Origin of the sequence: Pseudomonas cichorii (assembly GCF_015471405.1) — a bacterium.
GTDB lineage: Bacteria > Pseudomonadota > Gammaproteobacteria > Pseudomonadales > Pseudomonadaceae > Aquipseudomonas > Aquipseudomonas serbiensis.
Window position 1 is genome coordinate 112,604 of record NZ_BLVZ01000016.1, and the last position, 43,024, is coordinate 155,627.

The 43,024-nt window shown below is 56.4% G+C and carries 37 protein-coding genes, 2 tRNA genes, 1 rRNA gene and 1 pseudogene (1 of these 41 only partly in view); 29 read left to right on the plus strand and 12 right to left on the minus strand.

Annotation, left to right across the window (positions count from 1 at the left end; genetic code table 11):
* The 8 genes from ispE to JL015_RS23015 all read left to right on the plus strand — a co-directional run.
* Positions 1-286, plus strand: the 3' portion of a protein-coding gene (ispE, locus tag JL015_RS22980) for a 4-(cytidine 5'-diphospho)-2-C-methyl-D-erythritol kinase (RefSeq protein WP_201006499.1). It extends 563 nt beyond the left edge of the window; only the last 286 of its 849 coding nucleotides appear in the window; its start codon lies beyond the left edge, outside the window; it ends in the stop codon at positions 284-286.
* 40 nt (positions 287-326) lie between these two features.
* Positions 327-401, plus strand: a tRNA-Gln gene (locus JL015_RS22985).
* Positions 402-447: 46 nt separating this feature from the next.
* A complete protein-coding gene (locus tag JL015_RS22990) occupies positions 448-1,389 on the plus strand; it encodes a ribose-phosphate pyrophosphokinase (protein ID WP_025258597.1) in 942 nt (313 codons plus the stop codon).
* Between the two features lie 136 nt (positions 1,390-1,525).
* Positions 1,526-2,119, plus strand: coding sequence for a 50S ribosomal protein L25/general stress protein Ctc (locus JL015_RS22995; protein WP_201006498.1), 594 nt, complete (start codon positions 1,526-1,528; stop codon positions 2,117-2,119).
* Between the two features lie 165 nt (positions 2,120-2,284).
* On the plus strand, positions 2,285-2,869 hold the full coding sequence (gene pth, locus JL015_RS23000) for an aminoacyl-tRNA hydrolase (protein ID WP_201020060.1): 585 nt from the start codon (positions 2,285-2,287) through the stop codon (positions 2,867-2,869).
* Between the two features lie 21 nt (positions 2,870-2,890).
* Positions 2,891-3,991: a redox-regulated ATPase YchF gene (ychF, locus tag JL015_RS23005; RefSeq protein WP_201020061.1), complete on the plus strand. Its 1,101-nt coding sequence runs from the start codon at positions 2,891-2,893 to the stop codon at positions 3,989-3,991.
* A gap of 225 nt (positions 3,992-4,216) precedes the next feature.
* Entirely contained in the window at positions 4,217-6,316 is a 2,100-nt protein-coding gene (locus tag JL015_RS23010) for a RecQ family ATP-dependent DNA helicase (protein ID WP_201020062.1), read from the plus strand.
* On the plus strand, positions 6,316-7,587 hold the full coding sequence (locus JL015_RS23015; protein WP_236250262.1) for a DNA-processing protein DprA: 1,272 nt from the start codon (positions 6,316-6,318) through the stop codon (positions 7,585-7,587). Before JL015_RS23010 ends, JL015_RS23015 begins: the two co-directional genes overlap by 1 nt.
* On the opposite strand, the gene JL015_RS23020 is transcribed toward JL015_RS23015, so the two are convergent.
* Positions 7,560-8,750, minus strand: a complete 1,191-nt coding sequence (locus JL015_RS23020) for a TDT family transporter (protein WP_236250263.1) — start codon at positions 8,748-8,750, stop codon at positions 7,560-7,562. The two genes, JL015_RS23015 and JL015_RS23020, sit on opposite strands and share 28 nt — an antisense overlap.
* Before the next feature lie 103 nt (positions 8,751-8,853).
* Here JL015_RS23020 and JL015_RS23025 point away from each other — a divergent pair, with 103 nt between their 5' ends.
* The 6 genes from JL015_RS23025 to JL015_RS23050 all read left to right on the plus strand — a co-directional run bounded on the left by JL015_RS23025 (position 8,854) and on the right by JL015_RS23050 (position 15,360).
* Positions 8,854-9,765: a LysR family transcriptional regulator gene (locus JL015_RS23025; RefSeq protein WP_201020064.1), complete on the plus strand. Its 912-nt coding sequence runs from the start codon at positions 8,854-8,856 to the stop codon at positions 9,763-9,765.
* On the plus strand, positions 9,766-10,077 hold the full coding sequence (locus tag JL015_RS23030) for a DUF7693 family protein (protein ID WP_201020065.1): 312 nt from the start codon (positions 9,766-9,768) through the stop codon (positions 10,075-10,077).
* 99 nt (positions 10,078-10,176) lie between these two features.
* A complete protein-coding gene (rfbB, locus tag JL015_RS23035) occupies positions 10,177-11,253 on the plus strand; it encodes a dTDP-glucose 4,6-dehydratase (RefSeq protein WP_201020066.1) in 1,077 nt (358 codons plus the stop codon).
* Entirely contained in the window at positions 11,250-12,155 is a 906-nt protein-coding gene (gene rfbD / locus JL015_RS23040; protein WP_201020067.1) for a dTDP-4-dehydrorhamnose reductase, read from the plus strand. The genes rfbB and rfbD overlap by 4 nt, the downstream gene beginning before the upstream one ends.
* Positions 12,152-13,042 carry a glucose-1-phosphate thymidylyltransferase RfbA gene (gene rfbA / locus JL015_RS23045; protein ID WP_201020068.1) on the plus strand — a complete coding sequence of 297 codons (891 nt, stop codon included), beginning with the start codon at positions 12,152-12,154 and terminating at the stop codon, positions 13,040-13,042. Before rfbD ends, rfbA begins: the two co-directional genes overlap by 4 nt.
* Positions 13,043-13,368: 326 nt before the next feature.
* Positions 13,369-15,360 (plus strand): putative bifunctional diguanylate cyclase/phosphodiesterase, encoded by a 1,992-nt coding sequence (locus JL015_RS23050; RefSeq protein ID WP_201020069.1) that lies wholly within the window; start codon positions 13,369-13,371, stop codon positions 15,358-15,360.
* 109 nt (positions 15,361-15,469) lie between these two features.
* On the opposite strand, the gene JL015_RS23055 is transcribed toward JL015_RS23050, so the two are convergent.
* Positions 15,470-17,527: a methyl-accepting chemotaxis protein gene (locus JL015_RS23055; RefSeq protein WP_201020070.1), complete on the minus strand. Its 2,058-nt coding sequence runs from the start codon at positions 17,525-17,527 to the stop codon at positions 15,470-15,472.
* A 611-nt stretch (positions 17,528-18,138) separates the two neighbouring features.
* On the opposite strand from JL015_RS23055, the gene JL015_RS23060 reads away from it, so the two are divergent.
* The 8 genes from JL015_RS23060 to pcsA all read left to right on the plus strand — a co-directional run bounded on the left by JL015_RS23060 (position 18,139) and on the right by pcsA (position 26,693).
* Positions 18,139-18,215, plus strand: a tRNA-Met gene (locus JL015_RS23060).
* Positions 18,216-18,910: 695 nt separating this feature from the next.
* Positions 18,911-19,240, plus strand: coding sequence for a hypothetical protein (locus JL015_RS23065; protein ID WP_201020071.1), 330 nt, complete (start codon positions 18,911-18,913; stop codon positions 19,238-19,240).
* The gene (locus JL015_RS23070) at positions 19,237-19,581 is read left to right on the plus strand and encodes a hypothetical protein (protein WP_201020072.1); all 345 of its coding nucleotides are present in this window, start codon (positions 19,237-19,239) and stop codon (positions 19,579-19,581) included. Before JL015_RS23065 ends, JL015_RS23070 begins: the two co-directional genes overlap by 4 nt.
* Entirely contained in the window at positions 19,578-19,799 is a 222-nt protein-coding gene (locus JL015_RS23075; RefSeq protein WP_201020095.1) for a hypothetical protein, read from the plus strand. Before JL015_RS23070 ends, JL015_RS23075 begins: the two co-directional genes overlap by 4 nt.
* Positions 19,796-20,506 (plus strand): hypothetical protein, encoded by a 711-nt coding sequence (locus JL015_RS23080; RefSeq protein ID WP_201020073.1) that lies wholly within the window; start codon positions 19,796-19,798, stop codon positions 20,504-20,506. Before JL015_RS23075 ends, JL015_RS23080 begins: the two co-directional genes overlap by 4 nt.
* 735 nt (positions 20,507-21,241) lie before the next feature.
* Entirely contained in the window at positions 21,242-23,629 is a 2,388-nt protein-coding gene (locus JL015_RS23085; RefSeq protein WP_201020074.1) for a TonB-dependent siderophore receptor, read from the plus strand.
* A 188-nt stretch (positions 23,630-23,817) separates the two neighbouring features.
* Entirely contained in the window at positions 23,818-25,833 is a 2,016-nt protein-coding gene (locus JL015_RS23090; protein ID WP_201020075.1) for an alkaline phosphatase family protein, read from the plus strand.
* A 140-nt stretch (positions 25,834-25,973) separates the two neighbouring features.
* The gene (gene pcsA / locus JL015_RS23095; protein WP_201020076.1) at positions 25,974-26,693 is read left to right on the plus strand and encodes a phosphatidylcholine synthase; all 720 of its coding nucleotides are present in this window, start codon (positions 25,974-25,976) and stop codon (positions 26,691-26,693) included.
* 53 nt (positions 26,694-26,746) lie between these two features.
* On the opposite strand, the gene JL015_RS23100 is transcribed toward pcsA, so the two are convergent.
* From JL015_RS23100 to JL015_RS23115, 4 genes are all read right to left on the minus strand, one after another.
* Entirely contained in the window at positions 26,747-27,955 is a 1,209-nt protein-coding gene (locus JL015_RS23100; protein WP_201006474.1) for a sugar transporter, read from the minus strand.
* Between the two features lie 253 nt (positions 27,956-28,208).
* Positions 28,209-28,598 carry a DoxX-like family protein gene (locus JL015_RS23105; protein WP_201020077.1) on the minus strand — a complete coding sequence of 130 codons (390 nt, stop codon included), beginning with the start codon at positions 28,596-28,598 and terminating at the stop codon, positions 28,209-28,211.
* Positions 28,591-29,034 (minus strand): thiol-disulfide oxidoreductase DCC family protein, encoded by a 444-nt coding sequence (locus JL015_RS23110; protein ID WP_201020078.1) that lies wholly within the window; start codon positions 29,032-29,034, stop codon positions 28,591-28,593. Before JL015_RS23110 ends, JL015_RS23105 begins: the two co-directional genes overlap by 8 nt.
* 122 nt (positions 29,035-29,156) lie before the next feature.
* The gene (locus tag JL015_RS23115; RefSeq protein ID WP_201006468.1) at positions 29,157-29,498 is read right to left on the minus strand and encodes a zinc ribbon domain-containing protein YjdM; all 342 of its coding nucleotides are present in this window, start codon (positions 29,496-29,498) and stop codon (positions 29,157-29,159) included.
* Between the two features lie 175 nt (positions 29,499-29,673).
* Between JL015_RS23115 and JL015_RS23120 the strand changes: the two genes are divergently transcribed.
* The 3 genes and pseudogenes from JL015_RS23120 to JL015_RS28190 all read left to right on the plus strand — a co-directional run bounded on the left by JL015_RS23120 (position 29,674) and on the right by JL015_RS28190 (position 32,116).
* Entirely contained in the window at positions 29,674-30,327 is a 654-nt protein-coding gene (locus JL015_RS23120; RefSeq protein ID WP_201020079.1) for an HD domain-containing protein, read from the plus strand.
* Between the two features lie 115 nt (positions 30,328-30,442).
* A pseudogene (locus JL015_RS28185) lies at positions 30,443-31,033 on the plus strand (MCP four helix bundle domain-containing protein); the annotation flags it as partial.
* A gap of 378 nt (positions 31,034-31,411) precedes the next feature.
* Positions 31,412-32,116, plus strand: coding sequence for a methyl-accepting chemotaxis protein (locus JL015_RS28190; protein ID WP_371856553.1), 705 nt, complete (start codon positions 31,412-31,414; stop codon positions 32,114-32,116).
* 54 nt (positions 32,117-32,170) lie between these two features.
* Here the strand turns inward: JL015_RS28190 and can are convergent, their stop codons facing one another.
* From can to JL015_RS23140, 3 genes are all read right to left on the minus strand, one after another.
* Positions 32,171-32,806: a carbonate dehydratase gene (gene can, locus JL015_RS23130; protein ID WP_201020081.1), complete on the minus strand. Its 636-nt coding sequence runs from the start codon at positions 32,804-32,806 to the stop codon at positions 32,171-32,173.
* 132 nt (positions 32,807-32,938) lie between these two features.
* A complete protein-coding gene (gene rimI / locus JL015_RS23135; RefSeq protein WP_025258550.1) occupies positions 32,939-33,391 on the minus strand; it encodes a ribosomal protein S18-alanine N-acetyltransferase in 453 nt (150 codons plus the stop codon).
* Complete coding sequence (locus JL015_RS23140) at positions 33,384-34,190, minus strand: energy transducer TonB (RefSeq protein WP_201020082.1); 807 nt, start codon at positions 34,188-34,190, stop codon at positions 33,384-33,386. The genes rimI and JL015_RS23140 overlap by 8 nt, the downstream gene beginning before the upstream one ends.
* A gap of 144 nt (positions 34,191-34,334) precedes the next feature.
* Here JL015_RS23140 and mksB point away from each other — a divergent pair, with 144 nt between their 5' ends.
* From mksB to mksF, 3 genes are read left to right on the plus strand one after another with little or no spacing between them, the layout of a single operon-like run.
* Entirely contained in the window at positions 34,335-35,615 is a 1,281-nt protein-coding gene (mksB, locus tag JL015_RS23145; protein WP_201006460.1) for an Mks condensin complex protein MksB, read from the plus strand.
* Positions 35,605-36,309 (plus strand): Mks condensin complex protein MksE, encoded by a 705-nt coding sequence (mksE, locus tag JL015_RS23150; RefSeq protein WP_201006459.1) that lies wholly within the window; start codon positions 35,605-35,607, stop codon positions 36,307-36,309. The genes mksB and mksE overlap by 11 nt, the downstream gene beginning before the upstream one ends.
* Complete coding sequence (gene mksF, locus JL015_RS23155; protein ID WP_201020083.1) at positions 36,306-39,128, plus strand: Mks condensin complex protein MksF; 2,823 nt, start codon at positions 36,306-36,308, stop codon at positions 39,126-39,128. Before mksE ends, mksF begins: the two co-directional genes overlap by 4 nt.
* 27 nt (positions 39,129-39,155) lie before the next feature.
* Here the strand turns inward: mksF and JL015_RS23160 are convergent, their stop codons facing one another.
* Both JL015_RS23160 and JL015_RS23165 read right to left on the minus strand, forming a co-directional pair.
* A complete protein-coding gene (locus tag JL015_RS23160) occupies positions 39,156-40,487 on the minus strand; it encodes a dicarboxylate/amino acid:cation symporter (protein ID WP_201006457.1) in 1,332 nt (443 codons plus the stop codon).
* A gap of 92 nt (positions 40,488-40,579) precedes the next feature.
* Positions 40,580-41,635, minus strand: coding sequence for a tartrate dehydrogenase (locus tag JL015_RS23165; RefSeq protein ID WP_201006456.1), 1,056 nt, complete (start codon positions 41,633-41,635; stop codon positions 40,580-40,582).
* A 134-nt stretch (positions 41,636-41,769) separates the two neighbouring features.
* Between JL015_RS23165 and JL015_RS23170 the strand changes: the two genes are divergently transcribed.
* Entirely contained in the window at positions 41,770-42,681 is a 912-nt protein-coding gene (locus JL015_RS23170) for a LysR family transcriptional regulator (RefSeq protein WP_201006455.1), read from the plus strand.
* A gap of 108 nt (positions 42,682-42,789) precedes the next feature.
* Here the strand turns inward: JL015_RS23170 and rrf are convergent.
* Positions 42,790-42,905 (minus strand): 5S ribosomal RNA (rrf, locus tag JL015_RS23175).
* Positions 42,906-43,024 lie beyond the last annotated feature (119 nt).

Below are 43,024 nucleotides of genomic sequence, written 5' to 3' on the forward strand. Positions count from 1 at the left end.
ACGTGACACGCCTCCCATTAAAGTGCGCCCCGTTCCCAAGGGAAACAGTCAAAACGACTGTAGAGCGGTTGTAGAGAAGCGTTATCCAGATGTACGTAACGCTTTGAATTTGCTAGGTAATTTTACCGAAGCAAAATTAACCGGAACTGGAAGTTGTGTGTTTGGGGCCTTCCCAAACAAAGCTGAAGCTGATAAAGTCTCGGCCCTTCTTACAGAGACCCTTACAGGGTTCGTAGCAAAAGGAAGCAACGTTTCGATGTTGCATCGCAAGCTACAAATTCTGTGAAAAAGGAATTGAGTGCCAGGCACTCAGATTGATTCAATACAGGGGCGTCGCCAAGCGGTAAGGCAGCAGGTTTTGATCCTGCCATGCGTTGGTTCGAATCCAGCCGCCCCTGCCATTTTCTATACTCATCCAGGTATACCCTCAGCCTCCAGGTACTGCGCGTGTCCAAGATGATGGTCTTTACGGGGAATGCTAACCCCGATCTGGCTCGGCGTGTAGTACGTCAGCTGCATATCCCATTGGGTGATGTCTCTGTCGGCAAATTCTCCGACGGCGAAATCAGCACTGAGATCAATGAAAACGTCCGCGGTAAAGACGTCTTCATTATTCAGCCGACTTGCGCTCCGACTAACGATAACCTGATGGAACTCGTCGTGATGGCTGATGCCTTCCGCCGTTCCTCAGCGTCCCGAATCACTGCTGTGATTCCTTACTTTGGTTATGCCCGCCAGGATCGCCGTCCGCGCTCCGCACGTGTTGCAATCAGCGCGAAAGTCGTTGCTGACATGCTGACCGTGGTGGGTATCGACCGTGTTCTCACGGTTGATCTTCATGCTGACCAAATACAAGGTTTCTTCGATATTCCGGTAGATAACATCTACGGCTCCCCTGTCCTGGTGGATGACATCGAAGATCAGCGCTTTGAAAACCTGATGATCGTTTCCCCGGATATCGGCGGTGTCGTGCGTGCACGTGCTGTTGCCAAATCCCTGGGCGTTGATCTCGGGATCATCGACAAACGCCGCGAGAAAGCCAATCACTCCGAAGTGATGCATATCATCGGTGATGTCGAAGGGCGTACCTGTATTCTGGTCGATGACATGGTCGATACCGCCGGTACTCTGTGCCACGCGGCCAAGGCCCTGAAAGAGCATGGCGCTGCCAAGGTCTTTGCCTACTGCACACACCCTGTGCTGTCGGGTCGGGCGATCGAAAACATTGAAAATTCCGTGCTGGACGAACTGGTGGTCAGTAACACCATCCCGTTGTCCGCTGCTGCACAAGCCTGTAGCCGTATCCGTCAACTGGATATCGCACCGGTAGTCGCTGAAGCGGTTCGCCGTATCAGCAACGAAGAATCGATCAGCGCGATGTTCCGCTAAGGGTTTTCCCTGGCATTCATCTCGTCGACGAAAAGCGCCCCGCCCTGACATTCGGTCAGGGCGGGGCTTTTTTGCCCATATCGCTTTGGCGCTGGTCGCAAACGCCAGGCGAGTGTGGTTATTTTGGAGAAACAAAATGAATGATTTCACTCTGAATGCTGAACTGCGTTCCGACCTGGGGAAAGGTGCGAGCCGCCGCCTGCGTCGTCTCGCAAGCCTGGTTCCAGCTGTTGTCTACGGTGCTGACAAAGCGCCTGAGTCCATCAGCATGCTGGCTAAAGAAGTTGCCAAACTGCTCGAAAACGAAGCTGCTTTCAGCCACGTTATCGAACTGAACGTTGGTGGCACCAAGCAGAACGTCGTTATCAAGGCTCTGCAACGTCACCCGGCCAAAGGCCACGTACTGCACGCTGACTTCGTTCGCGTTGTTGCCGGTCAGAAACTGACTGCAGTCGTTCCTGTTCACTTCATCAACGAAGAAGCACCGGTCAAGAAAGGCGGCGAAGTCTCGCACACTACTTCTGAAGTAGAAGTGTCCTGCCTGCCTAAAGACCTGCCTGAGTTCATCGAAGTTGACCTGGCCAAGGCCGTCATCGGTACCATCATCCACCTGTCCGACCTGACCGCGCCTAAAGGCGTTGAGTTCGTCGCACTGGCGCATGGTAACGACCTGGCTGTTGCCAACGTTCACGCTCCACGTGTAGCACCAGAAGAAGGCGCTGCCGAGTAATTCATTTACTTGGTAACGTCGGAGTTGCTCAGGAAACATCGCGAGCGATAGCAGGCAAAGCGGGCGAGATCGCGGAGTTTACATCATGGTAAATGAGCACTTTTCGTCCACAACTGCCGTTTTCGCAAGCGGTGTTATCCACAACTCCAAGGAAGAGCCCCTGTCGTGACCGCCATAAAACTGATCGTTGGCCTGGGAAACCCTGGCACAGAATACGAACAGACCCGGCATAACGCAGGGGCTCTTTTCGTTGAGCGTATTGCTGCGGCGCAACGAGTCAACCTCGTTCCCGAGCGCAAATTCTTTGGCCTGACCGGACGCTTCACGCATCAGGGTCAGGATGTTCGTCTGCTGATTCCTACCACCTACATGAACCGCAGCGGTCAGGCTGTAGCGGCACTCGCCAGCTTCTATCGCATTGCGGTCGACTCCATTCTGGTAGCGCATGACGAACTCGACCTGCCTCCCGGCGTTGCCAAACTGAAAGTTGGCGGCGGGCATGGCGGTCATAACGGCCTGCGCGACATCATCGCGCAGCTCGGTAACCAGAACACTTTCCATCGCTTGCGGCTTGGCATCGGCCACCCAGGCGATGCCAGCAAGGTATCCGGTTTCGTCCTGGGTCGAGCGCCACGCGCCGAACAGGAAAAACTGGATGCCAGTATCGACTTTGCCCTCGGCGTGCTGCCGGATATCTTCGCCGGTGAATGGAACCGGGCGATGAAAAACCTGCACAGCCAGAAGGCCTGACATCACTCGAGGGTAAACACCATGGGATTCAACTGCGGCATCGTCGGCCTGCCTAACGTCGGCAAGTCCACCCTGTTCAACGCCCTGACCAAATCCGGCATTGCGGCAGAGAACTTCCCCTTCTGCACGATCGAACCCAACACCGGTATCGTGCCGATGCCCGATCCACGTCTGGATGCCCTGGCCGCCATCGTGAAACCCGAGCGCGTCCTGCCGACCACCATGGAGTTCGTCGACATCGCCGGTCTGGTTGCCGGTGCCTCAAAAGGTGAAGGCCTGGGTAACAAGTTCCTGGCCAACATCCGTGAAACCGATGCCATCGCCCACGTGGTCCGCTGCTTTGAAGACGAGAACGTCATTCACGTTTCCAACAGCGTCGACCCCAAGCGCGATATCGAAATCATCGACCTCGAACTGATCTTTGCCGACCTCGACAGTTGCGAGAAACAACTGCAGAAAGTCACTCGCAACGCCAAGGGCGGTGACAAGGATGCAGTGGCCCAGAAAGCCGTGCTCGAAAAACTCATCGCCCACTTCACTGAAGGCAAGCCTGCACGCAGCCTGATGAAAAGCATGAGCGCTGACGAGAAGCTGGTAATCCGTGGCTTCCACCTGCTGACCAGCAAGCCTGTGATGTACATCGCCAACGTTGCCGAAGACGGTTTCGAGAACAACCCGTTCCTGGACGTCGTCCTGGCCATCGCTGAAGAAGAAGGCGCGATTGTCGTACCGGTCTGCAACAAGATCGAAGCTGAAATCGCCGAGCTTGAAGAAGGCGAAGAAAAAGACATGTTCCTCGAAGCCCTGGGCCTCGAAGAGCCTGGCCTGAACCGCGTGATTCGCGCCGGTTACGAACTTCTCAACCTGCAAACCTACTTTACCGCTGGCGTAAAAGAAGTCCGTGCCTGGACCGTCCGTGTAGGCGCCACCGCGCCACAAGGCGCTGCCGTGATCCACACCGACTTCGAAAAAGGCTTCATCCGCGCCGAAGTCATTGCCTACGAAGACTTCATCCAGTTCAAGGGCGAAGCCGGTGCCAAGGAAGCCGGCAAATGGCGCCTGGAAGGCAAGGAATACATCGTCAAAGATGGCGACGTGATGCACTTCCGCTTCAACGTCTGATGCCTGCCGTGGGTTGCCACGGATGCTGATGAACTCTCAAAGCCCCCGTAATCGCCATGCGATTCGGGGGTTTTGTGTTTCTTCAGGCCGCATAGTCATGCATATGGTGGACAGAGTCGATAGCACATGCACAGGAAACAAACTGTTCACTTTCGTAGGGATCAGGCTAGAGATTTATGCGAACATGCCACCGAACAGGAGCTGTAACGAGAAAGGATCTCAGCGATGACACACAACGAAGCGGAAAAACTCTTGCAAGCCGCATTACAAAACCCAGCGGCGCAATTTCGAGACGGGCAATGGGAAGCCATTGATGCATTGGTCAACCAGCGCAAGAAAATGCTGGTCGTGGAGCGTACCGGCTGGGGCAAGAGCTCCGTGTATTTCATCAGCACAAGGATTCTGCGAGATCGCGGACAGGGTCCGACAATCATCGTTTCCCCCTTGCTGGCATTGATGCGGAATCAGATCGAATCGGCTACTCGGCTGGGTATTCGTGCAGTCACGCTCAACTCCACGAATCGGGATCAGTGGGAAGAGTCCAGACAGCAAATACTTGCCAATCAAGTCGATTGCCTGTTGATATCCCCAGAGCGATTGGCCAACGATGAATTTATCGAAAGCACACTGCAACCGATTGCTGACCGGATCGGCTTGATGGTCATTGATGAAGCTCATTGCATTTCTGACTGGGGACATGACTTCCGGCCAGACTACCGCCGCATCCTCAATATCCTGCAATTTTTGCCAACCAATACGCCCGTACTGGGCACCACCGCCACGGCAAACAATCGCGTGATCAAAGACATTCTCGATCAATTAGGTGAAATCACTATCCAACGCGGCCCCCTGGTACGCGAGAGCCTTGCTTTACAGAACCTTCGTCTCCCGGACCAGGCAAGTCGATTGGCATGGCTGGCCGAAAACATCCCGCAGCTCACAGGCACCGGTATTGTCTATACGCTGACACAGCGCGATACGGATCAGGTATCTGACTGGCTGAACGACAACGGCATCAGCGCAGCAGCCTATTATGGCAGCGTCACACATCCTGACTTCCCCGAAAGCGATGACTACCGCCAGCATCTTGAAGCCCGCCTACTCAATAACGACCTGAAAGTACTGGTTGCCACATCCGCTCTCGGCATGGGCTATGACAAACCCGATCTGGGTTTTGTCATCCACTATCAGACACCGGGCTCTCTTGTTGCCTACTACCAGCAGGTTGGCCGAGCTGGCCGAGGGATTGATTACTCGGTTGGCATACTGATGTCAGGCAAGGAGGACGAAGATATTCATGATTTCTTCCGCCGCTCTGCCTTCCCGAGTCAGGGACAAGTGCGCCATATTCTGGACAAGCTGAAACAATCCGATGGACTGAGCATTCGAGACCTGGAAGAACACAGCAACCTTGCGAAAGGCCAGATCGAAAAAACCCTGAAATACCTGAGCGCGGAAAAAAAACCTCCCGTGATCAAGACCAACAGCAAGTGGCACTTTGTAGCCGCTGACTACCACCTCGATGAAGCACGCATCTCCCAATTGACCCAGCTTCGCAAGCAGGAATGGGCAGAGGTCAATACGTATCTGGACTCCAAAGATTGCCTGATGGCCTTTATCCGCGGAGCACTGAATGATCCAGCCCATGAAAACTGTGGCAAGTGTGCCAATTGCCTAGAAAACAATATTGTACCTGCACAGCTCAATGCTGAACTGATGCATCGTGCAGCAACCTTTATCCGCCATGCCGAGTTTCCAATAGAACCGCGCAAGCAGGTCGCCAAAGGCGCTTTCGTGGAGTATGGCTTTCCTACCCATCTTCCATCTGCCTGGCTAGCCGAAGAAGGGCGGATACTGTCACGCTGGCGCGATAGCGGTTGGGGGCAATTGGCAGCTACGGGTAAGGAACAGAATCACTTCGATGATGCGCTGGTAGAAGCGATGGTGGAAATGATTACCCAACGCTGGCAACCTACACCGACTCCTGCCTGGGTGTGTTGCGTTCCATCGCTTGGGCATCCAGATCTGGTACCGTCCTTTGCTCGCCGGTTGGCAACGGCCTTGAAGATTCCCTTTGTCAATGCAGTCAGCAAGATCAAGGAAAACCAGCAGCAGAAGCACCAGAACAACAGCTTCCATCAATGCAAAAATCTCGATGGTGTATTCGCTCTTTCAGAGGAGCTACCTGAAGGCCCAGTGCTATTGGTCGATGACATGGTCGACTCACGCTGGACGCTGACAGTGATAGCAACCCTACTACGTCGCGCAGGCAAAGGTCCTGTTTTTCCTTTAGCAATCTCCTCCACTGCAAACAAAGAAGCATGATGAATACCAATAACCAGGCCATTCTTTTGATGACTTGCCATTTTTCCAAGTCTGCAAAAAGCGACGTAAAACCACTCTCACCTACGGAGTGGGGGCGTTTTGCGCTCTGGCTGAATGAGCAAGGCAGTACTCCTGCAAGCCTGGTCAGCGAAGACCCTCGCCACGTACTGCACAAATGGTCCGACTCTGGAATCACGCTAGAGCGCATAGAGCAGTTGCTCAATCGCGGCCATGCGCTGGCCTTTGCACTTGAAAAGTGGAGCCGGGCCGGAATCTGGGTACTGACTCGCTCGGACAATGACTATCCAAAACTGCTCAAGCAAAGACTACGTACCGCAGCACCAGCTGTGCTGTTTGGCTGCGGTAATGCATCTCTGTTGAACCTGCTCGGTATCAGCGTCGTTGGTTCTCGAAATGCCAGTAGCGCAGACCTTGATTATGCGCACACATTTGGACAGCGCCTTGCGCAAGCAGGACTCAGCGTAATATCCGGAGCAGCCAAGGGTATTGATGAGGAATCGATGCTGGGCGGACTGGAAGGCGAAGGTTCGGCAGTCGGGGTAATGGCCGACAGCTTGTTTAAAGCGGCTACATCCTCCAAATGGCGTCAGGGGTTGATGAACAATAAGCTGGTGCTGGTTTCCTCTTTCAGTCCTGAAGCGGGCTTCAATACGGGTAATGCCATGGCCCGTAACAAGTACATTTACGCGATGAGCCAGGCTTCGGTTGTCGTGCATTCCGGTCGCAAGGGTGGCACCTGGACTGGGGCAATGGAGAATCTCAAGAAGTCCTGGGTTCCCCTCTGGGTGCATCGCAGCATGGATACTGAATCCGGTAACTCGTTACTGGTGAGTGAGGGCGGACAGTGGCTGGATGACAACACGGAATCGCTTGATGTCAGAGCACTGCTTTCGCACAACGATAGTGTGAAACCGATTGCCGACTTACTGACCTCTACACCTGCAGAGGCATCTGAGTTTTCCCAAGTGACAGAGCAGGAAAGTCAGTTGCCAGAATATGGCGCTGAAAAACCTGAGCCCCCCATCGATACCCCTGACTTGAGTTTCTATCAGATCTTTTTGCTGAAACTCGAAAAGATTGGCAGAGCCGTTACGGTAGATGAGCTGGCGGAAGAATGGACCATCCCTAAAACACTGATCAATAACTGGCTTAAACAATCCATCGAAGAGGGCCAAGTGAAAAAGCTGAAAAACCCTGTACGTTACCAGCTTTCCTCCATCGATCAGTTGGGACTGAGCCTGCACACCTGATCCCCCGCCCTTCCCAACGAAGCAATACAAGGCGACACAAACAGGTTGCCACGATAAGCCCCGGCCCATGTCCTGGAGGCAACGATCAGCCACATCACGGCCAGCATCATCACCAGCACGACGCCCAGCACATCGAAAAATACCAGATGCAAGATCGCGCCCAGCTTCAGGGTGGTGGCTGCGTATACGCCCAACGGGAAGATGAAGCCCCACCAGCCCAGGTTGAACGGAATGCCGGTCTTGAAGTAACGCAGGGTGATCAACAGGGCGAGCGTAAGCCACCACAGGCCAAGCCCCCAGAACAGAATGCCGACAATCAGGCCGAGCCCTTTGGCAACGTCACCGATGCTTGCCAGGCCATTGGCTGCAAAGATGGCTGGCGAGTCGGCCCCCAGCACCAGCATACCCATGGCACCGGTTCCAATCGGGCCCAGGGACAACCAGCTCGACGCGGCCATGCTTTCGTGAGGCAGTTTGTGCAAGGCCATGCGCAACAGCAGGATCACCAGAATGCTCAGGGCAACCGGCACGGAATACGCCCACAGCACGTAACTGGTGATGAGCATGGTGAACTGCGCGCTGGCATCAGCGAGATGAGGAGCAAGCATACCGCCACTGGCAGCGGCGACTTCGGCAGCCACGACGGGCAAGAGCCATACAGCCGTCATCTGGTCGATACTGTGCTGTTGGCGGGTAAACATCATGAAAGGAATCAGCACCCCACAAGCCAGCGCCATTGCCACATCGATCCACCACAAGGCCTGAGCCAGTGCAATCACCGAAACTCCCCAGCGCGGTAGTCCGTACAGGAGCAGCCCACTGATGATCGTGGCCAGGCCCATGGGAATCGTCCCGAAGAACATCGAGACAGTGGAGTGACCGAAAACCTGTTTGGCCTCATCGAAAAACAGTACCCAGCGACTCGCATACATCACGCTGAACAGCACGAACAATCCGATGTTGAAAAGCCAGAGAGCCTCGCCCACGGTCTTGAGCAGTGGCACGGAAAAAGGCAATTGCCCCAGCAGCAAGGCCAGAATACCTGTGCCCATCGTTACGGCAAACCAGTTGGGAGTGAATTGCCGGATAGCTTCCCGCGGGCTCGACAGAGCAGCCAATGGACGACCACGCCCCATAATCGCTGCTGAACTGATGTTGCTCATGTGCATATTCCCGCTTGATGGCATAAGCCCAGTCTAGGGAACGCAAAATAATTATAAAAATGGGTAATATAGGTTTCGCTTACCCATTTTTCAGGTAGATCGAGTGAAGCTGAGCCTTCGTCAATTGCAGATTTTCTGCGCCATCAGCCAACATGGCAGCACCACCAGCGCGGCACTTGCGGTGTCGTTGTCACAATCGGCCACCAGTGCCGCGCTGAATGAACTGGAAAGCGCTCTTGATACGCGCCTGTTCGACCGAGTAGGCAAGCGCCTGGTACTTAACGACAACGGCCACGCCTTGCTGCCTCAGGCCAGAAAGATGCTCGAAAGCGCACAACAGATCGAGGCCAGCTTCCAGCCCGGCAACGTGGATGTGAAAACGCGCCTGCGAGTAGGCTGCAGCACCACGATAGGCAACTATGTGCTGCCGCTGATTCTTGGCGAATTGCGGCAGTCGGCTCCTCTGCTGCAGATAGATGTCGAGATGGGCAACAGCATGACCATCGCCAGAAAAGTCGCCGACTTTGAAATCGACATGGGGTTAATCGAAGGCCCCTGTCATTTGCCTGAACTCAGTGCCGAGCCGTGGCTGGTGGATGAACTGTTGATTGTCGCCGGCAGCCAGCATCCGCTGGCCAAGCAGGAAAACATCACCCTGAGCGATCTGCAGGATGCCGAATGGCTGCTGCGTGAGCCGGGCTCTGGCACCCGCGAAGTCGTCGAACAGTTGCTGCTGCGGCATTTACATGGTCTGTCCGACATCCGGCAGATCGGCAGCTCCGAAGCCATCAAACATACTCTGGCCCAAAGCATCGGTATCAGTTGCCTGTCGCGTTGGGTGGTGGCCGATCTGTTGGCCTCAAAACAGCTGAAGGTTCTGAGCGGAGATCTTCCACCCTTTACCCGACGATTCTTTCTGATTCGCCATCGGGAAAAATTCCTCTCGGCGGGTCTTGAGCGTTTCTGGAACAGTTGCAGCCGGTTTGAGGAAAACCGTTTGCAGGGAGTGAAATAGATGCAGCCATTGAGCGCACGCGAGGTCTATCAGCAGCTGCGAGACACGGCGCAGGGCATTCACCCTCTGCGGCTCGGGCAACCGCTCGAATCGGGTCTGCTGCAAATCATTATCGAAGGCTGGTGCATGACCCTCGATGTCAGCGACAGGCATCTGCACCATTGCCAGCACTGCCTGAGCCCTGATGGCAGGGTATGGAGCCTGGATACTCAACGCTACGGCACAGACCCGGTCAGCCTGCTCAGCACCTGGGAGCTGGCGCAGATCGAGCGATTACTGTTCAAGGCCTGCGATAGCGATTTTTCCATGTAAAATGCTGCCTTGTACTATCGTCAGGTCAGCTTGTCCCTTACAGTCGCGACCTCAGGTTGGCGCACTCAAGTCTTGTCAGAATCCAAGGTAAAAACTCTCGTGAAGATCTTAGTAACAGGTGGTGCAGGCTTTATCGGTTCGGCGGTCATTCGCCATATCATCGCCAACACAACCGATGCAGTGGTCAACGTCGACAAGCTGACCTACGCTGGCAATCTCGAATCCCTCCAGTCGGCGGACAAGAGCGAGCGTTACGCTTTCGAGCATGTGGATATCTGCAACCGGGAAGAGATTGACCGTGTCTTTCGCGACCATCAGCCTGATGCCGTGATGCACCTGGCTGCCGAGTCCCATGTCGATCGTTCCATCAGCGGGCCTTCGGAGTTCATCCAGACCAACATCATCGGCACTTACACGCTGCTGGAAGCCGCACGTGGCTACTGGAACGGGCTTGACGATGCACGCAAGGCCGCATTCCGCTTCCACCACATTTCAACCGATGAAGTGTATGGCGACCTTGAAGGCCCGGAGGATCTGTTCACAGAAACCACGCCTTACCAGCCAAGCTCGCCGTACTCGGCCAGCAAGGCCAGCTCCGACCACCTGGTACGCGCCTGGAGCCGGACCTATGGTCTGCCGACGCTGGTCACCAACTGCTCGAACAACTACGGCCCATGCCATTTCCCCGAGAAGCTGATCCCGCTGATCATTCTCAATGCACTGGAAGGCAAACCGCTGCCCATCTACGGCAAGGGCAATCAGGTTCGTGACTGGCTCTACGTGGAAGATCACGCACGCGCGCTCTACAAGGTCGTGACCGAGGGCGAGATCGGCGAGACGTACAATATCGGTGGCCACAACGAAAAGCAGAACATCGAAGTGGTACATACCGTGTGCGCCCTGCTCGACCAGTTGCGCCCCGACTCGGCCTTCCGTCCTCATGCCGACCTGATCACTTATGTTCAGGACCGTCCAGGACATGATCTACGCTATGCAATCGACGCCAGCAAGATTCAGCGTGAGCTGGGCTGGGTTCCCGAAGAGAGTTTCGAGTCCGGCATTCGCAAGACCGTGCAGTGGTATCTCGACAACCCTGAATGGGTCGCTCATGTGAAAAGCGGTAGTTATCAACAATGGATCGATAAGAACTACGCAACGCGCACCGGGAAAGCATGAAAATACTTCTACTTGGGAAAAACGGTCAGGTTGGATGGGAATTGCAGCGCTCGCTTGCAGTGCTTGGCGAAGTGACTGCGCTGGATAGACATCCCGTACAGACCACTTATGGCGAGCTTTCAGGCGACCTGAGCAATCTGGCTGGTTTGCGGGAGACGATTCGTCGTGTCCAGCCCCAGGTCATCGTCAATGCCGCTGCCTACACAGCCGTCGACAAGGCCGAGAGCGAGCGTGATCTGGCGCATCGGGTCAATGCCCTGGCAAGCCAGGTCATGGCTGAAGAAGCCCGCCAGCTCGACGCCCTGCTGATTCATTACTCGACCGATTACGTGTTTGATGGCACAGGCGCAACCGCCTGGAAAGAAACCGATGCGGTTTCGCCCATCAACCATTACGGTGCAACCAAACTCGAAGGTGAGCAGCTCATTGCCGCCTCGGGCTGCAAGCACCTGATCTTTCGCACCAGTTGGGTTTATGCCGCACGCGGCAACAACTTTGCCAAGACCATGCTGCGGCTCGCCAAGGATCGCCCGACGCTCAATGTCATTGCCGATCAGATCGGCGCACCAACAGGCGCGGACCTGCTGGCGGATATAACCGCTGCAACCCTGCAGCAGACAGTGGCGCGCCCGCAGCTCAGCGGGATTTATCATCTGGCACCGGCAGGCGAAGTGTCATGGCACGCCTACGCGCAATATGTCATCGACTTTGCCAAGGCCAATGGCGAGCAACTGGCAGTAGAAGCCGTGAATCCCATCGGAACCGTCGACTATCCGACACCTGCGCAACGCCCTTTGAATTCGCGTCTGAATACAGAAAAACTGCGTCACGCCTTTTCCCTGCACTTGCCGGATTGGCAAAGTGGTGTAACCCGAATGCTCATGGAAATACTGAATAAATGATCACGACCAATCGTAAAGGCATCATCCTGGCTGGAGGCTCGGGCACCCGCCTGCATCCGTTGACCCTCGGCGTCTCAAAGCAAATGCTGCCGATCTACGACAAGCCGATGATTTTCTATCCTCTGTCGGTGCTGATGCTGGCAGGGATGCGTGAAATTCTGATTATCTCCACGCCAGACGATCTGCCTTCGTTCCGCAAGCTTCTGGGAGACGGCAGCCAGTACGGAATCGAACTCACCTATGCGGAACAACCAAGCCCGGACGGCCTGGCACAAGCCTTCCTGATCGGTGAGGAGTTCATTGGCAAGGACCCATGCTGTCTGATCCTTGGCGATAACATTTTCTACGGCCAGCACTTCTCCGAAAAACTGCACGCCGCGACTCAGCAAAGCAGTGGTGCAACAGTATTCGGCTATCACGTCTCCGACCCGGAGCGTTTTGGCGTGGTGGAGTTCGACGAAAGCGGTCGGGCACTGAGCATTGAAGAGAAACCGGCCAATCCGAAGTCCAGCTATGCCGTTACCGGGCTGTACTTCTACGACAATCAGGTTGTCGAGATTGCCAGGAACATCAAGCCTTCCGAGCGTGGCGAACTGGAAATCACCGACGTCAACAAGGCGTATCTGGAACAGAAAAACCTGACGGTTGAAATTCTGGGACGTGGCTTTGCATGGCTCGACACCGGCACCCATGAGTCGCTGCTGGAGGCAAGCCACTTCGTTCACACCATCGAACAGCGCCAAGGCTGGAAAGTGGCCTGCCTTGAAGAAATCGCCTACTCCAATGGCTGGATCACAGCTCAACAACTGAGTGAGCAGGCTGAAAAGCTGAAAAAGACCGGCTACGGGCAATACCTGCAAAAGCTGCTGAAACTGGGCTCGTTCTGATCCGCACCACTCTCCCCTGCCTTTAGCTACTGCACGTGGCTAAAGGCATCCTTTCTGCGCCCTCCTCCTTTCCCCCTGCTGTCCGATGACCGGCACCTAAAGCACTCCATACCCTCAGCCGATAACGGCATGATCATGCGTTTACATGTTCCCATCCACTGCCTTTTATAATGATTGCATTTGGCCATCATTTAATTCAAAGATGCATATAGCCCAGAGCCGTGCATCGCATCTGGCCAGACTCACCACAGGAGTGAAGTCTGTCTTCACTCATGGATCTCACTTCACAAACGGACGCCCATAGAACACCTGTCGGGAAAGACAAGATGAACAAGGCCCATCTGAAGGCTGAGCTTCTGCAATACACATTAGGCAGCAACCTCGCAGGTCTGTGGGCTCAACTGGTCGCCGCAATTGGTGTGGTGCTGCTGGTCCAGACATCAGAAACCGACAGGGAGTGGAGCTGGATCTGGCTGGCAATCACAGTGGTCACCCTGGGTATTCGATGGGCTTTGCATCGATACCTGATCAGAGATGCCAACACCCCCAAAGGCCATTCGATTGAATGGCTGGAACGGGCCTGGCAGCTTCAGGGTGCGGGCTTGTTTGCCACAGGCTTTCTCTGGGCCATCCTGATACTGACCGAATTCAACACTTATCCACCGGCCCAGCAGTACCTGATCATCATGGTGGTGTCGGCAATGGCGGGCGGTGCCAGCGGAATACTGGCGCCCATGCGCGTGATGGGCCCGGTGTATTTCGGCCTCATGATGCTGCCTGCGTGCTTTCAACTGGCTGTGCAAACTCCGTCGCAGTGGATCCTCAGCATCATTGGCGTGGTGTTTTACTGCCTGATGATCGCAGGACACCGCAACAACTATGCCCGCCTGCGCAAATCCATCGAGTTGCAGAACGAAAACTCGGAGCTGGTCGAACAACTGACTCTGCGCACCGAAGAGGTATTGGCAACCAATGCCGAACTTGAGGAACGTGTCGCAGATCGTACCCGCTCCCTGCACATCCTGGCCCATCACGACCCGCTCACCGGTCTGCCGAATCGGCGCGGCCTGATGTACGAGCTAAGCCCGCTGCCGGATACCGCCCCGCAATTGCGTGCGGTCCTGTTTCTGGACCTTGATCACTTCAAACAGATCAATGACGGGCTGGGGCATGCCTGTGGTGATGAAATACTTCAGGGCGTTGCGAGGCGCCTGCAGTCCTTGCTTCCCGACGGCTCCTCCATCGCTCGCTGGGGAGGCGATGAGTTTATTGTCGTCACGCCAGCCTTGCTTGATATTCGCACCAAGGCGTGGCAACTGGCTGAAACGCTGGGAGAAGCGCTGATAAAGAATTTTGAAATCGATTCCGCGTCACTGCGTATTGGCGTCAGTATCGGCATCGCGATACAAGGTGACGACGGCGACAACATTGAAACCTTGCTTCAAGCGTCAGACCTGGCCTCTGCCGAAGCCAAGCGACAAGGCCGTGGCCGTATCGTGTTTTATGACCAGGAACTGGCGCGCATCCAGCGCCGCAAGCTCGATATCAATATTGCCCTGCGCCATGCCGTACATGATGAAAGCCTGTCGCTGGTTTTCCAGCCCTTGATCTCTGCGAAAACCGGCGAAGTGATGTGCATCGAAGCATTGCTGCGCTGGAACCCGCCTTCGCTGGGGCCTGTAGGGCCGCAGGAGTTCATTCCGATAGCCGAAGAGTCGGACCTGATCGTCGAGCTGGGTGCATGGGTATTGCAGCAGGCCTGCCGCGCGGCAGTCACCTGGGAGAAAACCGGCACTGAGCTGCCTTCTATTGCCGTGAACGTTTCCATACGGCAACTGGTGACGCCCGGCTTCACCCGTTATGTCGCCCAGATCCTCGCCATAGAACGCCTGTCGCCTACCCGGTTGATCGTGGAAGTCACTGAGTCAGTGTTCGACGAGGCCTGGAAAGATCGCATTCTTGAGTCGCTCAATCACCTGAGAAAACTGGGCGTGCATATCCATATCGATGACTTCGGCACCGGCTACTCATCGCTCTCCAGATTGCGCGAGCTGCCTATCGATGGCATCAAGATTGACCGTTCATTTGTCGCCCAACTGGATGACCGGGCTTTGGCCGTGGTGGAAAGCGCAGTGCTCATCGCCAAACGCTTCTCGCTGAAAATCGTCGCGGAAGGCATCGAAACCCATACCCAGGCGCAATGCCTGCATGCAATGGGCGTGGACGAATTTCAGGGTTATCTGCTGGGCAAACCACAGCCAGGCGTGCAATTGCAAAGTGTGGTGCCAACCTGGATCAATGAGCCGGTAGCGGTCTGAGCGAGACAAACGCCCTGTAAAAAACGATGAGCCCTGAATGCAAAACACCTCAACCGCCAAACCGGCGATTGAGGTGTTTTGCGTTGAGCGAGGCTGTCGGCAGAACCGATTACCCCAACTGGAAGCGCGCCGTATTGTCGTTCAATGCACGGCTGCCCTTGCTCAGGGTATCAGCGGCCTGATTGACTGCCCGGGCACCGTCGAGCAAGCGTCCTGCCGCCTGATCGACCTGCTGGATATTGTTGCTGACTTCATCCGCAGTCGAAGCCTGCTCCTCGACGGCGGTCGAGATCTGCGCCAGCGTATCGGTCACGCCCTGTACCGCAGTGGCGATTTCGCCCAGCCGCACACCCAGCCCGGTCACTGACTGGGCATCGTTGACCGCCTGACCACATGCAGCTTCCATCAGGGTCACGGCCTGAGTCACGGTCGAGCGCAAGCTGTCCACGGTGCCGGCAATTTCCGCAGTGGAAGCCTGAGTACGTTGCGACAGACTGCGAACCTCGTCGGCAACCACAGCAAAACCACGCCCCTGCTCACCCGCCCGCGCCGCTTCGATGGCAGCATTGAGCGCCAGCAGGTTGGTCTGTTCGGCAATGCCACGAATCGCATCGACAACCGACTGGATCTGCTGCCCCTGCTCGCTGACTCGTCCCAGGGCAGCTGCCGTGTCGGTCAGGCGTTGATTGAGTTGCTGGATGCTGTCGGTAGTGCGTCGGCTATCGCGACTGCTTTCTTCAGCGATCTTGCGCGTCTGACGTGCGCTGTCGGAAGCCTGCTCGCAGCTTCTTGCCACACCCTGGGAGGTCGCCGCCAGCTCAGTCGCCGCCGCAGCGATCTGACTGATCTGATACTGCTGCTCCTCGACTTCACTGAGCGTGCCGTTGGACTGGGCATTGAGCGTCTGCACCGCGTCGCCCAACTGATGGGTTTCGTGATTGACACCCAGCAGGCTGGTGCGCAACTGAACCACAGCAACGTTCAGCGCTCTGCTGATAGCCGCCAACTCGTCACGCCCCTGAACCGAGACCTCGACACACAGGTTGCCGTCACGCAGCGATTCGGCAAGCGTAGTAATGCCACTGGCGCTACGGCGGATCGAAGACTGCAAACAGGCGAACAGATACAACGCAACCAGCATCAACACCCCAAAGGTCACAGCCAGCGGGATGAACTGCATATTGGAAGTATCACGATAATATTCGAGCCGATCGTTCAGGGAGCTCAGCGATTGCTTGCGCAACTGAGCCAGGCCACCCAGCATGGCATCGATGCTGCGCTCGAACTCTTCCGGCTTGAGCTTGATGGTGCCACCGAAAACGCCCTCATCGAGCACTTTCAGTTCGGCGTCCATCATCGCCGAGGTCGCCTTGTATTTTACAGCCCAGGGCTCCAGCTCGGGCGGCAGCTTGGACAGCAACAGATTGCCCGCCTTGTGCATCTGATCCTTGGCATCGTCGATACGGCTACGCAAGTCACGCATCTGCAAACGGCTTTGCAGACTGAACTGTCCTGTAGCCACGGATGTTTGACCGATACTGGCCATACGGCCAATACGCTCGATCAGATCCGGCATCTGCTGGGTGGAGAGCTGCATCAGCATGTAGGTTTCCAGCCAGGGATCGAGGATCAAACCGCTGTCCATCGCGATTTGCTCACGCAGGGCCTGGGTCAGGCTCAAGGACGTAGTAAAACGATCATAACCATCCGGCCACCAGCCTACGGTGCGCAACGAGGCAGAATCCAGCCCCTTCACGGACGCCTGCAGTGCCTTATAACGCTCCATAGCGTCAGAAGTGGCACCTTCCTGCGCCAATTTGGCGCCCACGGCATCGAGTGCCTGGGAGATTTTCTGGACATTCGCATCAAGCTTCGCAATCGCAGCCTTGGCGGCAGGAGTGGGCTCACGAAGAATGTCGGCGGCTTTCCAGCGCGCCGCGTTATCACGCTGGGCCGATAACTCGAAATCAAGATCATCGAGCACCAACAACTGACGCACGCCCGACTGTTCGCCCGTAATCACCGCAAGCTTGTTGCGATAATCCTGAGCAATCATCCATACGCTGCCAACCAGAGGCAGCATGAATAACAAGAACAGGACCTGAAATTTGCGTGCGAAACCAAAATGCCCCATCAGGCGCATACCTGGTGATAAAAGCCCACTCATGTCCGACATCCCCCCGTAGACAGCCTGCAAAACCGGGTAAAACCGTGCAGGTGCCCTTTTTGAAAAAGCCAACTAGCAAAATGCCATGTTATTGATTTAATGACGATAGGCATCACATCTCGTTTATCCGAAAAGCGAAGTCGTCCAGGTTTTCAAGGCACGAAAATGATCTTGTTCGGTGCTTTGGGCAGAACAAAGCAAGATTTGGACCGAGGCCGTACTTTTCGCGGCGATGTTTGCCAAACAGGGTAGGAAATTTCTCGAACACGCCTGAATTGAATAATTTTCGTGCAGAGTCCGGGCACAGACATTCTTTTTCAGAGAAAACCTCTTCCGAGAAACCGAAAGAAAAGCTCCTCCTCATTCGGAAACCCGAACAACCGAGCCTTTGCGGCAGACCACACGAAGGTCCAGGAAAATACACAGTGCAAAATGTCACTGGAAGAAACATTTGATGTGAAGAGTGCAAGACAGCAGCCTGCGAAGCGGCCCTCAGGACTCGAAAATACAGCCTCGCCCCCTGAAGCCAGCTAACCGATTGATCACACGCAATTATTTTTCACATCAACGCTTGACACATGTTCGTTATCCACGAATAATGCGCGCCACTTGGCTACATAGCTCAGTTGGTTAGAGCATAGCATTCATAATGCTGGGGTCCGGGGTTCAAGTCCCTGTGTAGCCACCAAGTTCAACAAGAAGCCCGCCTAGTGCGGGCTTTCTTGTTTCTGGCTGTTCCTCTCTGCTTCCCCCTTACCGCCGTTGCCTCCCCCGCGCATCCTTTCAAAATAATTGAACCGAAGGGGTACAGGCCGTGAAACGATCCGAAATCAAGCGCCGACTGCTCTCCGACAAACTCTTGGTGGGGCTTGAGCAGGATATAGAGAACTCGACGGCGACCACGAAGGCGTGGAAGGCTGTCGAAGCCGAAACGACCTGCGACACATTTACAATCTTGGCCTGCGAATGGCACACCTCGCGTGCTACCTCATGGAGCGGGCAGGCAAAATGGGTAATGGGAACATTCGAGCGCCATGTATTTCCCAGCGCCAGTACACGTTCATTCTTTCTATGGAGTGAATGGAGAAACAAGACATCCTTGAACAGAAGAGCCGGGTAGCCTCAATGAGGTAAACGAAGTCCTCCCCCACGCCCTCATTCCATCCAGGCAATCAGGCATCTAGCAAAAACCTGTAAGCCTTATCCTTCAATTAATACAGTGCTTTCTGGCACTTTTGGCCAAGCCGTCAGCCGAAAGTTTACTGGCTGTATTTCTACGCTTTTCAGGCGTGCGGCGGCTCATAAAGCCATGGCAATAGCTCCATCGCGCTACAGCCATCACATGAGCATCGCCCACCCCCTTGAAACAGACGGAGATGCGAAATGACACGCCTTTCAAAAGAAATTGCATTCCCACCAGAACCGCAACCGAAAATGAAACAGATCTCTTTTGGTGGCAGTGGCGGTGGCCTATTTACTATTGCCAGTAAAGAATGGGCCGAGAATGAAGACCTGCCGGGGGCATTAGATCTGGCGGCGGACCTCGCGGATGGTGTCGAACAGCTTTGCGGTCGGCTTAATGATTGTATCAATAACGGCGAAATAGCTTACTGCGCTGAAATTCGCGCCATAGGCTTTCTTGCGCAGATGACTTCGGCACTGGTCCGCTCTGCTGAGAGAGGGATAAGAAAGTCTACGGAGTTTGACCAATGAGCAACCTCCCAAGGTGGAATCAAATCTTCGTTGATGTTGAGCGTGAATTTCCATCCTGCCACAACCTCGAGTCTGTCCTTACTTCAGATCAGGTTGAGCAATTGAAAGGCATCGAAAACACGGCCGACAACTTCACGATTACAGTTCTTCATGGTGCCGCAGCACTGGGAGAATTACTTGCTCATACTGCCAATGCAGGCGAGCTGACTGACGATGTTGCCATGAGTGTCGGATGGTTTATTCAGTCGGTTGCCTTGATGTCCATGACCATGAGCGAAACGGGCGCTGCCGCAGCCTACAAACTGCAGAACATTCCTCAAAAGGGAGGTTCTGCAAAATGAATCCCCCAATCCAATCGAGCTTTGATGCTGACGCCATTCAAGGCATGCATCGCACCCTGACTTTGCTGGCGCTTGCATTGTCACTCATAGCAAGCCCGACCATTCCACCACTTACGACCAAAGCAATTGCCATCATGGCGCAACGCACAGTTGTGGATGGGGCCGACGTGTTGATAACTGCTTGGGATTTGCTGGTAGTTGAAAGAGGTGGGCAATGAAAACGAACACTGTCTTGCGCCTCGGTCGCATTCAATATCGCAAGCTCGCAGACCTCACCAAGCAGGCCGGTTGCTGCCTCGGGGTGTCGACTTTTGAAAAGCTTGGCAAAGCTTGGGGACTCTTCAGTATATGGCCCTCAGCTGTCCATGTAGATGTATCGGTAGATGGAGTCAGCCTGGAAGAACGCACGGTTCTTCAAGTGGCTGCCCGCGTTAATACTGCGCGGCTACGCGCAGTACAGCGCCCCGAGATTGACTGGTCGCAACTGGAAGATCACGAGATTTTTGAGTTCATTGTTCAACACGAAATTGGTCATAGCCTGGATAACCATTTTGTTTTAGACCTCTGGGGTATTACGGATCCTCACTTACAAGACAAGTGCCACAGAATCATATGCCGGACGAACGAGGTTCTTGCAGATCGGTATGCCTGGAACCAGATCAGACCGGGCGAGCCAGTACCTCTGTGTGAGAACGGAAAGCGAATTCAGGAAGATGTTGCAGAGTCGATGGCGCTGCTTGATCTACATGTTCCACGCACACGTCGGACACCGCGCGCGCTTGCCTGTGGTCAATACACCTGGGTGCCGCAAAGCATGCTGCTGACCGACGAGCTGACAGACTTTATTGGACCGGGTGTGTCCCCTGCGCTCATTCAGCGCGATCGCGCTTATTGTCGCGATACCAGATCGACGACAGGCAGATGAGCAAAAACGAAACTACCGACGCTCGTACATAAGCTGGCGGCAGACCTGAATAACAACCCGGCCGTATAGGCCCAAAGGGAAAACATGAAAACTCAAAACGGCGTACTTGCGCCGATGAGATCGGCGTTCCCGAAGAAAGTCTCTTAGCTGTATTTCATAACTCACCCGAAGGCGCCCAAGCCACTAACCAGACCGTTCCTGAACGCCAAATGTGGACGCATGGTAATTCGCACAGATAAGTCATGGTTCAATTGACTGTGTCCCTCAAGTTCAACAAGAAGCCCGCCTAGTGCGGGCTTTCTTGTTTCTGGCTGTTCCTCTCTATCGACTTCTGTCTGCTGCTCCTGCGCATGCTTCGGCAGAATCCGCATTGATCCCACCTGCGAATCCTCTCCTCCCTACCCCGCTGCAATGGCAAGTCGCGGCTGATCAAAAACACGAACCGAATCACCACTGGTCGGATAAACCCAAGGCTCTAGGCCGCACGTCTTCGTACTTTATTCGGCATCGCACAGGCATTCGGGCCAGGCAGGCTGGCGCGTAGAGGACAAGGAAAGCCATCTCTTCATTCAGACAAATACAAAACATAGCGCAATTGCAAATCGTTTGTATTTACATGGTTGTGAAAAAATTGTTAAATCCGCCGCTTCAACGTTGCCCTTTGCTACGTCGAGCGACCATCGCTGCGTGCTCTGCAAAGTCGATATGTTTTCATGCCCTTCTAGGAATCACGAGATGCTTCGTCCCTTTATTCCCACGTTGACCGGTGCCCTGGCACTAGGCCTTTCGGCCGTTGCACTGGCTGCTCCTGTCAGCTTGAACCTGCCATCTCAATCCCTGTCGTCGTCTCTGACTCAACTGAGTCAGGTCAGTGGCATGCAAGTGACCTTCGATGCCCAGTCAGTCGCAGGCAAGCAGGCGCCAGCCGTACGCGGCAATCTGGAGCCGGCGCAAGCGCTGAATCAGTTGCTGGCCGGTAGCGGTCTCGGCGCAACCGTGCAGGGCAATTCTGCTCAGGTCTTCCGGCAACAGGCAGAAGGTCCGGTATCGCTGGGTAACGTGAATATCAATGCCGATACCAGCATTGCCGGGGCAGCAACCACCGAAGGCACCAACTCTTACACCACCGGCTCGATGAATACGGCGACCAAGCTGCCATTGTCGATCCGTGAAACACCTCAGTCGGTCAGCGTCATCACGCGCCAGCGCATGGATGACAAAGGCATGAGTGACGTCAACGATGTCGTCAAATACGCACCGGGTGTGACTCTTCGCAAGTTCGGTCAGGACCGCCAGCAATTCCTGGCTCGCGGCTTCACCATCGATAACCTGATGTACGACGGCCTGCCTAGCATCCTGAGTACTTTCACTCAGGACACCCTGGCCGAGGCTGACCTTTCCATCTACGACCGCGTTGAAGTGGTTCGTGGTGCAACGGGCCTCATGACCGGCGCAGGCAACCCGTCGGCGACCCTGAATATGGTGCGCAAGCGTCCTACCGCGACACCGCAAGTCAGCATCACCACCAGCGCTGGCAGTTGGGACCGCTATCGCACTGAAGTCGATGCCTCCAACAAGCTCAACGAGTCCGGCACCCTTCGCGGTCGCTTTGTGACTGCTTATCAGGATGACAAAAGTTTTGTCGACGAGCGCAACAAACAACGCCAGACCTTTTACGGAATTCTGGAAGCCGATCTGAGCGATGCCACCACTTGGAGTATTGGTGCCTCCAAACAGCGTGACGACGCGACTTCAGACTGGGGCAGCCTGCCATCAGGCCCTAATGGTGAAAACCTGCACTTTTCGCGCTCGACCTTTCTGAGCGGCGACTGGGCTTATTGGGACAGGGATAATGTCAGCGTCTTCACAGACCTGACTCACCGCTTCGATAATGGCTGGAACGCCAAACTGGCAGCAGCGAAAATCTGGGCCAAGTCAGAAAGCTTTTCCAACTATCTGCAACTCGACTCAACATCCTCTACATACACATTAGGCGCAGGTGCCTACGACACCACGGATGTACAAACCAACCTGGATGGTACGCTCACTGGCCCCTTTCAGTTGTTTGGTCGAGAGCATGAGTTGACGCTCGGTGCGAGCCGTCGTCAGGAAAAATTCGATCAGGTCGGTGGCTGGTGGAATGCTTATACCGTAGATCCTTTTGCTATCACCCCTGGCACGATTGTGAAGCCAGAACGTGGTGACAGTAACTGGAACTTCTACCAAGGCAAAAACACGGCAACAGAAGAGGCTGTTTATGCAGCCGCACGCTTCAACCCGACCGATAAACTGCATGTGATCGTTGGTAGCAGGTTGAGCTGGTATGACTACGATGACCGCAGCGGCACCAGCGACTACAAGGTCACACAGGAAGTCACCCCTTATGCGGGCGTTATCTACGACCTGAACGATACCTACTCGGTCTATGCCAGCTATACCGAAATCTTCAAGCCGCAGGACAACAAAAGCGCCTCAGGCTCTGTGCTTGATCCGATGACTGGCGAAAGCTACGAAATCGGATTGAAAGGCGAATACTTCAATGGCGCACTGAACGCATCGGTAGCGCTCTTTGATATGACTCAGGAAAACCGTGCGTATGATATTCCCAATCAGACCACGGACAACTGCCCAAGCTTCCCTGCCACCCGGTGTTACAGCGCTGCGGGCGAAGTACGCAGTCGCGGTATCGACACCGAGATCAGCGGTGCATTGACACCTAACTGGCAGTTCTCCGCAGCCTATACCTATCTGCTGAGCCAGTACGTCAAAGACGCCACCGAGCGTAACGAAGGTCGTAATTTCTCGCCTGATCAGCCCAAGCACCTGTTCAAGGCCGTCACCAGCTATAACCTGCAAGGCGACCTGAGCAAATGGCGCGTTGGTGCAGATATTCTTGCTCAAAGCGAAACCTTTGAGCGGGTCGGCAACGGTTATGCGACCCAGAATGCTTACTCTGTCGTAGGCCTGATGGCAGGCTACAAGTTCGACGAGCACTGGGATGGCCGCGTCAATTTCAATAACGTGTTTGATACCAAATACTGGCAGGGTATTCCCGAGGGCGGCGGCATGGGCGTCTACGGCGACCCGCGCAACCTGATGTTCTCGCTGAAATGGACACTCTGATACCTCTGACGAGCTGATCCGCTCCACAAAAGCCGATGCCAGCCCCTCTGGCATCGGCTTTTTCATGCCCGCTCTTCGGTATCGTTTTGAAACATTCTGTTCCGAATGCCTGGCAGCGCCTGGAGGAATTTTTCACACAGCCTGCGTTACCATTTCTGGTCGAAATTCAGTCAGAGCCTGAACCCAGGATGTCCGTACCCCCCGCCGAAAAGCTTCCACCCCTACCCGCTGTACTCGCTGGCCCTCTCTTGCGTCGTCAGGAAGCAAACCGTCTGGTGCTATGGCTGACAGGGTCACGAGCGCTTTCACTGACCTTGCGCCTGCAATTTACCGACGCCAACGGGGCACAAACCTGCACGGACTATCCCCTCGATGCCGGGCAGTGCAAGGCCATAGCCGTAGGCCGTCATGCCTTTGTGCATCTGATTGACGTGAAGCTGGATACCGAGCTGCCCAAGGATGTATTGATCGATTACGACCTGTTGATCGATGACGAACGACACAGCGGCATCGCCGACTGGGCACCTCATTTGCTGTACGCCGACACCAGCAGCCCCAGTTTTGTGGTGCGCAGCAAAGTCGACCACATGCTTCACGGCTCATGCCGCAAGCCACATCATCCTGCTGCCGAAGGCCTGTTGTGTGTCGATCGTCTGCTGGCCGATGCCAAAGATCCGCTGGATCGCCCGGCACTGCTGATGATGAGCGGCGATCAGGTTTACGCCGATGACGTTGCTGGCCCCATGCTGCGTGCAATTCATGCCTTGATCGAACGCCTAGGTCTGTTCGGGGAGCGGCTTGAAGGCGCGGTGGTCGATGACAGCGTCGATCTTTATCAGCATCCGGCCAGCTATTACCAGCGCGCCGATCTGCTGCCAGCCCTCAAGAGCAACGACACTCTGCGCGAGCGGTTCTTTGGCGGTGTCAGCAAGCCGGTTTTCACCAGCAGCTCGGCGGATAACCACCTGGTCACGCTGGCTGAAGTCATGGCAATGTATCTGCTGGTCTGGTCGCCAACACCCTGGACGCTGATCGAACCGGACATGCCCAAGCTCGACGCCGAACAGCGTGAACGCTATGCCAGAGAACAGCACCTGATCGACGATTTCAGAAACAGCCTGGGTGGCGCTGCACGAGCGATGGCGCATCTCCCGTGCATGATGATTTTCGATGACCATGACATCACCGATGACTGGAACCTGTCGGCCAATTGGGAAGAAAGCGCCTACGGCCATCCGTTCTCCAAACGCATCATCGGTAACGCCCTGCTCGCTTATCTGCTGTGTCAGGGCTGGGGCAACAACCCCGATGCGCTTGATGATCTGATCCAGCAGGTCGAGACGTTGAGCACCGAGGTCAAGGATCATGACAATCGCTGGGCCAGCAAGGCCCAGGATGCAGTGATCGACAAACTGCTGCACTTCCAGCAATGGCACTACGTTTTACCTACCAGCCCGGCGCTGGTGGTGCTCGATACCCGCACCCGGCGCTGGCGTAGTGAGTGGAACTTCAGTCAGCCCTCAGGCCTTATGGACTGGGAAGCGCTCAGCGAACTGCAGCAGGAGTTGCTCGACCACAAGGCCGCAATCATCGTGTCGCCAGCACCCGTGTTCGGGGTCAAGCTGATAGAGGCCATCCAGCGGGTGTTCAGTTGGCTCGGTTATCCGTTGCTGGTGGATGCGGAAAACTGGATGGCGCATCGGGGGGCCGCGCAGGTCATTCTCAATATCTTTGGTCATTCCAGGACGCCGGGCAATTACGTCATCCTTTCAGGAGACGTGCATTATTCGTTCGTCTACGAAATCCTCATTCGCAAGCGCAGCGGTGGGCCACGCATCTGGCAGATCACCAGCAGCGGTATCAAGAACGAGTTTCCCCGTCGCCTGCTCGATACCTTTGATCGCCTGAACCGCTGGCTCTACTCGCCGCGCTCCCCTCTCAACTGGTTCACCAAACGTCGGCGTATGAAAGTCATCCCGCGCACGCCGCAGCACAGCAAGGCCGGTGAGCGGTTATGGAATTCGGCAGGGATCGGTCAGGTTTTCTTCAATGACCAAGGCCAGCCGACCCTGATCAATCAGCTCAATGCCGATGGTTCTGCGCCTACCTGTTTCGTCGAACCCGAAGAATACAAAGACCAGCGGTCCACGGCGGATAGCAGTTTTCTGGAAAATGACAGGAAAACGAGCGATAGTCACCGCTGAACCTTATCGGCGATTGCCGGGTCGATAATAGCTAACCAGATTGTGTGAAAATTTCTGCACTCGGCCATGCTCCGTTTTCACACCGTCTGTAAGGGTCAGGTTTGTAACACTGACACGCATTACTTTCTGGAGAGCGTCCCGTGATAACCAATCAACGCATAGCCAGACTTAACGCATGGGGCGCTCACGGCTTTACCGCCACAGGCGTAGTCCTTGCGTTTCTGGCAACAATTGCCCTGTTCAACAATGAACCCAAGGCCTGCCTGCTCTGGCTGGGTGTCGCCCTGATCGTGGACGGTGTCGACGGCTCGCTGGCGCGCAAGGTCAACACTCACTCGGTACTGCCGCACTTCGATGGCTCGGCACTGGATCTGGTGATCGATTACCTGACCTACGTCTTTATCCCGGCACTGTTCATCTACCGCTATATTCCGCTGCCGGAATTCACCTTGCTGTTAAGCATATCGATCATTCTGGTCTCGTCGCTGTTCTGCTTCTGCAACGTGGACATGAAAAGCAAGGACAACTATTTCCAGGGCTTCCCGGCCGCCTGGAACGTCGTCGCCCTGAGTCTGTATATCCTTTCGCCGACGCCCTGGGTGACGTTCCTCACCATTGTCGGGCTGGCATTGCTGACGCTGACCCGGATGAAATTCCTGCATCCGTTTCGCGTACGCAAGTTCATGCCGATCAATATCGCCGTCACCACGGTCTGGTTGCTGTGCAGTGCTTCGCTGATCATCAACCACCCCCACAATGGTCCGTTGATCATGGGGTTGTGGTTCGCCATGTCAGCCTATTTCATGGGGATCTGTATCTGGAGAACTTCCCTGGAATGGCTGGGCAGGCTCAAGGCCTGAGTCAGAAGGAAGGAAACGCAGGGGCTGTTGACGTTTCAACAGCCCCGATCAGCTCAACACTTGCTGTTGGCCTGCAACGCCGCAGTAGAGTCCTGCTTGCTGAAGAGATAAGTGCTCACGCAGCACAGCAGTAACCCGCCAACGGCTACCAGACCGCCTACGATCCCGACATTTGCAACGCCCAACTGGCTGCTGACCACGCTGCCCAGCAAGGCACCACCGCCGATACCGATATTGAAGATGCCCGAGAACAGGGACATCGCCACGTCGGTGGCATCCGGAGCCAGAGTCAGGACTCTCGCCTGCAACAGCAGCCCGAAGCACATCATGGCCATGCCCCACACGACGCTCAACGAACCGAGGGCGGCTGCCTGACTCGAAAACGGCAACAGCATCAACAAGCACAGCGCCACCAGCGTGATAGATGCGATCAACAGGCCATTCGGGAAGCGACTGCTGAACAGACTGAACACGATGGAGCCGATGATCCCCGCGCCGCCAGCCAACAGCAGCAACAAGGTCGTCATCTCGCCACTCAAATGCGCCACTGTCTGGGCAAAGGGTTCGATGTAGCTGTAAGCGGTGAAGTGCGCAGTGACCACGGTAGCGGTCAGTACATAGATCGCCACCAGCCGTGGACGCTTGAACAGGATTGGCAGGCTTCTGAGCGAGCCGGAGTTCTGGCTGGGCAACAATGGCAGCGTGCGGCTCAGCAGCAATACCGTCAGTGCGGAAATCCCGGCAATCCCCATGAAGGTCGTGCGCCACCCCAGCGCCTCGCCCAATACGCGGCCCAACGGAATCCCCAGAACCATCGCCAGCGAAGTACCGGTTGCCAGCAAGCCCAATGCCTGGACCTGTTTGCCCGGTGGCGCAATGCGCACAGCCAGCGATGCCGTGATCGACCAGAAAATGGCATGCGCGAAAGCAATCCCGACACGACTGATCAGCAGCACACCAAAGCTTGAGGCCGTGGCCGAGAGAATATGGCTCACGACAAACAGCATGAAGATGCAGATAAGCAACTTGCGCCGCTCGATGTTGCGAGTGATCAGCATCATCGGCAAAGACATCAGCGAAACGACCCAGGCATAGATCGTCAGCATCAGGCCGACTTGAGCCGTGGTCATATCGAAACTTTCGCCAATATTGCTCAGCAAGCCGATAGGGACGAATTCGGTCGTATTGAAAATAAAGGCAGCAAGCGCCAGGGCAATCACGCCAAGCCAGCTACCGGTACGAACCTCTGGAGGGGTATTCATCAAGAATGTGCAACGCTCAAAGGAGTAGCCGTTCGCCATGCATATGAATCCCGCATGGCACCTGTACCGCAAAATCAGGCCAGCCCCCTTCGGCAACAAACGCAAAAACGCCCCGCTCGTGAATGCATGAACGAGCGCAGCGTGCGATGTGGATTATTGTGGGTATGGGGGATACAACCAGATGACGCGAATTCTACGTCTGGATCGCATGGATCACAACACGTGAGCCTGTGCGGTGACAGCCGGTAGCCGTTCAGCCTGCCGGCTTTCGTTGCGGGCGCTCGGCCAGCCAGGCCACGGCGCACAAGGCCAGACCGGCCCCGTTCAGGGAAACGGGATTGAAAGCCTGCACCAGAAAGTGCGGGCTGATAATCGCCACATCGATCAACAATCCGGCCAGGACGGCAGCACTGACAATCACCGATGTCCGTTTGAAATAGCCCGAGATCAAGCAGATCGCCAGCCCGATCTCCGCCACACCACTCAACCAGGCCACCCAGCGTGCATCAGCGAAACCATGGGCCTGGATCATCTCCAGTTCACCCGTGCTGAGCCACAGAATCTTCGGTACCAGCCCGTGGTAGAAAAACATCAGCGCCAGACCGGCACGGGCCACCCAGGCAATGCGTTGCAACTCACTCATGGGCCGCAGCCTTGAGAAAGCGTTGCTCATGGTCGGCCGTCGGCAGCAGGCAACGGTCGTAACGACCAAACAGGCGATAGCGGTTCAAGGCAATGCGATCGTATCCCCAGTCGCGCAAGGGGCGCGGCACAATGCGTAACGCGACCAGCCAGGACCAGGGCGCCGGCATCTGTCGCATGACGTACAGAAAGGCATCGGAGCGCAACAACACTCGGTCATTGACGATCACCGCCATGGTGTCGAACTGATCGACCGGCAACCCTGCCCACTTCAGCAGCGCCTGCCCTTCGGTGGACTGCACGGTGGCCAGACGAATACGCCGGGAAGTGTCGTACCGGATGAGAAACTTCGCCCAGCCGTTGCACAGTTTGCATACGCCATCGAACAGCACGACGCACTCATTGGCCTGCAAATAAGGCGCGGAGGTTGAGGGCATAAGGTTCTCTCCTTAAAGAGCCGTCACTTTACCCTAGCGCAGTGCAAATGAACCTGAAAACACAAACGCCTCGCGGTCGGGAAGCGACCGGCGAGGCGTTCAGATGAAGCAATGTCGCAGATTCAGACCTTGCGCACGAACTCGGACTTCAGTTTCATGGCGCCGATGCCGTCGATCTTGCAGTCGATATCGTGGTCACCGTCCACCAGACGGATGTTCTTGACCTTGGTGCCGACCTTGACCACCAGCGAAGAGCCCTTGACCTTCAGGTCCTTGATCACGGTGATGGTGTCGCCGTCCTGCAGCACATTGCCGGTGGAATCCTTGATGACTTTCACATCATCGGAAGACTCTGCGCTGTCACCACCAGCAGACCACTCATGGGCGCATTCCGGGCAGACCAGCATTGTGCCGTCTTCGTAGGTGTACTCGGAATTGCATTTCGGGCAGGACGGTAAGCTCACAGCGTTTCTCACATCGAAGGTGGGGAAAAACCATGGATTATAAAGGGTTTTTACGTTTTTAGGGTGATGACCATCGTCGCCCCTGTTTGCGCGATAGCCCGCAAAGAATGCAGGGCCTGTCGAACGCCCTTGCAGAGGATGCTTTACTTGTACAAGCCACTTCAGGATTTCATCAATGACATACGCCGGTTTCGCCCCTTTTCAGGACTTCGCCAGGCGGCTTATCCCGCACACTCAAGCGAAGAGGTTCGATGGTTCACACGATATCTCTCACTTGTTGCGGGTCTGGAAGAACGTCTGCGCCATTCGCGACCATGAAGGCGGGGATCAGGAAATCCTGCTGGCCGCGACCTTGCTGCATGACTGTGTCTCGGTCGAAAAGAATTCTCCCTTTCGCGCCAGCGCCTCACGGCTGGCAGCCGCCAGGGCCACCGAGCTGCTGACCGAAACGGGTTGGGACGAGACACGAATAGCCGCCGTTGCCCATGCCATCGAAGCCCACAGTTTTTCGGCAGCCATTACGCCTGTGACACTTGAAGCCAGAATCCTGCAGGATGCAGACCGGCTCGACGCCATGGGCATGGTGGGCGTGGCCCGTGTGTTCTATGTATCGGGACGGATGGGCAGCTATCTCTATGACTCGCAGGACCCTCAGGCTGCCGAGCGCCCCTATGACGACAAGCATTTTGCTGTCGATCATTTCCACACCAAACTGCTGCATCTGGCCGATGGTTTCCAGACCCGTACCGGCACGCAAATGGCGCAGGTCAGGCATAAACGGTTGAAGCGGTTTCTGGACGAGTTGATGGAGGAAATCGGCGCCCCCTGAATACATCGCAGATTCTTGACGTCAAAACTGCCAAGCGCCAATGGATGTCATAAAGGCATCACACAACTGCCTTATAAACGGCTCTCCGAAATGCCGCCTATAGGGGTTGTTTGCTGTGAAAAAATTCCTGCCTCGTTTTTTGCGCCAGCAATCCAGAACGACGGTATTGCGACGCTTCAAGATCACTTCGCGCCTGGTACTGTGCTTTGGTATCACCTCATTGCTGATGGTTGCGCTGGGAGCTTTCTGCCTGTTTCAGATGCAGGACATTCGCAATCAGGGAGAAGCGGTGGAAAGCGGTGCATTGCCCAGTATTGCAATGGCCGATGCGATTGCGATCAACCTGGTGAAGCTGCGCAGCGAAACCACTCGACTGATTGCCAATGCCGATGATCCCGGCGCGGTGATCAACAGCAAGATCAACGTCGAGCAACTCAAGAATGAGGTCGAAAAAGGCTTCACGGACTATCTGGCCCGTGTGCCCGCAGGCACCGAGCATGATTCGATCATCGCCTTGCAGGAGGCCTATAACGCATTCATGCCCGGCCTGCAGGACGAAATAGGGCTTATCGAGCAACGCAAGCTGGACGAAGCGCGGATGCTTTCCAACACCATGCTGGCCCTGCAAGGCGACCTGATGGACATGCAGGTGCAACTGCTGCGCGAACTCAACAAACAAAGTGCAGCCGCTGCCGTCGAAGCCGCCAGCGCCAGCTACAACCAGACGCGCATTATCGCCCTGAGCGCCATCGGACTGGCCTTGGCGCTGACCCTGCTGCTGGCGTGGCGCCTGAGCGTGAGCATCATCCATCCAGTGCGCTATGCCCTGCACATTGCCAATACCATCGCCGATGGCGACCTGACCGAACAGACCATTCCTCAAGGCAAGGACGAACCCGCGCAACTGCTCATGATGCTAGGGCGCATGCGCAGCAACCTGCATGGCACCATCGACCAGATTTACGCAGCCGCGACCCAGTTATCCCAGTCGGTACAGGAAATGGGCACCATCGCCGAAGCGAGCGCGCTCAACCTGCAGATGCAAAACAATGAAATCGAGCAGGCCGCCGTCGCCGTCAATCAGATGAGCCAGGCAGCGGTAGAAGTAGCGGGCAATGCCAGCAATACCGTGACCGAGTCGGAAGCCTCCAATCAGGCGGCGGCACAAGGTCGGGATCGCTTGTCGGCCACCATCAGTTCGATCAAGGAACTGACCAGCAATGTGCTGGACTCATCCCATCAGGCAGAAGGGCTGGCCGAACGGACCCAGAACATCAGCAGCATTCTCGATGTGATTCGCGCCATCGCCAACCAGACCAACCTGCTGGCGCTCAACGCGGCCATCGAGGCAGCAAGAGCCGGTGAAGCCGGTCGTGGATTCGCAGTCGTCGCTGATGAAGTCCGTTCCCTGGCGCAACGTACCAGCGCCTCGACAACGGAAATCGAAGGGTTGATCAACGGTGTTCAACAAAGCACTCAGGAAACGGCAAACGCCCTGCGCCACACCGCGACCCAGGCCAACCAGACACTGGAACAGGCAGCTGCAACGGGTGAAGCCCTGACGGTGATCATCAGCTCGACCACCACCATCAACGACCGCAACCTGATGATCGCCAGCGCAGCCGAACAACAGGCACAAGTGGCCGGTGAAGTGGATCGCAACCTGAGCAGTATTCGAGACCTGTCCAGCCAGACGGCTTCCGGCGCTCAACAGACAACCGTAGCCAGCAACGCATTGTCGATGCTGGCTACGGATCTGAACATGATGGTGCAGAGGTTTGTGCTCTAAGAGCACACCGCCGTAGGAGCGAATTCATTCGCGAATGAATTCGCTCCTACGGGGTTACAGAGGACGCAGGCGATATTGCGGTGGCAATTGCTCTGGGCCGCTGATGGTGGTGTTCAGACTTTTCCAGCGGCCATCCTTGATGCCATAGATACAGCCGTGTACCGAAAGGCTTTGCCCACGATGCCAGGCGTTCTGCACGATGCTGGTATGGCCGACGTTGGCCACCTGCTGAATCACGTTGAGTTCGCACAGGCGATCAACCTGTTCTTCCTCGGTCGGCAGTTTCGCCAACTCTTCACGCTTTTCGTAATACAGGTCGCGAATCGTACGCAACCAGCCATCGATCAGGCCAAACTGGCGGTCCTGCATGGAAGCTCGCACACCACCGCAACCATAGTGCCCGGTCACGAGGATGTGTTTGACCTTCAGTACATCAACCGCGTACTGAATGACTGACAGGCAGTTCAGGTCAGTGTGCAACACAACGTTGGCCACGTTGCGGTGTACGAACAGATCGCCAGGCAACATGCCTACGATCTCGTTGGCGGGAACGCGCGCATCCGAGCAGCCGATCCAAAGATATTCCGGGGTTTGCTGGCGAGCCAGCTTGGCGAAGAACTCAGGGTCTTCCTGTTTGATCGCATCGGCCCAACGCTCGTTGTTATCAATCAGGTCTTGTAGATCGTTCATGCTATGACGCCTCGATAATGATGCCCAACTTTGACTGGCGACCCTCTGCGCAAGTCACGCGGCAACATCACGACTTTTCGCCGGTTTAGCGCAAAAACCGAAAAAGCGTCAAAGTTGTGATCGACGACACAGCTATTCCAGAAGCGTGCAGGCCATCACCACCGCATCTTCGCGACCACCCACTGCCGGATAGTAATCGCGGCGTCGACCGATCTCGTTGAAACCATAGTTTTCATACAACCGATAGGCGGCTCGATTGCTGTCGCGCAATTCCAGGAAACACTCACGACCGTTGAGCTCGTAGGCACGCTTCATCAGGTGATCAAGCAGACGCAAACCCAGGCCTCGGCCCTGGCTCTCTGGCTTGACGGTAATGTTGAGCAGATGCGCTTCATCGATGATGACCTGAATGACGCCATGTCCCACCTGCTGCGCGCCCTCGAACATCAGCCAGATGTCATACGATTTCAGGCCTTCGAGAAATATGCCTCGCGTCCAGGGATGACTGAAGGCGGCGTACTCGATCTTCAATACGGCATCAAGATCGGCTTCGGTCATGGGGCGGAAGGTTATTGCGTCACTCATCTATGGATTTCCAGCGCGCCATCAGCCGACGCATGGCTTGCCAGACGTCCGCCTTGCGATGCGGCTCGTCCATCAGTAATTCCAGGCCTGGTAGCGCCCATGCAGCGCCCAGCCCCTCGACTTGCAGTTCACGGTTAAACGCTTCGACTTCGGCCTCACTGGCAAAGCGCACGGCGGGCTGGCCAATCAGCCACAGACAGGCACAGGGTTCGTCCTCAAGGCGAGCAGCGACAAAACCCTGCACGAAATCACGCGCCGCGTCAGGCCCTTGATCCATGTTGCCGCGAACCAGCAGCGGCCAGCGCACAGGCTCGCCGATAATCTGCGGGCTATCGGGTAAACCGGCAGCGCGCAGCATGTCCTTGAGCAACAGGTAGGCAGGATCGCGACTCTGGAATGGCTGCCCGGTAGGCAGCTCAACCAGCAGCAAGCAACGCCCGGCACGCAGCAATTGCAAGGAGAAACGCGGAGGCGGCACGACAACTGCCTTGACCGGCGGCGCAGCCTCGGCCTCTTCTGCTGCAACCACCGGAGCGCTTTTGCTGGCTGACGATGGGCGCGGCACTTCGATCTTCGGCCGCTCGACCTGACGCGCAACCGGCACGGCACCTGGCGCCACCGGAGACGGGGCGGCAACCGGCGCTTCAGGCACGACAGGCGCAACACTTTCGACCTCGACCGGCAACGGAGCAAGCAGCTCCGGGCGAGACGGAGCAGCGAAAGGCAGTTCAGTGCGCGGCAGCCAGTTGACCACCTGCATGGCAGTCAAATAGGCGCGGCGACGGGACTCGTTCAGCAAAGGTCGGCCACCTGTGGATAAGTTAAGCGCGCAATTCTAGCGCTCTTCGCAGATTCGCGCCGCAGTTGATCGCCGGGAGGTGAAATCTTCAGTGGCTGATGCAGTACAATCGCTGTTTTTCATTTGCCAACAGTCGGCCTACCAATGATCGAACCCAAGCGCGTCCTGCGCGCCCTTGCCGAGCACTGGGCGCTACTCGAGCCTTTATGCGAACACTTCGACCAAGGCACGCTGAGCCTGAGCGAACTGCGTCTGCAACTGGCCGCTCAGCAGCTGGACAGCACACCGCAAGACATCACCAACCTGCTGGATGTGTGGATTCGTCTGGACATTCTGGTGCCTGTCGCCAAAAGCCCGAACCGTTTCGAGCTCAATGCACAGATCCACGACTTCCTGTCCTATCTGCGCCGCGAGCACCGTCTGGGGCTGTGCCTGGAGATCGAAGCCTATCTGCGCCATCTGGAGCGACTGGCCGGTTACATCCAGGATGCCTTCGACATTCGCGACGCCAACGATCTGGCCCGCCAGTTGCGCCTGCTGGACATGCGCGTGCGCGATGTCCTGAAAAAACTCGCCAACGACGAACAGGCACTCGTGGCCGTGGCCGATCGGGCCAAGACCAGCGACCGCCAGATTCCCTTGCGCCAGCGCTACGCCGAGGTGCTGGCCACCTGGGACGAATACGTCGAGCCGATGATTCAACTGGTGAACGCCGACGGTGCATTCGAGCAAGGCGTGCGCAAGGTCGAGAACGTGCTGTTGCGCCTGCTGACCGAGCAGCAACGTCTTGGCCATCTGGTGGACGACGACATGTTGCTGCGCACCCATGCGCGCATCCTGGAGATGCAGACCAGCGCCCAGCTCACCCTGCGTCATGCACGGGAGTTGCTGCTGCCGTTGCGCGAAGAAGCACGTCGCCACAACGCCGTGACCCGTGGCGCCGCGCTGGCCTTGTCGGCCATTCGCCGCAAAGGGCTGGATGCTGTCCCGCAAGCGGCGATGCCGATGTTCACTCGTCCGCAGAGCACGTTTCTGGGCAGCGCCAGCCAGGTCGAGGCTTATGTCTATGCATTGGCGCGCTTTGAACCCAAACCCGCAAAATTCCCCAAGGCCAGCGGCACCGCACGCAAGGGCGTACCGCCCCAGGCACCGCGTACCGTCAAGGAAATGCTCGAGCGCTGCGAAGACGCTCTGCCCATGCCGGACCTGATGGTCTGGCTGCTGGAGCAGGAACCCAACGGCGCAACCGACGAGTTGCTGTACTGGTTCTCGCGCCTGTCCCGTGACAAGCGCTTCGCCCGTGAACGCCTGGAGCGTCGCGAGTATTTCACTCAGGAGCACCGCGTCAGCCTGCGCTCCTTCGCCCTGCTCTCGACCCGAGACGAGCAGCCAGAGAATTCCGAGAGCCCCCTTCATGCATCTTGATCTTTCCGAAATGTCCCAGCTTGCGCCGATCTTTCGCGAGCTGTTCAAGGGCTATCACATCAGCCGCCGCGACCCTGAGCTGTATGCCCAGCTTTCCAATGCCCAGGACCAGTACCGCACACTGTTCAAGGCACTGGGTTTCGAGCTGATCTGCGATACCCGCGGCTTCTACTACTTCGTTCCGGAGCTGGCCGCGGCGCAGGTGAACAAGACTGCGCAGCGTCTGGCCCTGTTCACCTTCATCCTCGTCGAACACCTGGCCGACCAGGGTCGCGACCCGATGGCTGTGCTCGACGGCGGTACTCTGGGCCGCGATGAGCTGCCTTCGATGCTGGATAAATACCGCGACCTGTTCCTGCAGGCCGAAGTCCAGACCCAGGAAGAACTCGAAGAGAAGATCATGCGCCGCATGACCCAACTGGGTTTTGCCAGCGAAGAAGTGGGCATCTATCGCTTCCTGCCGCCGATGCACCGCTTCCTTGATGTGTGCCTGTCGGTACAGCAGGACCGTGACCTGGCAGCCAGCCTGCACAGCGACCTGCCTCTGCCGACGCCGATCCTGATCGATGACGACAGCGACGAAAAACTGCTGCAAACCGATGACCCTCTGGATCTGGCCGAATTCGACGAAGAAACCGAGGAGCAGGCCCTGGCCCGCGCAATCGCTGAAGAACAACAGGAGATGGGCGCATGAGCCAGGAACGTTATGGCATTCGCCGTTTTGCCCTGCTGAACACCGCTGGCTACAGCCTGGGTCTGTTCCCGCTGGAAAACCCGCTGTCGGTCTACGGCGCGAACAACCTGGGCAAGAGTGCTTCGATCAACGCCTTGCAGTTCCCGATCCTGGCGCGCATGTCGGACATGAGCTTCGGCAAGTACAGCCTGGAGCAGTCGCGTCGTTTCTACTTCGCCTCGGACACCAGTTACATTCTGGTGGAAGTCGCCCTGCCCCACGGCCCGCACGTGATAGGCGTCGTCGGTCGCGGCCCGGGGGGCGGCTTCGGGCACCAGTTCTTCGCCTATGCCGGTGAACTGGACCTGAGCCATTACCAGAAGAACGACACCTGCCTTCGCCAGAAAGAGCTGTTCAGCAACCTGGAAAGCAAAGGCCTGAAAGCCTACGAATTGAAACCGGACGAACTGCGCCGCCTGCTGGTGGGCGGCCACACATCGATCCCGCTGGACCTGACGCTGATTCCACTGCGCTCCACCAGCGAACAGAGCCTCAAGACCTTCCGCGCCCTGTTCATCAACCTGCTGCACATGCGCGAAATCACTGCGGCCAAGCTCAAGCAACTGTTCCTGGACGCTTTCGAGCACAGCCTGCGTTCCGGCAGCGTCGATTACATTGCGGCCTGCGAAGAAGCATTCCGCGACGTGCGGCGCATGGAGCAGGACTACAACTCGCTGGTGCTCGCCGGCCCGCTGGTCGAAGCTCTGGCCGCTGGCGTCAAGCAGCGCGACATCCTGCGCGGCAAGCTGCATCGCCTGTCGCCATTGCTGGACTCGTTGCTCGGTACCTGGTCGGACTACTCCAGCGCCCGCAAGGAAGAGCTGGTCACCCAGGCCGAGCATTTCCGCGCCCAGCAGGATGAAATGCAGAACGACCAGCGCAACAGCACTCAGGAACTGATGCGACTGGAGCGTGAAATCAGCAGCATTCAGCGCTGGATCGGTGAGCTGTCGGTCCTCAAGAACCGCTTCGCGCTGGTCGATGACGTCAAGGTGCTGGAGCAGCAGTTGCTCGCCGCCAAGGATGCTCATGACGAACTGGCCGGTGCTCTGGCCCAGTCCCGGCAGTTCAGCGCCGAGGACCTGGAAGAGCGCCTGCGGGATCTGGAAAAACGCCTGAAGTCGGTCAAACAGCAACTCGACCACGCCGACAACAACAGCTACGCCCGCCTGCGCGAAGAGTTCTCGCAGCCGGACGTCGAGCGCTTGATGCGCCTGTTCAACAGCGCGCTGTTCAGCCTGCCACTGGGCGAGCAAGGCATTGCACTGGACGATGGCGATGCGTGGGTCAAGTCTCTGGAAACCATCCTCGATAGCTTCAAGGGTGACCAGTTCCAGGTACCGGGCTTGTCGATCAATCTGTCGAATATCGAGCCGCCAGCCTTGCAGGCACTGGCTGACCGCGCCGCATTGCGCGATCAGAAAGAACGTCTGGAGAAAGAGCTCAAGCAACTGAAAACCCAGCAGGCCGTCGCAGCCGACCGCGCTGCCAGCAAGACCCAGACCGAAGCCTTGTATCAACAGGTGCTGGACGCTCAAAAGGCGCTGGAAGATTTCCGTCGCTGCCAGACGTTGAGCGCGGAAGAAGCTGGCAAGCATGAAGAGCTGGCACAACTTGAAGCGGCGCAGGACGAACTCAAACGCTCCAGCGATGCTTTCACCGAGCGCGTCCAGCAACTGTCCGCCAAGCTGCAACTGGTCGCTCGGCAGATCGGCGATATGGAAGCCAAGCAACGCACACTGGATGACGCGCTACGCCGCCGTCAGTTGCTGCCTGCGGACATGCCATTCGGTACGCCGTTCATGGACCCGGTAGACGATTCCATGGATAACCTGCTGCCGCTGCTCAATGATTATCAGGACAGTTGGCAGAGCCTGCTGCGCAGCGATGGCCAGATCGAAGCGCTTTATGCGCAGGTCCGCCTCAAGGGTGTTGCCAAGTTCGACAGCGAGGAAGACGTGGAGCGTCGCCTGCAACTGTTGATCAATGCCTACGCGCACCGGACCGACGAAGCCCTGACCCTCGGCAAGGCCCGTCGTGCAGCGGTGACGGACATTGCCCGTACCTTGCGCAATATCCGCAGCGACTACGACAGCCTTGAGCACCAGTTGGCGCTGTTCAACCGCGAGATCAACAAACGACAGGTTTCCAACCTGGCCAGCTTCCGTATCGTCCTTGCGCCGAACAAGGAAGCCCTCAAGCATATCGACCAGATTATCCACAGCGCCGGTCAGTATGAAGAAGGTGAAACCCTGTCCGTGTTCGACCTGAGTCAGAGCGCCGAGCAGGACAACAAGAACGAAGAAGCCAAGGAATATCTGGCCCGACTGGTAGCCGCCAATCACAACCAGCTTGGGTTGAAAGACCTGTTCGAGCTGGCGTTCGAGATCACCAAGGTTCATGGCCAGCCGGTTATCCACACCGACATCGACGGTGCCGCTTCCAACGGTACGACCATGACCATCAAGGCGCTGACCAACATGTACCTGTTGCTGCACTTGATGGACCGTGATCTGGCCGGTCGCGTACGCTTGCCGTACTACCTGGATGAAGCGGCGGACATCGACGAGAAGAACCAGGCAGCGTTGCTGGAAACCAGTCTGCAACTGGGCTTTGTGCCGATTCTGGCGAGCGTGAAACCTCAAGTCTCGGCCCACGTGGCCATCGACCTTGAAGGCGGCAGCGGTCCGAACGGAATCTACATCGACGAGGCGGACTGGAAGTACATCCGCCGTCGTGAAGAGGTGAAACAGGAAGAAGCTCCGGCGCTGGCTGAATAACAGCGCCGAAGCATGAAGGGTGCTCCTTTAAATCTGGGGAGCGCCTTTCAGACCTGGCAAGGCAACATTTCCGGTTGTCGTTGCCGCTGCTTCAGGCTTGATCTCCTCCGGCTCACCATTGAGCGCCTTGTTCATCTTCACCGTATCCAGAGCCCCCACCCACTTGGCGATTGCCATGGTACCGACACCATTGCCGATGGTATTGGTGATGGCCCGCGCTTCCGACATGAACCGATCCACGCCCAACAGCAACACCATGCCGGCTACCGGAATGGTCCCCAGCGATGCCAGTGTCGCGGCCAGAATAATGAACCCGGAACCGGTCACACCGGCCGAGCCTTTGGACGTGAACATCAGCACGGCGAGCACGATCAACTGATCGGTCAGGGTCAGCGGTGTGTTGGTCGCCTGAGCAATGAAAATCGCCGCGATGGTGTAATAGATCGCCTGCCCATCGGGGTTGAAGGTCAGGCCCGACGGAATGATCATCCCGGCCACCGGTTTGGAAACACCGGCTTTCTCCATCTTGGAAATCATCTGTGGCAACACCGACTCCGATGAACTGGTGCCCAATACTGTGAACAACTCTTCCTTGATGAAGCGCAGGAATTTCCACAGGCTGAAACCGCTGTAACGGCAGATCGGACCGAGCACAAAGATCACAAAGGCCGCGCACGTGAGGTAGACGCAGGCCATCAGCTTGCCCAGGGAAAACAGCGAGCCGAAACCATATTTGCCGATGGTGAATGCAATCGCACCGAAAGCACCGATGGGTGCCAGGCGCATCACCATGCCGACGATCTTGAACATGCCTTGCATCAGGCTATCCAGCGTGTCGACGAATGCCTTGCCACGCGGACCGACATTCGCCAGGGCAACGCCAAGCAGCACCGAGAACAGCAGGATTTGCAGCACATTGCCCTTGGCGAAGGCATCCACGATGGTGTCGGGGATGATGTTCATCACGAAATCCATGAACGTCGCATGCTTGGCTGCGGTGGTGTAAGTGGCGAGGCTGGAGGTGTCCAGCGTGGCCGGATCGATGTTCATGCCAGCTCCGGGCTTGAACACATCGACGACGATCAGGCCCAGAACCAGAGCGAGGGTCGATACCACCTCGAAATAGATCAGGGCGCGGAAACCGACGCGCCCCAACTCTTTCATGTTTTCCATACGTGCAATGCCGGTCACGACGGTCAGGAAGATCACCGGCGCAAGCAGCATCTTGATCAGTTTGATGAAGGCATCGCCAAGCGGCTTGAGCGCTGTTCCGGTTTCAGGAACCAGCACACCGACGACGGCACCGAGGATGACGGCAAGAAGCACTTGTACATAAAGCTTGGAGAGAATTCTTTTCATGACGGGGCCCTGATTTTTTATTGTTGTCAGGAAATGCCAGGGGGCGCATCGATGATCGCCCTCCTGGCGTTATGCCGCAGTACTACTTTGAATCAACGATTGATCAGCTCGATCACCGCATCGGTGATTTGCCGGGTGGTGGCGTTGCCGCCGAGGTCAGGTGTGTGCAGGCCGCTTTCGGTCACGGCTTCGATGGCCGAGATCAACTGCTTGGCCGCAGCAGCTTCGCCCAGGTGTTCCAGCATCATGGCAGCGGTCCAGAAGGTCGCGACCGGGTTGGCAACGCCTTTGCCGGTGATGTCGAAGGCAGAACCGTGGATCGGCTCGAACATGGAAGGGAATTTGCGCGACGGGTTCAGGTTGGCGGTCGGCGCAATGCCCAGGCTGCCGGACAACGCTGCGGCCAGATCGGACAGGATATCGGCATGCAGGTTGGTGGCGACAATCACGTCCAGGGTCGAAGGCTTGAGCACCATGCGCGTGGTCACGGCGTCGACCAGTTCCTTGTCGATCTTGACGTCCGGGAAGTCCTTGGCAACCTCATAGAAAATCTCGTCCCACAACACCATACCGTGACGCTGGGCGTTGGACTTGGTGACCATGGTCAGGTGCTTGCGTGGACGGCTTTGCGCCAGTTCAAAGGCGAAACGGTGGATACGCTCGACACCGGCACGGGTGAATACCGACACCTCTGTAGCGACTTCTTCGGGCAGGCCACGGTGAACACGACCACCGTTACCGGAATATTCACCTTCGGAGTTTTCCCGCACCACGACCCAGTCGATCTGGTCGCCGTTATGCAGCGGGCTTTTGACACCGGGGAGCACACGAGCCGGACGCACGTTGGCGTATTGGTCGAAACCCTGGCAGATCGGCAAACGCAGGCCCCAGAGGGAAATATGGTCAGGTACGTTCAGGGCACCGACTGCACCAAAGAAAATGGCGTCGAACGTTTTCAGTTCCTCAAGACCGCCTTCGGGAATGTAGTAACCGTTTTTCAGGTAGTTATCGGAGTTCCAGTCGAAGTGCTTGAAGTTGATTTCAAATCCGGACTTTTTCGACAGGGCTTGCAGAACCTCGACACCTGCGGCAATCACTTCCACACCGATGCCATCACCTGGAACTGCAGCAATCTTGTATGCGCTCATGTTCAACTCCACTCTTGATACGTTCTTGTTGTACTGCTGAACAGGCTGTTCAGCAGGGTGTGAGCGGAGTATATGTAGTGAGCACAAAGCTGTGAGTTACTCAAAATAACTACATCCATAACCTTGAGTTACGAATGAATCAGACTCTGGACCTGTCTTTTTTCTACTTGCTGGCCAATCAGGGCAGCCTCGCCGCCACGGCAAGAGAGCTTGGAATCACGCCTCCAGCGGTCAGCAAACGGCTTAGCGCACTGGAAGCCCGTTTTGGCGTACGCCTGGTAAATCGCACCACCCGCTCAATGAGCCTGACTGCCGAAGGCGAGCTGTACTTCTCCCATGCTGCTCGCATCCTGACCCAGATCGATGAAGTCGAGCAGTTGGTCAGCAGCAGCCGTGCCACGCCAAAGGGGCTGATTCGTGTCAATGCATCCCTGGGCTTCGGACGCCGTTATATCGGGCCGGCATTGGCAGCATTCTTTTCACGTTACCCGGAAGTGGAAATACAGCTGGAAATCACCGATCACCCTCTGGATCTGGCTACCCACGGCTTTGACCTGGGCATCCGCTTCGGCACACTGCCGGATGCCGCTTTTCATGCCCGCAAGATCGCGTCCAACCGTCGTTTGTTGTGTGCGTCTCCGCTGTATCTGGAAAGGCATGGCGTGCCGCAACGTCTGTCTGACCTGCAGCAGCACAACTGCATTTTCCTGAGGCAAAACGAAACGCCCCATGGCGTGTGGAGTTTTACCAACGGTGGGAAAACCCAGAACATCAAGGTACGTGGAGCGCTGGGCTGCAATGACGGCGAGGTGGCATTGAACTGGGCGCTGGAGGGTTATGGAATATTGCTCAGGGCCGAATGGGATATCGCCCGCTATGTGCGCAGCGGCCGGTTGCGGCTGGTGCTGGAAGACCAGACTCCGACTCGGGCGGATGTGTATGCGGTTTATCCACAGCAGTTGCATCTGTCGGCGAGGGTTCGCAGCTTGATTGATTTCCTGGTGGAGCGGTTCAGGCATATCGACAATCTGGACGAGGCGCAGTGATTCACCGACCTCTTCCCGGATAAATCCGGTCCTGTGAGGTGCGATGTTTTCATCACCAGAAAGACAAAACCCCCACCTGCGTTCGCAGATGGGGGTTCTGAATTTGAATCTTGACGATGACCTACTCTCACATGGGGAAACCCCACACTACCATCGGCGATGCATCGTTTCACTACTGAGTTCGGGATGGGATCAGGTGGTTCCAATGCTCTATGGTCGTCAAGAAATTCGGTAGCCGGTGCGTACTTGAGTACGTGCCAGCGAATGGGTGTGTAATAGATCTTTCGGTAATTTGTGTGTGTGGCGCAAACTTTCGGTTCGTCATCTTCACTACACCACAACC

Excerpts from the sequence above, each read along its gene's own strand:
- JL015_RS22995 (WP_201006498.1), top strand. The coding sequence starts at position 1,526 with ATGAATGATTTCACTCTGAATGCTGAACTGCGTTCCGACCTGGGGAAA.
- ychF (WP_201020061.1), top strand. The coding sequence starts at position 2,891 with ATGGGATTCAACTGCGGCATCGTCGGCCTGCCTAACGTCGGCAAGTCC.
- JL015_RS23010 (WP_201020062.1), top strand. The coding sequence starts at position 4,217 with ATGACACACAACGAAGCGGAAAAACTCTTGCAAGCCGCATTACAAAAC.
- JL015_RS23015 (WP_236250262.1), top strand. The coding sequence starts at position 6,316 with ATGAATACCAATAACCAGGCCATTCTTTTGATGACTTGCCATTTTTCC.
- JL015_RS23020 (WP_236250263.1), bottom strand. The coding sequence starts at position 8,750 with ATGAGCAACATCAGTTCAGCAGCGATTATGGGGCGTGGTCGTCCATTG.
- JL015_RS23030 (WP_201020065.1), top strand. The coding sequence starts at position 9,766 with ATGCAGCCATTGAGCGCACGCGAGGTCTATCAGCAGCTGCGAGACACG.
- rfbD (WP_201020067.1), top strand. The coding sequence starts at position 11,250 with ATGAAAATACTTCTACTTGGGAAAAACGGTCAGGTTGGATGGGAATTG.
- rfbA (WP_201020068.1), top strand. The coding sequence starts at position 12,152 with ATGATCACGACCAATCGTAAAGGCATCATCCTGGCTGGAGGCTCGGGC.
- JL015_RS23050 (WP_201020069.1), top strand. The coding sequence starts at position 13,369 with ATGAACAAGGCCCATCTGAAGGCTGAGCTTCTGCAATACACATTAGGC.
- JL015_RS23055 (WP_201020070.1), bottom strand. The coding sequence starts at position 17,527 with ATGAGTGGGCTTTTATCACCAGGTATGCGCCTGATGGGGCATTTTGGT.
- JL015_RS23065 (WP_201020071.1), top strand. The coding sequence starts at position 18,911 with ATGACACGCCTTTCAAAAGAAATTGCATTCCCACCAGAACCGCAACCG.
- JL015_RS23070 (WP_201020072.1), top strand. The coding sequence starts at position 19,237 with ATGAGCAACCTCCCAAGGTGGAATCAAATCTTCGTTGATGTTGAGCGT.
- JL015_RS23075 (WP_201020095.1), top strand. The coding sequence starts at position 19,578 with ATGAATCCCCCAATCCAATCGAGCTTTGATGCTGACGCCATTCAAGGC.
- JL015_RS23080 (WP_201020073.1), top strand. The coding sequence starts at position 19,796 with ATGAAAACGAACACTGTCTTGCGCCTCGGTCGCATTCAATATCGCAAG.
- JL015_RS23085 (WP_201020074.1), top strand. The coding sequence starts at position 21,242 with ATGCTTCGTCCCTTTATTCCCACGTTGACCGGTGCCCTGGCACTAGGC.
- JL015_RS23090 (WP_201020075.1), top strand. The coding sequence starts at position 23,818 with ATGTCCGTACCCCCCGCCGAAAAGCTTCCACCCCTACCCGCTGTACTC.
- JL015_RS23100 (WP_201006474.1), bottom strand. The coding sequence starts at position 27,955 with ATGAATACCCCTCCAGAGGTTCGTACCGGTAGCTGGCTTGGCGTGATT.
- JL015_RS23105 (WP_201020077.1), bottom strand. The coding sequence starts at position 28,598 with ATGAGTGAGTTGCAACGCATTGCCTGGGTGGCCCGTGCCGGTCTGGCG.
- JL015_RS23110 (WP_201020078.1), bottom strand. The coding sequence starts at position 29,034 with ATGCCCTCAACCTCCGCGCCTTATTTGCAGGCCAATGAGTGCGTCGTG.
- JL015_RS23120 (WP_201020079.1), top strand. The coding sequence starts at position 29,674 with ATGACATACGCCGGTTTCGCCCCTTTTCAGGACTTCGCCAGGCGGCTT.
- JL015_RS28190 (WP_371856553.1), top strand. The coding sequence starts at position 31,412 with ATGAGCCAGGCAGCGGTAGAAGTAGCGGGCAATGCCAGCAATACCGTG.
- can (WP_201020081.1), bottom strand. The coding sequence starts at position 32,806 with ATGAACGATCTACAAGACCTGATTGATAACAACGAGCGTTGGGCCGAT.
- rimI (WP_025258550.1), bottom strand. The coding sequence starts at position 33,391 with ATGAGTGACGCAATAACCTTCCGCCCCATGACCGAAGCCGATCTTGAT.
- mksB (WP_201006460.1), top strand. The coding sequence starts at position 34,335 with ATGATCGAACCCAAGCGCGTCCTGCGCGCCCTTGCCGAGCACTGGGCG.
- mksE (WP_201006459.1), top strand. The coding sequence starts at position 35,605 with ATGCATCTTGATCTTTCCGAAATGTCCCAGCTTGCGCCGATCTTTCGC.
- mksF (WP_201020083.1), top strand. The coding sequence starts at position 36,306 with ATGAGCCAGGAACGTTATGGCATTCGCCGTTTTGCCCTGCTGAACACC.
- JL015_RS23160 (WP_201006457.1), bottom strand. The coding sequence starts at position 40,487 with ATGAAAAGAATTCTCTCCAAGCTTTATGTACAAGTGCTTCTTGCCGTC.
- JL015_RS23165 (WP_201006456.1), bottom strand. The coding sequence starts at position 41,635 with ATGAGCGCATACAAGATTGCTGCAGTTCCAGGTGATGGCATCGGTGTG.
- JL015_RS23170 (WP_201006455.1), top strand. The coding sequence starts at position 41,770 with ATGAATCAGACTCTGGACCTGTCTTTTTTCTACTTGCTGGCCAATCAG.